The organism is Streptomyces sp. NPDC058001, assembly GCF_042886315.1.
GTDB lineage: Bacteria > Actinomycetota > Actinomycetes > Streptomycetales > Streptomycetaceae > Streptomyces.
Window position 1 is genome coordinate 344,812 of sequence record NZ_JBHVQT010000005.1, and the last position, 55,015, is coordinate 399,826.

Annotated in this window: 51 protein-coding genes and 10 pseudogenes; 27 read left to right on the top strand and 34 right to left on the bottom strand. The window is 67.4% G+C overall.

Features of this window, described 5'->3' with window-relative positions; translation table 11 throughout:
• Window positions 1-67: 67 nt before the first annotated feature.
• Window positions 68-1,555, top strand: a complete 1,488-nt coding sequence (locus ACFVT5_RS14275; protein ID WP_389886100.1) for a glycoside hydrolase family 43 protein — start codon at window positions 68-70, stop codon at window positions 1,553-1,555.
• Window positions 1,556-1,608: 53 nt separating this feature from the next.
• Here ACFVT5_RS14275 and ACFVT5_RS14280 read toward each other — a convergent pair whose 3' ends face one another.
• The 5 genes and pseudogenes from ACFVT5_RS14280 to ACFVT5_RS14300 form a co-directional block, all read right to left on the bottom strand.
• On the bottom strand, window positions 1,609-3,024 hold the full coding sequence (locus ACFVT5_RS14280; protein WP_389886103.1) for a hypothetical protein: 1,416 nt from the start codon (window positions 3,022-3,024) through the stop codon (window positions 1,609-1,611).
• Window positions 3,025-3,061: 37 nt separating this feature from the next.
• Window positions 3,062-4,021, bottom strand: coding sequence for a glycoside hydrolase family 43 protein (locus ACFVT5_RS14285; RefSeq protein WP_389886657.1), 960 nt, complete (start codon window positions 4,019-4,021; stop codon window positions 3,062-3,064).
• 367 nt (window positions 4,022-4,388) lie between these two features.
• A complete protein-coding gene (locus ACFVT5_RS14290; RefSeq protein WP_389886660.1) occupies window positions 4,389-4,916 on the bottom strand; it encodes an MFS transporter in 528 nt (175 codons plus the stop codon).
• A gap of 112 nt (window positions 4,917-5,028) precedes the next feature.
• Window positions 5,029-5,814 (bottom strand): annotated as a pseudogene (locus ACFVT5_RS14295) (MFS transporter); the annotation flags it as partial.
• Between the two features lie 567 nt (window positions 5,815-6,381).
• Entirely contained in the window at window positions 6,382-7,062 is a 681-nt protein-coding gene (locus tag ACFVT5_RS14300) for an HAD family hydrolase (RefSeq protein WP_389886105.1), read from the bottom strand.
• A 297-nt stretch (window positions 7,063-7,359) separates the two neighbouring features.
• Here ACFVT5_RS14300 and ACFVT5_RS14305 point away from each other — a divergent pair, with 297 nt between their 5' ends.
• The 3 genes from ACFVT5_RS14305 to ACFVT5_RS14315 all read left to right on the top strand — a co-directional run bounded on the left by ACFVT5_RS14305 (window position 7,360) and on the right by ACFVT5_RS14315 (window position 10,002).
• Entirely contained in the window at window positions 7,360-7,881 is a 522-nt protein-coding gene (locus tag ACFVT5_RS14305) for an acyl-CoA dehydrogenase family protein (RefSeq protein ID WP_389886108.1), read from the top strand.
• Between the two features lie 59 nt (window positions 7,882-7,940).
• Window positions 7,941-8,885 (top strand): SDR family oxidoreductase, encoded by a 945-nt coding sequence (locus tag ACFVT5_RS14310; RefSeq protein WP_389886111.1) that lies wholly within the window; start codon window positions 7,941-7,943, stop codon window positions 8,883-8,885.
• A gap of 274 nt (window positions 8,886-9,159) precedes the next feature.
• Window positions 9,160-10,002, top strand: a complete 843-nt coding sequence (locus ACFVT5_RS14315) for a helix-turn-helix transcriptional regulator (protein WP_389886114.1) — start codon at window positions 9,160-9,162, stop codon at window positions 10,000-10,002.
• A 372-nt stretch (window positions 10,003-10,374) separates the two neighbouring features.
• On the opposite strand, the gene ACFVT5_RS14320 is transcribed toward ACFVT5_RS14315, so the two are convergent.
• Together ACFVT5_RS14320 and ACFVT5_RS14325 are read right to left on the bottom strand one after the other, a co-directional pair.
• Complete coding sequence (locus ACFVT5_RS14320; protein WP_389886117.1) at window positions 10,375-10,824, bottom strand: hypothetical protein; 450 nt, start codon at window positions 10,822-10,824, stop codon at window positions 10,375-10,377.
• Between the two features lie 30 nt (window positions 10,825-10,854).
• Window positions 10,855-12,459 (bottom strand): hypothetical protein, encoded by a 1,605-nt coding sequence (locus tag ACFVT5_RS14325; protein ID WP_389886120.1) that lies wholly within the window; start codon window positions 12,457-12,459, stop codon window positions 10,855-10,857.
• 863 nt (window positions 12,460-13,322) lie between these two features.
• On the opposite strand from ACFVT5_RS14325, the gene ACFVT5_RS14330 reads away from it, so the two are divergent.
• Entirely contained in the window at window positions 13,323-14,192 is an 870-nt protein-coding gene (locus ACFVT5_RS14330; RefSeq protein ID WP_389886123.1) for an alpha/beta hydrolase family protein, read from the top strand.
• Window positions 14,193-14,424: 232 nt separating this feature from the next.
• Here the strand turns inward: ACFVT5_RS14330 and ACFVT5_RS14335 are convergent, their stop codons facing one another.
• Entirely contained in the window at window positions 14,425-14,982 is a 558-nt protein-coding gene (locus ACFVT5_RS14335) for a hypothetical protein (protein ID WP_389886126.1), read from the bottom strand.
• Between the two features lie 152 nt (window positions 14,983-15,134).
• Here ACFVT5_RS14335 and ACFVT5_RS14340 point away from each other — a divergent pair, with 152 nt between their 5' ends.
• Window positions 15,135-15,827, top strand: coding sequence for a TetR/AcrR family transcriptional regulator (locus tag ACFVT5_RS14340; protein WP_389886129.1), 693 nt, complete (start codon window positions 15,135-15,137; stop codon window positions 15,825-15,827).
• Between the two features lie 225 nt (window positions 15,828-16,052).
• Here ACFVT5_RS14340 and ACFVT5_RS14345 read toward each other — a convergent pair whose 3' ends face one another.
• On the bottom strand, window positions 16,053-18,080 hold the full coding sequence (locus ACFVT5_RS14345; protein WP_389886663.1) for a HelD family protein: 2,028 nt from the start codon (window positions 18,078-18,080) through the stop codon (window positions 16,053-16,055).
• 432 nt (window positions 18,081-18,512) lie between these two features.
• Here ACFVT5_RS14345 and ACFVT5_RS14350 point away from each other — a divergent pair, with 432 nt between their 5' ends.
• The 3 genes and pseudogenes from ACFVT5_RS14350 to ACFVT5_RS14360 form a co-directional block, all read left to right on the top strand.
• Window positions 18,513-19,265: a heavy metal-responsive transcriptional regulator gene (locus ACFVT5_RS14350; protein WP_389886131.1), complete on the top strand. Its 753-nt coding sequence runs from the start codon at window positions 18,513-18,515 to the stop codon at window positions 19,263-19,265.
• Window positions 19,262-19,585, top strand: a complete 324-nt coding sequence (locus ACFVT5_RS14355) for a hypothetical protein (protein WP_389886134.1) — start codon at window positions 19,262-19,264, stop codon at window positions 19,583-19,585. Before ACFVT5_RS14350 ends, ACFVT5_RS14355 begins: the two co-directional genes overlap by 4 nt.
• A gap of 78 nt (window positions 19,586-19,663) precedes the next feature.
• Window positions 19,664-19,787, top strand: a pseudogene (locus ACFVT5_RS14360) (arsenic resistance protein); the annotation flags it as partial.
• A gap of 181 nt (window positions 19,788-19,968) precedes the next feature.
• Here the strand turns inward: ACFVT5_RS14360 and ACFVT5_RS14365 are convergent.
• From ACFVT5_RS14365 to ACFVT5_RS14390, 6 genes and pseudogenes are all read right to left on the bottom strand, one after another.
• Window positions 19,969-20,370: a VOC family protein gene (locus tag ACFVT5_RS14365; RefSeq protein ID WP_389886137.1), complete on the bottom strand. Its 402-nt coding sequence runs from the start codon at window positions 20,368-20,370 to the stop codon at window positions 19,969-19,971.
• Between the two features lie 141 nt (window positions 20,371-20,511).
• A complete protein-coding gene (locus ACFVT5_RS14370) occupies window positions 20,512-20,943 on the bottom strand; it encodes an SMI1/KNR4 family protein (protein WP_389886140.1) in 432 nt (143 codons plus the stop codon).
• A 27-nt stretch (window positions 20,944-20,970) separates the two neighbouring features.
• A complete protein-coding gene (locus tag ACFVT5_RS14375; RefSeq protein WP_389886143.1) occupies window positions 20,971-22,686 on the bottom strand; it encodes an RHS repeat domain-containing protein in 1,716 nt (571 codons plus the stop codon).
• Window positions 22,632-23,123 (bottom strand): annotated as a pseudogene (locus tag ACFVT5_RS14380) (type IV secretion protein Rhs); the annotation flags it as partial. The gene ACFVT5_RS14375 and the pseudogene ACFVT5_RS14380, both read right to left, overlap by 55 nt.
• Window positions 23,053-24,138 (bottom strand): hypothetical protein, encoded by a 1,086-nt coding sequence (locus tag ACFVT5_RS14385; RefSeq protein WP_389886146.1) that lies wholly within the window; start codon window positions 24,136-24,138, stop codon window positions 23,053-23,055. The gene ACFVT5_RS14385 and the pseudogene ACFVT5_RS14380, both read right to left, overlap by 71 nt.
• A gap of 151 nt (window positions 24,139-24,289) precedes the next feature.
• Window positions 24,290-25,507, bottom strand: a pseudogene (locus ACFVT5_RS14390) (DUF6531 domain-containing protein); the annotation flags it as partial.
• Between the two features lie 246 nt (window positions 25,508-25,753).
• On the opposite strand from ACFVT5_RS14390, the gene ACFVT5_RS14395 reads away from it, so the two are divergent.
• Window positions 25,754-26,215, top strand: coding sequence for a hypothetical protein (locus ACFVT5_RS14395; RefSeq protein ID WP_389886149.1), 462 nt, complete (start codon window positions 25,754-25,756; stop codon window positions 26,213-26,215).
• Between the two features lie 62 nt (window positions 26,216-26,277).
• A complete protein-coding gene (locus ACFVT5_RS14400) occupies window positions 26,278-26,757 on the top strand; it encodes an SRPBCC family protein (RefSeq protein ID WP_389886152.1) in 480 nt (159 codons plus the stop codon).
• A gap of 113 nt (window positions 26,758-26,870) precedes the next feature.
• Here ACFVT5_RS14400 and ACFVT5_RS14405 read toward each other — a convergent pair.
• The 7 genes and pseudogenes from ACFVT5_RS14405 to ACFVT5_RS14435 form a co-directional block, all read right to left on the bottom strand.
• Window positions 26,871-27,164, bottom strand: a pseudogene (locus ACFVT5_RS14405) (transposase); the annotation flags it as partial.
• Window positions 27,165-27,322: 158 nt separating this feature from the next.
• Window positions 27,323-27,835 (bottom strand): GDSL-type esterase/lipase family protein, encoded by a 513-nt coding sequence (locus ACFVT5_RS14410; protein ID WP_389886154.1) that lies wholly within the window; start codon window positions 27,833-27,835, stop codon window positions 27,323-27,325.
• Entirely contained in the window at window positions 27,814-28,950 is a 1,137-nt protein-coding gene (locus ACFVT5_RS14415; RefSeq protein WP_389886157.1) for a hypothetical protein, read from the bottom strand. Before ACFVT5_RS14415 ends, ACFVT5_RS14410 begins: the two co-directional genes overlap by 22 nt.
• A 761-nt stretch (window positions 28,951-29,711) precedes the next feature.
• On the bottom strand, window positions 29,712-30,443 hold the full coding sequence (locus ACFVT5_RS14420; RefSeq protein WP_389886160.1) for an SDR family NAD(P)-dependent oxidoreductase: 732 nt from the start codon (window positions 30,441-30,443) through the stop codon (window positions 29,712-29,714).
• Window positions 30,444-30,574: 131 nt separating this feature from the next.
• A complete protein-coding gene (locus tag ACFVT5_RS14425; protein WP_389886162.1) occupies window positions 30,575-31,270 on the bottom strand; it encodes a type 1 glutamine amidotransferase domain-containing protein in 696 nt (231 codons plus the stop codon).
• Window positions 31,271-31,457: 187 nt separating this feature from the next.
• Window positions 31,458-33,227: an MOSC domain-containing protein gene (locus ACFVT5_RS14430; protein WP_389886165.1), complete on the bottom strand. Its 1,770-nt coding sequence runs from the start codon at window positions 33,225-33,227 to the stop codon at window positions 31,458-31,460.
• Window positions 33,228-33,296: 69 nt separating this feature from the next.
• On the bottom strand, window positions 33,297-33,851 hold the full coding sequence (locus ACFVT5_RS14435; protein WP_389886168.1) for a hypothetical protein: 555 nt from the start codon (window positions 33,849-33,851) through the stop codon (window positions 33,297-33,299).
• A gap of 210 nt (window positions 33,852-34,061) precedes the next feature.
• On the opposite strand from ACFVT5_RS14435, the pseudogene ACFVT5_RS14440 reads away from it, so the two are divergent.
• Window positions 34,062-34,375 (top strand): annotated as a pseudogene (locus ACFVT5_RS14440) (alpha/beta hydrolase); the annotation flags it as partial.
• Between the two features lie 34 nt (window positions 34,376-34,409).
• Here ACFVT5_RS14440 and ACFVT5_RS14445 read toward each other — a convergent pair.
• Window positions 34,410-35,024, bottom strand: coding sequence for a LysE family translocator (locus ACFVT5_RS14445; RefSeq protein ID WP_389886171.1), 615 nt, complete (start codon window positions 35,022-35,024; stop codon window positions 34,410-34,412).
• 112 nt (window positions 35,025-35,136) lie between these two features.
• Between ACFVT5_RS14445 and ACFVT5_RS14450 the strand changes: the two genes are divergently transcribed.
• Complete coding sequence (locus ACFVT5_RS14450) at window positions 35,137-35,589, top strand: Lrp/AsnC family transcriptional regulator (protein WP_389886173.1); 453 nt, start codon at window positions 35,137-35,139, stop codon at window positions 35,587-35,589.
• 703 nt (window positions 35,590-36,292) lie between these two features.
• Here ACFVT5_RS14450 and ACFVT5_RS14455 read toward each other — a convergent pair.
• The 3 genes and pseudogenes from ACFVT5_RS14455 to ACFVT5_RS14465 form a co-directional block, all read right to left on the bottom strand.
• Window positions 36,293-36,646, bottom strand: coding sequence for a hypothetical protein (locus ACFVT5_RS14455; RefSeq protein ID WP_389886176.1), 354 nt, complete (start codon window positions 36,644-36,646; stop codon window positions 36,293-36,295).
• A 622-nt stretch (window positions 36,647-37,268) separates the two neighbouring features.
• Window positions 37,269-37,442, bottom strand: a complete 174-nt coding sequence (locus ACFVT5_RS14460) for a hypothetical protein (RefSeq protein WP_389886178.1) — start codon at window positions 37,440-37,442, stop codon at window positions 37,269-37,271.
• A 46-nt stretch (window positions 37,443-37,488) separates the two neighbouring features.
• A pseudogene (locus ACFVT5_RS14465) lies at window positions 37,489-37,842 on the bottom strand (DUF6300 family protein).
• A gap of 115 nt (window positions 37,843-37,957) precedes the next feature.
• On the opposite strand from ACFVT5_RS14465, the gene ACFVT5_RS14470 reads away from it, so the two are divergent.
• Window positions 37,958-38,425 carry a hypothetical protein gene (locus tag ACFVT5_RS14470; protein ID WP_389886181.1) on the top strand — a complete coding sequence of 156 codons (468 nt, stop codon included), beginning with the start codon at window positions 37,958-37,960 and terminating at the stop codon, window positions 38,423-38,425.
• A 127-nt stretch (window positions 38,426-38,552) separates the two neighbouring features.
• Window positions 38,553-38,777, top strand: a pseudogene (locus ACFVT5_RS14475) (hypothetical protein); the annotation flags it as partial.
• Window positions 38,778-38,841: 64 nt separating this feature from the next.
• On the opposite strand, the gene ACFVT5_RS14480 reads toward ACFVT5_RS14475, so the two are convergent.
• Complete coding sequence (locus ACFVT5_RS14480; protein WP_389886184.1) at window positions 38,842-39,441, bottom strand: DinB family protein; 600 nt, start codon at window positions 39,439-39,441, stop codon at window positions 38,842-38,844.
• A 243-nt stretch (window positions 39,442-39,684) separates the two neighbouring features.
• Here ACFVT5_RS14480 and ACFVT5_RS14485 point away from each other — a divergent pair, with 243 nt between their 5' ends.
• The 5 genes from ACFVT5_RS14485 (at window position 39,685) to ACFVT5_RS14505 (ending at window position 42,424) form a co-directional block, all read left to right on the top strand.
• Window positions 39,685-39,891 (top strand): hypothetical protein, encoded by a 207-nt coding sequence (locus tag ACFVT5_RS14485; protein WP_389886187.1) that lies wholly within the window; start codon window positions 39,685-39,687, stop codon window positions 39,889-39,891.
• 267 nt (window positions 39,892-40,158) lie between these two features.
• Entirely contained in the window at window positions 40,159-40,851 is a 693-nt protein-coding gene (locus tag ACFVT5_RS14490) for a hypothetical protein (protein ID WP_389886189.1), read from the top strand.
• Window positions 40,851-41,099, top strand: a complete 249-nt coding sequence (locus tag ACFVT5_RS14495; RefSeq protein ID WP_365975846.1) for a helix-turn-helix transcriptional regulator — start codon at window positions 40,851-40,853, stop codon at window positions 41,097-41,099. Before ACFVT5_RS14490 ends, ACFVT5_RS14495 begins: the two co-directional genes overlap by 1 nt.
• A 348-nt stretch (window positions 41,100-41,447) precedes the next feature.
• The gene (locus ACFVT5_RS14500) at window positions 41,448-41,723 is read left to right on the top strand and encodes a hypothetical protein (RefSeq protein WP_389886193.1); all 276 of its coding nucleotides are present in this window, start codon (window positions 41,448-41,450) and stop codon (window positions 41,721-41,723) included.
• Window positions 41,724-42,166: 443 nt separating this feature from the next.
• Window positions 42,167-42,424, top strand: coding sequence for a DUF6355 family natural product biosynthesis protein (locus tag ACFVT5_RS14505; protein ID WP_389886666.1), 258 nt, complete (start codon window positions 42,167-42,169; stop codon window positions 42,422-42,424).
• 433 nt (window positions 42,425-42,857) lie between these two features.
• Here the strand turns inward: ACFVT5_RS14505 and ACFVT5_RS14510 are convergent, their stop codons facing one another.
• Window positions 42,858-43,502 carry a DUF4304 domain-containing protein gene (locus ACFVT5_RS14510; protein WP_389886196.1) on the bottom strand — a complete coding sequence of 215 codons (645 nt, stop codon included), beginning with the start codon at window positions 43,500-43,502 and terminating at the stop codon, window positions 42,858-42,860.
• A 146-nt stretch (window positions 43,503-43,648) separates the two neighbouring features.
• Window positions 43,649-44,116 carry a hypothetical protein gene (locus tag ACFVT5_RS14515; protein ID WP_389886199.1) on the bottom strand — a complete coding sequence of 156 codons (468 nt, stop codon included), beginning with the start codon at window positions 44,114-44,116 and terminating at the stop codon, window positions 43,649-43,651.
• Window positions 44,117-44,690: 574 nt separating this feature from the next.
• On the opposite strand from ACFVT5_RS14515, the gene ACFVT5_RS14520 reads away from it, so the two are divergent.
• Window positions 44,691-45,488 (top strand): hypothetical protein, encoded by a 798-nt coding sequence (locus ACFVT5_RS14520; protein WP_389886202.1) that lies wholly within the window; start codon window positions 44,691-44,693, stop codon window positions 45,486-45,488.
• A 157-nt stretch (window positions 45,489-45,645) separates the two neighbouring features.
• On the opposite strand, the gene ACFVT5_RS14525 is transcribed toward ACFVT5_RS14520, so the two are convergent.
• Window positions 45,646-45,960 carry a hypothetical protein gene (locus tag ACFVT5_RS14525; RefSeq protein ID WP_389886204.1) on the bottom strand — a complete coding sequence of 105 codons (315 nt, stop codon included), beginning with the start codon at window positions 45,958-45,960 and terminating at the stop codon, window positions 45,646-45,648.
• 282 nt (window positions 45,961-46,242) lie between these two features.
• Here ACFVT5_RS14525 and ACFVT5_RS14530 point away from each other — a divergent pair, with 282 nt between their 5' ends.
• Entirely contained in the window at window positions 46,243-46,938 is a 696-nt protein-coding gene (locus tag ACFVT5_RS14530) for a class I SAM-dependent methyltransferase (RefSeq protein WP_389886207.1), read from the top strand.
• A gap of 73 nt (window positions 46,939-47,011) precedes the next feature.
• On the opposite strand, the pseudogene ACFVT5_RS14535 reads toward ACFVT5_RS14530, so the two are convergent.
• Window positions 47,012-47,409: pseudogene (locus ACFVT5_RS14535) on the bottom strand (ISAzo13 family transposase); the annotation flags it as partial.
• Between the two features lie 154 nt (window positions 47,410-47,563).
• Here ACFVT5_RS14535 and ACFVT5_RS14540 point away from each other — a divergent pair.
• Window positions 47,564-47,872, top strand: coding sequence for a hypothetical protein (locus tag ACFVT5_RS14540; RefSeq protein WP_389886210.1), 309 nt, complete (start codon window positions 47,564-47,566; stop codon window positions 47,870-47,872).
• A gap of 220 nt (window positions 47,873-48,092) precedes the next feature.
• On the opposite strand, the gene ACFVT5_RS14545 is transcribed toward ACFVT5_RS14540, so the two are convergent.
• Together ACFVT5_RS14545 and ACFVT5_RS14550 are read right to left on the bottom strand one after the other, a co-directional pair.
• On the bottom strand, window positions 48,093-48,659 hold the full coding sequence (locus ACFVT5_RS14545) for a dihydrofolate reductase family protein (protein ID WP_389886213.1): 567 nt from the start codon (window positions 48,657-48,659) through the stop codon (window positions 48,093-48,095).
• 36 nt (window positions 48,660-48,695) lie between these two features.
• Window positions 48,696-48,999, bottom strand: a pseudogene (locus tag ACFVT5_RS14550) (integrase core domain-containing protein); the annotation flags it as partial.
• Between the two features lie 375 nt (window positions 49,000-49,374).
• Between ACFVT5_RS14550 and ACFVT5_RS14555 the strand changes: the two are divergent.
• Entirely contained in the window at window positions 49,375-49,794 is a 420-nt protein-coding gene (locus ACFVT5_RS14555; RefSeq protein WP_389886216.1) for a hypothetical protein, read from the top strand.
• 638 nt (window positions 49,795-50,432) lie between these two features.
• On the opposite strand, the gene ACFVT5_RS14560 is transcribed toward ACFVT5_RS14555, so the two are convergent.
• Complete coding sequence (locus ACFVT5_RS14560) at window positions 50,433-51,062, bottom strand: hypothetical protein (protein WP_389886219.1); 630 nt, start codon at window positions 51,060-51,062, stop codon at window positions 50,433-50,435.
• Between the two features lie 694 nt (window positions 51,063-51,756).
• On the opposite strand from ACFVT5_RS14560, the gene ACFVT5_RS14565 reads away from it, so the two are divergent.
• The 3 genes from ACFVT5_RS14565 to ACFVT5_RS14575 all read left to right on the top strand — a co-directional run bounded on the left by ACFVT5_RS14565 (window position 51,757) and on the right by ACFVT5_RS14575 (window position 53,854).
• On the top strand, window positions 51,757-52,608 hold the full coding sequence (locus ACFVT5_RS14565) for an arylamine N-acetyltransferase (protein ID WP_389886222.1): 852 nt from the start codon (window positions 51,757-51,759) through the stop codon (window positions 52,606-52,608).
• A 65-nt stretch (window positions 52,609-52,673) separates the two neighbouring features.
• A complete protein-coding gene (locus tag ACFVT5_RS14570) occupies window positions 52,674-53,204 on the top strand; it encodes a hypothetical protein (RefSeq protein WP_389886225.1) in 531 nt (176 codons plus the stop codon).
• Between the two features lie 83 nt (window positions 53,205-53,287).
• On the top strand, window positions 53,288-53,854 hold the full coding sequence (locus ACFVT5_RS14575) for a DUF4291 domain-containing protein (RefSeq protein WP_389886228.1): 567 nt from the start codon (window positions 53,288-53,290) through the stop codon (window positions 53,852-53,854).
• Window positions 53,855-55,015 lie beyond the last annotated feature (1,161 nt).

A 55,015-nucleotide genomic window follows, 5' to 3' on the forward strand; every position in this document is an offset into this window, starting at 1 on the left:
AGCGTGACGCCCCGTCATTACATCGATGTAAAGGCACATCGATGCGAAGAGCTGCGGAAAGGACCCCATGTTTCCCAGCGCCACCACCCCCCCTCGGGCGCGCACCGCCCTGCTCGTCGCGGCCCTTCTCGGGCTCCTCGTGGGCCTGTTGCCCGCGTTCACCGCTCCGGCCGGCGCGGTACCGCCCGCACCCGATGCCGCGCCGCGTGAGGCCGCCGCGGCGGCCGGCACGTTCCGGAACCCTCTCAACACCGGCCCCGACCCCTTCATGACGCACTGGAAGGGGAACTACTACCTCACGTCGACCCAGGGAAGCAGCATCCGGATGTGGCGCTCGCCGTCCCTGGGCACGCTGGTGACCGCCGACCCGATCACTGTCTGGACCGACTCCGACCCGTCCCGCAACCGCAACATCTGGGCGCCGGAGTTCTACCGCTTCGGGGAGCGCTGGTACCTCTACTACACGGCCGACGACGGCGTCGACGAGCACCACCGGCTGTACGTCCTGGAGTCGGAGGGCGACGACCCGGCCGGTCCGTACCGCTTCAAGGCGAAACTCGCCCCGCCCAACCACGCGAACGACTTCGCCATCGACGCGGGCATCCTCCAACTGGGCGGGCGGCTCTACCTCGCGTACAGCGGTATCAACCAGTACCAGCACAACGGGCTCAACATCGCCCCGATGTCCAACCCGTACACCGTCTCTGGCGACGCCGTCGCCATCAACGGCGCCGGCGGCTGCCCCGAGGTACGCGAGGGGCCCGAGTTCCTGTACCGCAACGGGCGGGTCTGGATGACCTACTCCACCTGTGACACAGGCAAACCGGACTACCAGGTCTGGATGATGTCGATGCCCCTGGGCGCCGACCCGCTCGTGCCGGGCAACTGGAGTCAGCACCAGGGTGCGGTGTTCTCGCGGGCCGACGACCGGGGAGTGTTCGGACCGGGTCACCACGCCTTCTTCCAGTCTCCCGACGGCACGGAAGACTGGATCGTCTACCACGCGAAGACCACGTCGGTGAACACCTACAGCAACCGCACGACACGGGCGCAGAAGTTCACCTGGCGGGCCGACGGCAGTCCCGACTTCGGCCGCCCCCTCGCCATGGGTGCCACCCAGGACCTGCCCTCCGGCGACCCCGGGTCCGGCAACTACTGGATCAACGACGACGGCCGCTCCAGCGGGCCCGGCGGCGTCAACTACACCGGCGCCTGGAACTCAGGTACGGGCTGTGCCACGCAGTGCTTCTGGAGCGACGACCACTGGAGCGACCGGCCGGGCGCCACAGCGACCTTCACCTTCACCGGTACGCGCATCGTCCTGCTCTCCGTCAAGGACACCGGCAATGGCTACGCGGCCATCAGCGTCGACGGCGGTTCGGAGCAACAGGTCGACTTCCACAACTCGCTTCGCGTCGGCGAGGCGGTGCAGTACGTCAGTCCAAGGCTTCCCCACGGCAACCACACATTGCGCATCCGGGTGACGGGAGAGCACAACTCCCAGTCCGGGGCGTCCTTCGTGAGTGTCGATCGTGCCGAGGTCTACGTGAACTGACCTGACAGAGCCGGCCGTCCGCGCTCCTCGGCGGCGGTGAGGCCGGCTCTGTCTCACCTCCAGCGCAGTCGGTTGCCGGTCGCATTGCGGGCCAGGAACAGCGTGAGATACAGCTGTCCCGCCATGGCTCCGATACGGTGCTCCCGCCCGTAGTAGGTGTTCTCCCCGGTGGCGCCGTAGGTCCGGCCGTCGCTGAAGCGGGACATCAGAGCGAGCTGTGCGTCGTCGTGCAGCCGCTCCCACTCCGCGGCGCGCGGGGTGATGCCCCGGTCCTGCCGGGTGAGGGAGACCAGAAGGTCGAAGTTGCCGAAGTAGAAGGGGAAATGCGTACCCCAGTCGTTGCCCTCGGGATAGTGGATCTCCGCAGAGCCCGGTCGGTAGATGGGTGTGGTTCCTCCTCCCGGCAGCGGGAACGGCTTGTCCACCAAAGCGGCGTACGTCCGCTTGATGTTGTGCAACGCGGCTTTCGGCGCCGCCCGGTTCGCGAGACCGAAGACGAAGCCCTGGTAGAGGCTCTGGTCGAACGACACCATGTACAGGGGGTGCAGCCGTGCGTGGTTCTCCAGCGTCCCGTCGTCAGCGATGTTCGTCCCCTGCAACCAGGAGGAGAGTCGAATGCCGTTGATGGTCGTGCAACCGGTGAGGTCGGCCGGTCTGGCTGCCGCTGCCAGCAGCAGCTCGACGTTGCGACGCGTCCAGCGAGCGGCGCTGGGGTGGCCCGGCATCATCGACGCGGCCAGGGAGAGCGCGGCGGCGCTCCAGCTGTTCTCCTCGGCCTTGCTGTCTCCGGGGGTGACCACGGTGCCGTTCCGGCGGGTCATGTACAGCTGATCGCCGCTGGTGCCTATGAGGTGGACGCTGTCGCCGGTGGTGAGCCGGTCCGCTTCCCACACCAGCATGGCGACGAGATGACCGCGCGAGGTGGCGTCCAGCTGATCCCAGAAGAGCCAGCCCGACAGCGCCGTGTAGTACGCCCACAGAGCGGTCTGCCATCCGCCGCCCCAACGGGTGGCGGTATCGGTGTTGTTGGCCAGGTGCCGGGCGGCGAGGGTCCGGATCAGATTGCGGGTTCGGATGGTGGCATTCGCGGCCGACAGCGTCCGCGGGTCGTACGTGCCCGTGACCAGAGCGGTGGTGGCGGCGACCGCGGCCATGGCGGGCAACCGGACGGCCCGCTCGTCGGATCCCTTGAGGTCGAGGTAGCCGTCGGGAAGGTACCGGGTGTACGTGGCGGCGTACCAGGGCCCGATCAGGTAACGCGCGCTCCCGGCGAGGATGGTCGTCACCCGGGTTCCGGCGGCGTCCGCCCCCGAGTAGGAACCCAGGCCCGGCCAGTCGATGGGTACGACGCTGCCGCCGTCCGCCGCCTGGGCGGAGACCGCCGTTCCGGCTCCGATCACACCGGTGAGTCCGATGGCGCCCGTCGTTTCCAGGAAGCGGCGTCGGGAGAGCGGAGGCAAGTCGAACACGGCAGGACTCCTATTCGCGAGGGGTGTCGGACGGTTCCTACTCGAAGAACTTGAGGCTGTACCCGACGTTGGTGGTGGGGCCGGGGACGTTGGCCCGGCGGTACGTGGTGTTGCTCCACCAGACGGCCGTGCCGGTGTACCAGTAGCGGTTGGACCACGAGTACGGGGTGCCTTTGGCGACCGCGTGGAACATGGTCGGGAACCGGTTGCCGGACGGCGGGCCGGCGGCGACGTCGCCGCGCGGCAGGACGAACGTGTGGTGGCCGGGGCCGTCGACGTTCAGCGTGGGGGTCCAGCCCGGCATCATCGTGGGGGCGTGCGAGCCGAACAGGCAGCCGTTGCTCTTGTACCAGTCCCAGACGTACGTGGGATCGCCGCCGGCGCGCAGCCGCAGGTCGGCGATGCAGTAGTTGCTGCTCCAGCTGCCGTTCGCGGAGTACGCGATGTGCAACTGTCCGCTGGGGTCGACAATCGGCTGGGGCGCCTCGTTGATGTACGGGTTGCCCACGACCCGTTCCCATGGCTCGCGCGGCTGCGATATGACGTAACGGCCGCCGGTGGCCGCGGTGGGGCTGCTCATCCTGGCGACGTAGAGGTTCTGCTCGACATTGGTGTCGCCGGACCAGCCGGACCACACGAACCAGCGCTGACCGCCGAAGGTGAACGGCACCCCGTCGATGGCCCATTTGTCGTCGGGCAGGGCGACCTTGGCGGCGGCGGAGTATCCGGTGTCCGGGCTGGCCGAGCTGATGTGATACATCCGGTGGGCCGCGCCGCGGCCGGCGGCGAAGTAGATCCGGTAGTGACCGTCGTGGTGCACGATTTCCGGTGCCCAGACCTCGCCCAGATCGCCGGTGTCCTGCCACACCTGGTGCTTGGGCGCGGTGGCCACGTCCTCCAGCGTGGACGCCGAGCGCACCGCGATGCCGCCGTCCACGGACTTGGCGGAGACATAGAGATCGCCGACTTTGATGACGCTCGGGTCGGCGCCGCCCACGAGGGGGCGGCCGAGTGTGGACGGCTGGTCGTTCGTCACCGAGGTGAGGGCTTCCGCGGGTCCGGCTGTGGTCGCGACGTGCCCGAGGACGAGTACGCCTACGAGGCCGAGCGGGACGATGCCGGCGAGCCAACGGGAGGGGCACATCAGGTTTCCTCCTGGTCATGTCCGCGACAGAGAGCGCTCTCAACTAATCATCATGTGGTGAGCGGCCGTCAAGAGGGCGGGTGCTCCGACCTCTTCCGGCGACAGCCGTAAGATGAGCGATTTTGCGACAAGGAGGCCGGTCGCGGCCATGCAGGCGGAGGGGGAACCCATCTGAGCCTACGGATGTCCCTTACCGTCCGCTACGACGTCAGGGACGATGTCAGGGACGGCGTTCCTCAGGGACCAGGGCGAGTATTCGCTCACGCTCGTGGCGGTCCCAGGTCTCTTTCGTGGCGAGGATTCCCACGAGGCCGATGATGGCGGCGCCGAGGTAGAGCAGAGCGGCGCCGGGCCAGCCGAAGGCCCCCACCAGGGCGGCGGCGAGCAGCGGTGCGAAGCCGCCTATGGCCGCGGCGACTTGATAGCCGAGCGAGGCTCCCGAGGTACGTGTGGCGGTACGGAACTGCTCGGTGAGCAGGGACCCCTGCGTCCCGGTGAGCGAGGCGTGGATGAGCCCGATTCCGATGATGAAGACCGACACTACGAGTACGGGTCGGTCGGTGTTGGTGAGCAGATACATCGGGAAGGCGAACAGGATCGCTGCCGTGCAGCCCGCGATGTAGAGGGGGCGGCGCCCGATGCGGTCGGTGAGCGTGCCGGCGAGGAAGGTGACCGCGATGGCCAGGATGCTCGCGGCCCTGATGGCCCCGAGAGCAACGGGGCGAAGGTCGGGGTCGCGTTCGGTGATGTAGCTGAGGGTAGGTCGCGGTGGAGTAGTAGGCGAAGGACTCGACGACGCGCAGGGCGATCACACGCAGGATGCTCCGCCAGTCGTTGCTGAGGGTCGCACGCAGGGGGTTCTTCTCCGTCTGGCCACTGGCCTGGGCCTCCTGGAACTCAGGGGATTCGGAGAGCCGGGAGCGCACGATGAGTGCCACGATGACGAGGACGGCACTGAGCAGGAAGGGTGTTCGCCACTGCCAGTCGCCGTTGAGCGTGGTGCTCCAGGCGAATACGCCGCTGGCGAGTGCGATGCCCAGGGGGTTGCCGGATTGAGGGATGGCGGCGAACATGCCGCGGCGGTGCAACGGAGCGTGTTCGTAGGCCATGGTGATCGCCCCGCCCCATTCTGCGCCGAACGCCAGGCCCTGGACCATGCGGATCGCCACGAGCAGGATCGGTGCGAGCACACCGACCTGCTCGTAGGTCGGCAGCACGCCGATGAGGAAGGTGGCGGCGCCCATGACGACCATGGCGCCGATCAGGACGGGCTTGCGGCCGAGCTTGTCGGCGAAGTAGCCGCCGATCGCGCCTCCGAGCGGGCGCATGACGAAGCCGACCGCGAGGGTGGCGAACGACAGGAGGGTGCCGACGAACCGGTCGCTCTCGGGGAAGAAAACGGCTCCGAAGTAGAGCGCGGACGCGGTTCCGTAGGCGATGAAGTCGTAGTTCTCGTGGCTGGTGCCAACGGTCGCGGCGCGGCAACTGGCAGTGGTCGCAGGACTGTTGGCCGAAGTGCAGCCCGTGCTCCTGACTGTTCCCCTGATCGCCCTGCCGGCGACCTGGCTGGCGCGGCGGGCCGAGGAGCTGGACGGCCGTGTCGAACTGCGCACCGCGGCGGACCGGCGTACCGCCCAGCATGTCATCGGCCGGATCACGGACCAGGCGGCCGTGCGCGGAGCTATGGCAGGTGCCGGGGCGCACTTCGCTCAGCAGCTGCCGGAGGGGCTGGAGACCACGCTCGGAACGGGGTGGCGGGGTGGGGTGGAACCGTCCGGCGGACAGTGGCAGAGACTCGCGCTCGCTCGTTCGATGATGCGCCGTCGCCCGTTGCTCACTGTCTTCGACGAGCCGACGGCCAGCCTGGACCTGGGCACCGAGCATGCCCTGTTCGAGCAGGTCGCTGCCGAGGCACGGCAGGGCAGGGCCGATGGCCGAGTCATCCTGCTGATCTCCCACCGGTTCTCGACGGTGCGCGTGGCCGATCGGATCGTAGTGCTGAAGGACGGACGAATCGCCGAGTGCGGCAGCCACGGCGAACTCATCGCGGGAAAGGGGCGCATGCCGAGCTCTACGCCTGGCAGGCCGCCGCGCACGGAGACTGAGTCGGGCAAACGCCACGTGCCGCGTCGCCGTGAGCCCGCCCGACCGGCCTCGGGACAGCCGGCGGTTCCCTTGGGCCGACCGATGGGGCGACTGTCACCGTCGGACGGTCAGAAGAGTTCCAGTAGTTCGGTCAGGGACGTGATGGACGGCACTTGCTCCGTCGCCCCCGTCCGGCAGAGCGTCCGGCCTTCGTACCCCAATGCGATCGCCGCGGAGACGAGGTTCGGGAGGTCGTCGACGAACAGGCACTCGGACGGCTTGAGACCGAGCCCCGTGCTCGCGTGGTGGTACATGCGCGGATCGGGCTTCTCGCAGCCGAGCACCGCGGAGATCGCGTACACCTCGAAGTAGTCGCGGATGCCCAGACCCTCGTGCAGATCCGGCAGGTTTGGCCAGGCGTCCGACACCACGGCCAGCCGTGTCCCGCGGCGCCTCAGCTCGGCGAGCGTGTCGAGGACGTCCGGAAACAGTTCGAGGAACACCGAGGGATGCACGTCGCGGCGCAGCGCCGAGAGGAGTTCGGGCGTCGGCTCCACTCCGAGACGGCCGAGCAGCACGCGGTGGTAGTCGTCGTAGTCGGGCGTGCCAGGGGAGGCAGCCATGAACCGGTCACCGGCAGCTACCGCGTCGGCGAAGCGGTCGGGGGTGATCGAGGAGTCGTGCGCCAGAACGTTTTCCTCGAAATCCGCACGCGGATTCCATCGACCGCCCACGGGCCGGATGAGCACGCCGCCCGAGTCGAACAGCACCGCTCGAAGGTCCGAAGAGGGGGATGATGAAGTCGTCATGGGCCCAGTCTGGTGACGCGCGCGAGCAACGTCCAACAAGGTGGCATGGAACCGGACGGGGCGGCCGGACGCAGGGCGCGGCGGAGATGTTGCACCGAGCCGAGCGGCCCGTTCAACCGTGAAGAACGCGCAACTGAACGCGTCGTTGAACGTTGCCGCTGCCGCGCGGCCTGAGCAATCCGGCCCGGGCCGCACCCTTCGAGCCCGGCCCGTCGAGGGGGCGTCGCACCACAGCCATCCAGATGCTCGGTGCATGACCGTGCGCGATGCGCGTCGATAGGGTGAGAACCGGACGTGATGACAGAAAGTTGGCTGGTCGCGACGGAGGACGCCGTGCGGGTGGCCCGCGAGCACGCTCGGGAGGTCGACGCCGAGGCCCGTTTTCCCAGCGAGGCGATGGAAGCGCTGCGCCGCACCGGCCTGCTCGGGTTGCTCGTGCCGGTCGCACACGGGGGCCGAGGCGGCGGCCTTGAGGACATGGTGGAGATCGTCGGCCGGCTTGCGGACGGCTGCCTCTCCACGGCCCTGATCTGGGCCATGCACTGCCTGCAGGTGGACGCCCTCGTCCGACACGGCGGCCCGGAGCTGCGCGACCAGCTCCTGCCGAGGATCGCCAAGGAAGGGCACCTTCTCGCTTCGGTGACCATCGAGGCCGTCAAAGGGGGACATCTGCTGCGGTCGGCTCCGGGACATCACTGCCCGCCTCACGGAGGCCGACATCCGGTGCTGAGACGCCGGCAATACCCCCACCACCGCCCACCCTCCCGACGGGTTCCGCCGGATCCTGGCCTTCCGTATCAGTGGATCGAGCGGCCCTGAATAGCGCCCTTGTCTTCCGCGATGGTGGAGCCAAAGACACAACCTCCAGGAGTGAACCCATGCCACGCGGGCCCATCGACATCACCATCCCCGACCTGTCCGGTAAGCGCGCCGTCGTCACCGGAGCCAGCGATGGCATCGGACTCGGCATCGCCAGGAGGCTCGCCGCGGCCGGGGCCGAGGTGCTTCTGCCCGTGCGCAATGAGCGCAAGGGTGAGGCTGCGATCACCAAGATCAGGCAGACAACCCCCGGCGCGAACGTGTCGCTGGGCGAGCTCGATCTGTCGTCACTTGAGTCTGTCGCGGTACTCGGCAAGGCCCTGCGTGAGGAGGGGCGGCCGATCCACATCCTCATCAACAATGCCGGCGTCATGACTCCGCCCGACCGGCAAAAGACCGCCGACGGGTTCGAGCTTCAGTTCGGCACCAACCACCTCGGCCACTTCGCTCTCGTAGGCCACCTGCTGCCGCTGCTGCGCGCCGGACACGCACGCGTGACCTCACAGGTCAGCGTCGCGGCGAACCAGAACGCCATCAACTGGCAGGACCTGAAATGGGAACGCTCCTACGACGGCATGAAGGCATACAGCCAGTCGAAGATCGCGTTGGGCCTCTTCGGCCTTGAACTTGACCGTCGCAGTCGGGCAGGCGGCTGGGGCATCATCAGCAACCTGTCCCACCCCGGAGTCGCTCCGACGAACCTTCTCGCCGCGCGTCCCGAGGTCCGCCGCGACAAGGAGACCCGGGGCAGGAAGCTCATCGGCGCCCTGTCCGCGCGCGGCATCCTGCTCGGTACCGTCGAGACCGCGAAGCTCCCGGCGCTCTACGCCGCGACGGCTCCTGACGCCCAAAACGCCCGACTGTATGGGCCGAGCGGACTCGGACACCTCGGCGGCCCTCCTGCCGAGCAGAAGCTCTACTCACGCCTGCGTAGCGCCGAGGACGCCCAGCGCATCTGGCAGATCTCCCAAGAACTCACGAAGGTTCACTTCCCCAACAGCTGATGTACAGGGACCGGCTGCCGCCCCGCTGGGCTGCAGTAAGAGTGGCAGCTCGCGGGATCGGTAAAGCCATCGCGCGGCGGTGCGCCTACATCCGAGCGAGCGTTGTCATCAACACTCGGCCGAACTCCGCGGTGAGATCAGTCTGCTTTGGTTCCGTTTGTGCATGGGTGCGTCACTCTGGCCCGGTGGGGCGCGTCGATAAAGGGGGATCGGTAGGCCGTGGATACGCAGATACGCGGGCGGTAGAAGTGAAGTACCGCAGAAGGAGGCATGCATGGTGATCGACCGGAGCGGACTGGCGGAGTTTCTCCGGCGCCGCCGAGAGTCGCTGCAACCTGAGGACGTCGGCCTCCTGCGCGGGCAACGCCGCAGGACAAGCGGACTGCGGCGGGAGGAAGTGGCCTTGCTGTGCCACATGTCGACCGACTACTACGCGCGGCTCGAACGGGAGCGCGGACCTCAGCCGTCCGAGCAGATGATCACCTCCATCGCGCAAGGACTCCATCTCTCCCTCGATGAGCGTGACCACCTGTTTCGGCTCGCCGGACACAACCCGCCCGCGCGGGGCGCGGTCAGCGAGCACATCAGCCCCGGCCTGCTGCGCATCTTCGACCGCCTGCACGACACTCCAGCGGAGATCGTCACCGAGCTGGGCGAGACGCTGCGGCAGACCGAACTCGGCGTCGCGCTCACCGGCGACCTGACCGTCTACAGCGGCCCGGCACGCAGCATCGGTTACCGATGGTTCACCGACCCCGCCACGCGACAGCTCTACGCGCCCGAAGACCATCCGTTCCTCACGCGCATGTTCGCCTCGGGTCTGCGCGGGGTGGTCACACTGCGTGGTCCCGGTTCCCGGGCGGCACACCTCGCGGACCTGCTGCTGGCTCAAAGCGAAGAGTTCCGGGAGGTGTGGGACGACCACGAGGTCGGCGTTCACCCCCACGAGGTAAAGCACTTCATCCATCCCCAGCTCGGTGCCATGGAGTTGACCTGCCAGACGCTGATCGATCCGAGCCAGTCGCATTTTCTGCTCGTCTACACCGCCATTCCCGGCAGTGAGAGCTACGAAAAGCTGCAGCTCCTGTCCGTCATAGGAACGCAGACGCTTCGCTGAGCCTGGACCCACCGATGCTGACGTGTGTCGAGCAGGCGCCCTGACGCGCAACTGCAAGGGCACCCACGTCCCTCCAACGGCACTGACTTGTCTGACACCCCGCAAGGATTCCGGTGATCCCCATGACTGATCTGAGCGAGAAGGTTGCTCTCATCACCGGTTCGGCCCGCGGTATCGACAGGGCCATTGCTCTTCGCCATGCCTCCCTCGGTGTGTACTGGCCCACGGAGTCGGCAACCGCGGAATTGCGCTCAACTCCATGATTCCAACCGCCATCGAAGGCTCCGGCGTCTTCACGGATCTTCCCGACGACAGCCCGCTGCGCAGTGGGCGAGGGGACTGGTGAAGTATTCGGCGGGATCCGCGACGTCCTCAGCGCCTCCGAACCGGCCCTCGATCGGGCGCATGCCCTTGGCCAGCTCCCAGGTCAGCGGCCAGAACCTGCTGATCAGCGGCAGTGCACAGCAGTAGCCGAGGAGCCGCACCGGAGGTCAGCTGTGCCGCGCGGTCGCGGCTGAACTCCTCTGTCCAGCGGGAAGAGGGCCGGGCAGAGGAGACTCCCGCCTCCAGATCCAGCCAGCAATTCAGCACAGCCGCAAATCCACATCCGGGGCTCGATCCCTTCGTGCCATACGGCGTCCTACCTCTGGGCGCGGACACGATCAGGGCCTTGAGCTGGTTGATTGCGGCAGTGGAGGCGAGGACCGCGCTTTGGCGGGAGGCGAGCAGGACACGCAGCGCCTCGCGCTGCCGCGGATCCGGAGGCTGGATCAGGTGCTCGGCGGCCAGAGCCTCCTTGGCGGCACGGATGGCATCGAGCATGTCAGTCACGCAGGTCACGTGGTATCTGTGTCAGGAATCATTCGGGTCTGACGTCTGCCCGTGTCCCGTCGGGCCGGTGGGTTGCGGGAGCGCCTTGCGCCGGGCCGCCCTCGTACGCCGTGCGTATGCCAGCGCACCGCCTCCGAGGACCGTGGTGCCGAGCACTCCTGCCATCACCCAGGGCAGGGAGTCGTCGCTGCCCCCGCGCTCCCCGGTGGCCGATGCCGGCTTCGGGTCCGGCTCGGTGGGTTCGGTGAGTGGGCTGCCGCTGGCGCGTACTTCGATGGGTGCCGAGTTGTTCGACTTCTTCGGGTCGTTCGCGGGCCGCTCGGGATCGTGGACCGCTTCGAGCAGACCCCTGGCTCCGCGTATGTTCCGGTCGATGCGGAACTTGAGGGTCGTCTCCCAGGTGTCGCCCGGCTCCAGGGAGTTGTCGGGGCCGCAGGTGTAGACGTGCTCGTCGATGGGGGAGCACTCCCACTGCCATTCCAGTTCGTTGTCGGGGTCGGGCGGCGGCGTGGGCGCCACGACGCTCAGGCCCTCGGGGACGGTGATGCGCAGGCTCGTGCCCGAGATCCGGCCCGGTCCGGCATTGCGCAGATGGAACGTGGCCTCGGCAGTGCTGCCCGTCGTGCCCTCGATCGCGTCGGCGCGTACCTGGAGGTCGGAGGTCTGGGAGGTGTGGAGCCGGACCTCGCCGAGGGCGAACTTGTCGGCGAAGGCGCTGGCCGGGGTGTCGACGGGACGTACCTTCAGCTCGGGGCCCGCGCCCGGTCGCATGGCCGGGTCGGTGCCGGTGGCGCCCGGGTCCTCCTCGGCGTTTCCGGTCATGCCCTGGAGGTACGGCCTGTAGGTGAAGCTGCCGTTCACCATCGTGTCCGGCACGCCGACGGAAATGGGCTCGGTGACCTCGTACGCCTGGCCCGGCTCGATCCGCTGGTCGAACCAGCAGTCCGCGATGGATGCGCTGCCCTCGGGCCCGTAGCGGCAATTGCTGTACCGCGTCGGGAAGGTGACGCGTGATGTGCTGAAGCTCAGGCCGAAGCCTTCGGCGGGGAATGTGCCGGCGTTGCGGATCTGCGGCCTGAAGCCGAAGCTCGCGCCGGGTGCGTCACCCTCACGGGGCTTCTCCTTGCGCGGGCGCAGGTCGGGTCCCTCTATCTGTACGTCCGTCTCGAAGACGACGTCCTCGGCGCCAGGGGCGCTGAAGGTGTAGCGGATGGTGCCGTGACTGCCGAGGCGCGCTCCGGGCACAGCCTCGATGTAGACGGCGTCCAGGTAGTTGTCCTTGCCGCGCGTGAGGGTGCCCAGAGCGCAGTCGGCGAGGTCGGTCGCGCCCATGGCGTGATCTCCGCACGCACGGCGGGTGCGGATCCGGGCGACGCCGTCCAAGTCCGACGCGTCGACCTTCAGCGTCACACCGGACTGCGCGGTGCGCCCCGCGCCCGGCTGCGGGGCCAGCCAGAGACGGACGCCGCCAGTGGGGCTGGTCTCGCGCTGGGGCAGGTACGCCGTTTCCGGCACGTTCAACTCGACGGCCGGCCCAACTGCTTGGGCCGACCCCGCGGGCGCGAGCAGGGCGCCGGCACCGAGCAGAACGGCCAGGGCTGCGGCCGGACGACGTAGGCGATACATCTGCTGATCATGTCAAGGACACGTCGACCGTGCGAGGAGTTCTCCGAACGTCTGTGCACCTGCTCGGGGAGGGTGCGCATTCCTTACGTGCCTGGGAGCCGTGGATGGCCGCCTGCGCCCTTTGGAGCGTGTCTCTTCGGCGGGCTCACCGGTCGATCGGATGTGTCTGCGCGATTGGTGATCACTGATGCGATGCGGGGATCGGGCCGAGCCGCTGAGGACCGAGCCACTGACGCCGACCGGTCCGCGTCGCGGGCGGCGGTGGGCCGACTGCTGCCGCACGCTTGAGGCCATCGCGTGGCAGTGCCATACCAACTCGCCCTGGCGCGCCCCCGACGGCCGGGACGCATGCCACCTGCCGCCATCTGGGCGCGGCGCTGACCAAGGAGACACAGCCTTGCGAGCTGGTGCACGGTTGGCGGGCCGATCAGGTCGCGCACACCGGAAGGCGTCCGGCAGGAACTGTGGGCCTACCTTGCGGTCCATCACGCGATCCGCCAGTTCGCCCACACAGCCGCGCTCGCCCGCCCACCAGTGGACGCCGACCGTATCTTCTATCTGAAGTGCGTCCGCATCGTCCGGCGCAGCATCCCTGCCCAGTTCGGAGCGTCCAGGGCCAGGCTCGCCCGTTCCTTCACCGAGGCCGGGCGGGAGGCAAGCGCACGTCTCCTCCCGCCCCGGCGCAACCGGGGCTGTCCGCGCGCGATCGAGAAGCCGAACCGATGGCCGGTGGTGAGGAGCCGCGCCAAACGTGGCACCGTGCAGCCAGGCCGCTGGTCCCACAATCCGACCGCGAAGCCGAAGAGCACCCGCCGGGCTGGAAGACCAGCACTTAGGACAGGCGACCTCCGTACGCTGTCGCCATGATGATCTCTGGCCAGGGACAGCCGCTGATACGTGTCCTGCACGACGAGTCCCGACGTGACTTGCGGGATCCGACTCGCCCGCGCCCTGTCCGTCTTTACCTGTGGGAGCCGAGCCTTCCGCACGCTGTACCCGCTCCGCTGGTCGTCGTCTCTCACGGCACCGGAGGTTCGGGCAGCGACATGGAGTGGCTGGTACGACCGCTGCACGAGGCGGGCTTCCGGGTCGTTGCTCTTGATCACCACGGCAACAACTACGTCGACGGCTACGAGCCGGAGGGCTTTCTCCACGTATGGGAACGGCCCCGGGACGTCTCCTTCGCCCTCGAAGCACTCGCCCGGGAACAGTTGCTTGGTCCGGTCGGTGTGGCGGGTTTCTCCCTCGGCGGTTACACGGCGGCGGCCCTTGTCGGGGCCCGTGTTGATCCGCAGATCCTGTGGGCTGTACTGACGGGAACGGTCCTTCTGCCGGAGATCCCTGAGTTCCCCGGCGCGCTGGAGGCGCTGCGGAAGAAGCATCCGCTGGACGAGTCGTCACGACGTGCGCTGGATGCCGCTGCAGCCGACCTCTCGGATCCACGAGTGCGGGCGGTCTTCCAGGTAGCCCCCGGAGTCGGCGGTCTCGTGACCCCGGAAAGCCTGGCAACTGTGGGGGTGCCTGTGGGCATCCGCTGGGGTGGAGCAGACACGGTCAACCCGTACGACGTCGACACCAGGCCGTACCTGGAGCACATCCCCACTGCGAGTGGCAGCTCGGCCGGCCCCGACGTCCGCCACGACGACTTCTTCGCCCCGGAACCCGCTGACCCGACTGTCCGCCTTCGGGTCGGCAGGGACGCCGCCGCCTTCTTCCAGCAGCACCTGGGCTGACCCCTCGGCGGACACGGCGTCGGCGTAGAACACAGGGCTACCAGCGTTGAGCAACGGACACCGGCGCCAAGGCAACTGCATTGCCCGCCGGCGACCCCCAGGCCCTTGGCCCGGCCGGCCTCATGGCGTCGAACGCCATCCGCCGCACCGGCCTGTCGCCGAGCCGTACCCCGTCGGGCACGTCCCGACTCGCGCGCCGCGTCCGATCGCCGCGATCCTTGGTCGACACGGGTCAGCCCTTGAGGGGCGAGCGGGACAGGCGGATCGCAGAGACGAGGAAGAAGATCCCTCCGAGCGTGGCGTAGCCGGCGAGGGTGGTCAGCGAGGGGTCATCCTGTGACGCGCCTCGGAAGAAGGACGCGCCGGCCAGCACCGAGATGCCACCGCTGACGATCATGGCCCACTGGCCGCCCATCGGCCGGCGCGCGACGCCCACGAGGAGCTGGACCAGGCCGGAGACGACCGCCCACGCGCCCCAGACGCGCAGTACATCGGCGACGCCCGAGGCACTGGCGACCGCGACGCCGACGGCGGCGAGCGAGCTGATGGCCATGTTGGTGTACAGGCCCTTGACCGACCTGGTGGCGCGCGCCGACCTGGCGTCGACGACGGCGGCGGCCACGTCGAAGGCGGGATAGAGGAACAGCAGCAGCTTGGTCCCGGTGGTGAGGTCGGAGCCGGACACCAGCAGGAGCACCGCCCACGCGGCGGCGAAGCCGAAGCGGATGAAGTACAGCCGACGCAGGGCGGGCGCGGCGCCGACGTGCTCGGCGGAGGCGACGGATGCCATGGGGTTCTCCAGTGTGCGGGAATGGCTACGGGCGATGAGAGGCTCAAACAAGAGAGAACGGTCTCTCTTGTTTGCAGCCTGGCACAGTCCATCCGCGGAAACAAGAGAGGTCGTTCTACCTAGGGTGTAGAGAGATCGTTCTACCAGCTACGATGGGCGACGTGACGCAGACGGAAGCCGGTACCGGTAAGAGGGTCTCCGAGGCCCGAGAGCGGCTCCTGAGGACCGCCGGGCAGCTCTTCTACGCCGAGGGCATCCACACGGTGGGCGTCGACCGTCTGGTCGCCGAGGCGAAGGTCACCAACGCCACCTTCTACCGCCACTTCCGCAGCAAAGAAGACCTGGCCGTCGCCTACATCGGAAGCGTCGACCAGGCGATCCGCACCCAGATCGGCGCCCTGATGGCCGCGGACGTGCCGACCGACGGCATCCTGCGGGGTGTTGGTGCGTCCCTGGTCGAGCAGATCTGCTCGCCCGGCTACCGCGGATGCGCCTTCCTCAACGCGGCAGCGGAATTCCCTGCCCCCGACCATCCGGTCCACCGGGCCGTCGTGCAGCACCGCGAGTGGTTCCTGCAGACGATCACCGGATTGTTCGCCGAGATCACGGACGCGTCCGCCGAGTACGCCGGGCGGCACTTCGTCATGCTCCGCGACGGCGCGATGAGCGCCGGGTACCTCGGCGACCCCGTCCTGGCCGGCGAGACCCTGCTGCGCGGCATCGAAGGACTGCTGCGGGTCCACGCCGCCCGTGGGCTCGACGAGGGCGCCGCCCCCGCCCCCGACCAAGCATCTTCGTCGGTCACGACGGTCCCCGACATACAGTGCTCGCCGCCCAGCGTGTAGCGGTCGGGGCACGGTGTTCATGCTCGGAGTTGTAGTTGCGGACGTAGGCCCCGCTCTCGCCGTGCGCGCGCCGGCGCTCGCACCACTTGGCCAGGCAACGACGGGAAATCGCGGCCTTCGCCGCGACGTGCGCGATCGGACGCCCTGCATCCACGCGCTCACGTAACCGGCGACGCCCTTCCGACGTCAGCGGGGCGTTGGGATGTCCCGTCATGAGGTCTGTGTTCACGCGGGGTGGACGGCGATCGAGCAGAGCCTCTTGGTGGCACGTGTGAGAGCGACATACAGGTCGCGTTCGCCGCTGGGGCGGGCCTCGGTGATTTCCTGCGGGCCGACGACAATGCACGCGTCGAACTCCAGGCCGCGGGTCTCGGACGCCGGCACGAGCCGCGCCCACCGTGTGACGTCGGCTGACGCCATGTCATCGAGCCGGGTATCCGCGCAGATCACGGCGAGCAGGTCGCCCGGATGTGCTGCGGCCTGGGCCTGGAGCTCTCCGGCCACGGTGGCGGCGAGTGTGTGCGGATGTGCGGTGAGGCTGCGGGGAGGCTCGCCGTGGCGGATGGACCGGCTCGGCGTCTGACCGGGGGCGATCCGCGCGAGCAGGTCGCGGGTCGTGGCCAGGATCTCCTGGGTCGTGCGGTAGCTGACGGTCAGGGTGTGCAGGGTGAACCGGGTGCCGAGATGCGGGCCCAGCGCCTGGGACCAGTCGCTCGCCGCCGTCGCGGGACCCGCCTGGGCGAAGTCGCCCACCAGCGTCATCGACCTGGCCGGGCACCGGCGCAGCACCATCCGCCACTGCATGGCGGTCAACTCCTGTGCCTCGTCGACGACGACGTGCCCGAACGTTCGCCCCGGCGGCCCGCCCACCAGGTTCGCCGCCTCGTCCAACAGCGCCACATCGGCATCGGTCCACGGGGCGTCAGCAGGGCGCAGCAGCCGGCCGCGTTCGTCATCGGTGAGTGACGGCAGATGTGTGGCCAGCGTGCGGGCGTCCGTCAGCAGGGCCCGTACGACCGTTTCGGGCGTCAGCCGTGGCCAGATGGACTCCACCGCACCCTCGGCGTGGGCGTCGCCCATAAGGTTCGCGCGCAGAGCCTCCGCATCGAACATCTCGGCCGGATCGGCGGCTGCCGCGCCATCGAAACCGAGAGCTTGCAGGTCGGCCTCGGCCGCGGCATCGAGGTCGAGGCTCGTACTGTCAGCGATCTCGGCGTCGATGTGCGCAAGGGCCTCGGCAATGCCACGCTCCAGCGTGCTCGTGACCATGCCGATCAGGTACTCCTTGAACACCTCCCGCGCCCGGTTGTGCGCCAGGCCGCTCGCCACCGCAGCCTCTCGTGCCACCGCGACATCCACGCTCGTCAGACAGACCCACTCCTGCCCCACACGTGCCGCGAACCGGGAGTCCAAAGGCGCCTGCCGGGAGTGCACCAGGCCCGCCAGCGCCTCGGCCATGGCGGAGCTGCCCTTGAGCCGTGCGACATCGGACGGCTCCACAGCAGCGGGCACCACTCCGGCCAGCTCCCCGCACGTCGCCAGGGCCACGTCGTTCTCCCCGAGCGAGGGGAGTACGCGCGAGACGTAGTCGAGGAAGCGCGCGTTCGGCCCGAGCACCAGGACACCGCGCTCGGCGGCGCGCGGGAACGCGTACAGCACGTACGCCGCCCGGTGCAGCGCGACAACCGTCTTGCCCGTACCCGGTCCGCCCTGCACCACCGTCACCCCCCGATGCGGGGAACGGACGATCGCGTCCTGCTCCGCCTGGAGCGTCGCCACCGCCGCGCGCATCCGCCCCGTGCGCTGCGCCTCCAGCGCCTCCGTCAGCGGACCGTCGCCGAGGATGTCGCCGGCCGCGGGTGCGGATCCGTCCAACAACTCGTCGCTCACCGCCCGCACAGCGCGTTCCTCCACCCGCAGGTGACGGCGTCGCCGCAGTCCCATCGGGTGGACGGCCGTCGCCGAATAGAAGGGCCGTGCCGCTTTTGCCCGCCAGTCGACGAGCAGCGGCAGGTCCCGGTCGCCCAGGTGCAGGCCGAGCCGTCCGATGTGCAGGACAGTGCCGTCCGCGCCGTCGATCCGGCCGAAAACCAGCCCCTCCTCGGCCCCCGCGAGCCGGTGGACCTGCCGTGCCAGACGCTCTGCGGCGACATCACGCGCGTACACCTCTCCCGCGCTGTCGGCCGGCGACTTCAGTACGTCATCCAGCTGGGCCCGTGCATCCGCGACTCGCTCTTCGAGCAGCCCGTACATCGCGGATACGTGGGCCTGCTCCACCTCGACCTGTCCTACGGCACCCTGGTTGAACTGCGGCAAAGCCGTGCTCCTCTCGACTCGGCCCTCCACTATGCAGATAAATCTCCATGAAAGTAAGGCTTGACTTACTTGTCTGCATCAGCCGCCCAGGCCCGGTTCGCCACCGGACCTCTCGAGTTGAGGAGAAGGCCGGGCTGCATTCCAGCCTGAAGCGATCCGAGCAGGAGGACGTCCGGCATTCGCCGCCATGCCGGAGCCTTTGTCCCGTCGCCTCGCACTCGACTACGCGCCGCCACCGGGATCGGTATCCGGCCGTCGCGGCAGTGCAGGGGACGCGCCGGGACTGGTGGCGGCGTCGGAGGGGCGTTGTCCATCCGGTGCGGGGTTCGGGTTGACCTTCGAGTTGGGTCGAAGGTCTAGCTTCGAGGCATGACCAGCTACCGCATTTCGCAGCTCGCCGAGCGCTCCGGTGTTCCGGCCACGACGCTGCGCTTCTACGAGGACGCCGGTCTGCTGAGTGCCGACCGTACGCCTGCCGGGTATCGCGTGTACGGCGAGGACGCGGTGGAGCGTCTGGCCTTCATCTCCTCGGCCAAGCTGCTGGGCCTGGCCCTGGACGAGATCCGTGAGCTGCTGGACCTCCGTGAGGAAGGGGTGTGTGCGTCCGTACGGGCGCGGATGCTCCCGCTCGTCGCCGACCGGATCACGGAGACCGATGGACGGATCGCCGAGTTGGGCGCGTTCTCCAGCCACCTCTCCGATGTCCACGCCGAGTTGTCGGGCCCCGCGCCCGCTGGTGCGTGCGGGCCGGACTGCGGTTGCACGACGACCGCCGCTCCGGCGGCGCGGCCTGTGCCGATCGCGCTGTCACCGACCCGTGTCCGGGACGTTCCGGTGGCCTGCACTCTGGGCGGCGCCGAGCTGGGCGAGCGTACCGAGCAGTGGCGGGCGCTGGTCGGCAAGGCCGAGGGGCGGGAGGAGATTCGCGACGGCGTACGGCTGTCCTTTCCCGCCGGTGCCCAGCTCGCCGGTGACGTCGCCGCCCTCGCCGCGGCCGAACAGGGCTGCTGCGCGTTCTTCGACTTCACCCTGCACCTGACCCCGACCGCTCTCCAACTCGATGTGCGGGCGCCCGAGTCCGCCGCCGGGATACTGGCCGACCTCTTCGGAGCCACCGTATGACTCCCTCGTCCCCCTCCTCCTCGTCACGTCCGTCCCGGCCCTGGGGCACCCTCGGCGCCGGTGCGGTCGCCGTCGCTGCCTGCGCGGTGTGCTGCGCCGGCCCACTCCTGGCCGTCCTCGGCGGCATCGGCGTCACCTCCGCGGTCGGGGCGCTGTGGGTGCCCGCACTGGCAGGGGCGGCCGTAGCCGCCGGGCTCGGTGTCCTGGTCGTCCGACGGCGGCGCCGGGTGGCGGCCTGCCGCACCGCCCCGGTACGGGCCGACCTCGGCATGCCCACCATCCGCTCCCGCCCGGACACGGACCGTCGCAAGGACCTGTGAGGATGGAGCGCACGGCCGCCACGGTGCGAAGGCGCAGTTCGGGTATCACAGCAGGAACCGCAGGGCTTGGCCGAGCGGATGGAACACCATCAGGTCGTGATCTACCTGGCCGCGATAGCGGTGGCCGCGACGCTCAGATGGCCGGCCCCCCGGCCTCGGACCGGGCCTTGAGCACGCGATCAACCCGGTACTCGGCGCCCTCGCGACGACATGAACACCGCCACCAACCCCACATCCCGCTGGCTCTTCGCCGGCCACCGGGCAGGACACCCCGCCCGCCCCGACCACCTGTCCGGGCTCCTGAACGAGACCGGTGAGACATGGAGCCGATACGCCCCGAGGGATCGAGCGGCAGGCCAGGGCACCCCTGACCTGCCACTGCCTCACGAAGCCGTCGGCTGCTGGTGGCTGCCATAGGGCCGGGTGATGATCTCCATGCCGTGCCCGGCTGGATCCATGAAATACAGGCCACGCCCACCGTGATGGTGGTTGATCTCTCCAGGCTGCTTCAGATGCGGATCGGCGTAGTACGTGATCCCGGCCTGCTGGATACGCGCGAAGGCCGCGTCGAACTCCTCATCGGAGACGAGGAACGCATAGTGCTGCATGACGATCGACTCCGCCGGGATGGCGGCGAAGTCCAGGGTGACCCCGTTGCTGGTGGCCACGGGAATGAACGGACCCGATTCGGTTCCGACCTCAAGCCCCAGGATGTGCGCCAGGAACTCGGCCGACTCCCGGTTGTCCCGGGCATGGACGATGGTGTGGTTCAACTCGACTGACATGTGTGGGATGCCTCCGCAAGGCAATCTCACGGGCACCTCCATGCCTCACCCAGCCGGTGACCGACACGCGATGCCGTACTCATGATCCTAAGCAACATCGCTCACGGCGTCGAGGGCCGCACCCAGTAGCCGCCGATCCGGCTACCGGTACCAGTCTTCGCCGTCGCTTTCCAATGCGCTGCGCACGTAGCGTTCGAGGGTGGGGGCGATGTCTGTTCGGCTGTCGGTTTCGTGGTCCCAGACGAATACCTCGTCGCGTTGCGGGGTCCGTACGAAAGCGAATTGGTCTCCGCCACCGTTGTCTCCGAAGAACAGGAGTGGGTCGAACGGCATGTAGAGCGTCCGGTACTGTTCGTTTCCCCGGAAGGAGCGGTTGTCGTCGAGGATGCGTTCGGTGGTCCAGATGACTTCTGTTCCGTATTCGTCTTCCAGCCCGTTGCTTTCGAGGAGCAGTTCCTTCAGGCCGCGGGGGATGGATTGTCCGAGCGCGGCTTCGATGCGGTCGAGCGTATCCCGGTCTGCTGGCGGGCGTGATTCGGCCGAGGGGAATTCTTCGAAGATTTCACGCCACATTGAATAGTCCTGACCTTTTGCAGAGTCTCATCTGGTGCGTGGGCTGAACCAGTTGCCGAGCATATCATCGACCTTGGTGACGTGGTCGAGGACTTCTTGCCGTGTCGGATTCGGGTGGCTGTTATAGAACTTGTTCCATTCCACGCGGATCTGGCTGAGGTGCACTTTGCTGTTGATGTCGCCCTTGGGGATTCCGCGGAGGTTTTCCAGGGAGTGGATCTCGTCCGCGGAGAAGAGGCCCGGGTATTTGGAGAGGGTCTGCTGTTCGATGGCGTGGTGGACGACTACCTTGCCTTTCAGGTGGGGGTGCGCGGCGAAGAAGGTCTTCTTGTAGCTGTGGCTGGCCGTGCTTCCGACGGAGGCTTCGGCCCTGGTGGGAATGTTCGGGCCGAGCACGGATTCGTTGCGGGCGGCTGCCTGTTTCGCTGCGTCTTCGCATGGCGTCAGCCCGAGGGGGTCGCACCAGGTCGACGGATTGTGTACGTAGGCGTGCGGGTTGGGGCCCGCGGCGAGGCCGAGCGGATCGCTGGTGAGGTAGCGGGCGGTCTCGGGGTCGTAGTGCCGGAAGAAGTTGTGATGGAGGCCGGTTTCGGGGTCGTAGTACTGGCCGGGGAATCTCAGGGGCGTGTAGGCGGTGGCGGTGGTGTTCCACATCGTGGCGCCCCACAGGGGCGCCTGGGAGTACCAGGCGATCTGCCCGGTTTCGTCGACGAGTTCGGTGGGGGTGCCGATCAGGTCGGTGACGATCGCGAAGAACCGCTGGTCCACCACCTCCTGGCGGGTGTCGGCGGTTGTGATGCGTTCGGTCTGCGCGACGGGTCGCAGTCCCTGGTGATCCCAGGTGAGGGTGACGGGGTGGGGCAGGTCGGTGGACAGTGTGGTCTGTTCGCAGAGGGTGGTGCCGTCCCAGGTGAAGTCCGTGTGCTCCAGGAGTTGGGTGCCGTCGGGGCTGTGCCGCTGTTTGGCGATGCGCCGGCCGAGTGGGTCGTAGAGGTAGGTCCAACGGCTGCCGTCGGGGGTGGTGACAGCAGTGAGCCGGTCCTCCGCGTCCCACTCGTAGCGCCAGGTGTCCGGCTTGCGCGAGAGGCGGGTCTTCTGCCGCAGGACGACGCGGCCCTGGCCGTCGTGTTCGTAGCGGATGTTTCCGGCTTGCAGGAGGCGGGTGCCTTCGTACGTTCGTGGGCCGGTGGCGTCCTGGCCCGCGTACGGTGCGGGCCAGGACGCGTGTGTCTGGTTGCCGTCGCTGTCGTAGGCGTAGTGCTCGGTTCCCTTGCGGGAGCGGACTGTGCGGGGGCGTCCTTCCGGGTCGAGACCGTAGTGACGGGTGCCCCGGAGGTCGGCGACTTCGGTGAGGTGACCGTCGGGCCGGTAGGTGTAGCGCCGTTGGGCGTGTGGGTGTCCGTGGGTGGTGAGTGTCTGGGTGGTGACGCGGCCCAGGTCGTCGTACGTGTGGGCGAGCCGGGTCGCGGACCCGATGTGCCGGGTGGTCTCCTGTCCTGCCCTGTCATGTTCGAAGCGCAGGGTGTGGCCGGCGGTGACCAGTTGAGTGCTGCTGCCCGCGGCGTCGTAGGTCCACTGGCTTGTCCCGCCCGAGGGGGTGGTGCGGTTGCTGCGTCGCCCGGCCGGTCGTAAGTGTGGGTGAGGCGGCGGCCGTTGACCGTTTCGGACAGCAACCGGCCCGAGGCATCGCGGCTGATGCCGATCGTCGCGGCCGGTCCACTCGCCGCGATGAGGCGTCCGCACGCGTCGTAGTGGAAGTCGGTGACAGCGCCGTCCTCGTTCTTGCGGACGACGCGGCCGAGAGCGTCGTGCTCGCTGCGGACGGTCTGGCCCAGGGCGTTGGTACGGGCGATGAGCTGGCCGGCGGGATCGTAGGTATAGCGGGTGAGGCGGCCGTCGAAGTCGGTCTCGCGGATGAGACGGCCCGCGGGGTCGTATGCGTAGTGCCAGGTGGCGCCGGCGGGGTTGGTCACCTGGACCGGGCGCAGATCGGCGTCATAGGTGTAGGTGGTGCGGGCTCCGTTGGCATCGGTGCGGGCGGCCAGCAGGTCGAAGTCGGTGTACTCGTAGGTGCTGGTGTTTCCGGCGGCGTCGACATGGCGGATGCAGTTACCCTCGCCGTCGTAGGTGAAGGTGTCCGTGCTGGCTCGCGAGCTGGCCCTCGACCGTCCACTGGAGATGTGTGACCGCGCCTGCCGGGTCCGTCATGGTGGTGGTGCGGCCGAGGGCGTCCCGTTCATGCCGGATGACCGCGCCCAGAGGGTCGGTGATCTCAAGGGGCAGTCCTGCGACGTCGGTCCGGATCGTGGTGGTGGCTCCGAGCGGGTCGGTATAGCCGGCGAGATGGCCCGCGGTTGTGTAGGTGTAGCGGGTTGTCTCGCCGTCCGTGTCGGTGACGGCGATGCGGTTGCCGCGCGTGTCGTACGCGCAGTGCACGGTGGCGCGGTCGGGCAGGGTGAGGGTGAGCGGCAGACCGAGTTCGTTGTACTCGTATGCGGTCTGGGCTCCATCGGGACGGATCACGGCGAGAGGGCGTCCGGACTCGTCGTTGACGAAGCGTGTGGTGTGTCCGAGGGCGTTGGTCCGCGACAGGATGTGGTGATTGCTGTCGTAGGCGGTTCGCGTGATGTGCCCGAGCGGGTCGATCTCGGCGACGACCTGGCTGCCGGCGCTGATGACGTAACGGCTGACGGCTCCTGCCGCGCTGGTGAGTGTGGTGACGCGGTGTCCGGTGAAGGCCGGGTCGGTGCCGTCGTAGGCGAAGGTGTAGGCCATGTGCCCTTCGCCGCCCGCCTGGGAGGTGCAGCGGTCCTGTTCGTCGTACCCGTAGACGTAGCTGCTGTCGTTGGTGTCGGTCCAGGAGGTGACGCGGAGCCGGTCGTCGTAGGTGAGGCGCAGCGGCAGCCCGCTGGAGTCGGTGATGTCGGTGAGCTGGCCGTCGGTGTAGCCGAACCGCTTGATGGCGGTGTCGGCCCCATCGGCCGCTGAGCCGACGAGGTTCAGGGCGGTGACGCGGCCGTCTTCGGTCGCGATGGCGAGGTGGTATCCGCCGCAGTGGCGTATACCGAGCGGGACACCGTGTGTGTCGTAGTCGAAGTCGATGGTGTTGCCGTTGCGATCCACGAGGCGTTCCAGGAGCGCCACTTGGTCGGAGAGGGGCCCGAACTGGCGGGTGTGGCCCGTGTCCGGGTCCACTATCCGGTAAGCCGCCTGCGGCGAGAGAAGTGAGCGGCCAGCGCGGCCCCGATTCCGGGAGGACGGGGCGGCCGGGGGTGTCAGGGTGGGGGTAGTTGAGGAGCATGCCGTCCTCGGTGACGAAGACGATGCCGTCGTCGCCTTCCTCCAGGCGCTGGTCGATGGTGGAGGACCATGTGGGGCCGAACCACCAGCCGGTGCGGTAACTGGAGGCGACCCGGCGTGTGAAGGCGAAGGGCAGCACCCCGGGAAGCTCGATGTCCGTCTGCGTCAGGTACATGGAGCCGGTGGCCACATCGACCGGATCACCGCAGCCGACGATCTTGTTTTTAAGCCGGTTGTAGGCCCCCTTGGCCCCGTCGGCGAGCATGCCTTTCGCATTCTTGCCGAGGCCCTTGGCCGCCGCGCTCATGCCCTTCATCCCGCCTTTGAGCCCTTTGAGACCCTTCGCGATGCCGCGGAGGCTGGTGAGGCCCTTCATGCCGGGGATGCAGTCCAGGGCGGCGAAGCCGACGTCCCAGAGGGATGCCTGTCCCTTGAAGTATTTGTTGAGGGTGTCCGCGAGGACGATGAGGGCCGCGATGAGGACGATCGCGCCGAGGATGGGCCCGCCGATGATCAGGGCGATGATGCCGAGGACGGCGACGACGACTTTGCAGACGGCGACGATGGTGTCCCAGTTGTCGGTGAACCAGTCGCCGACCTCTTCCCACCACTTGCGGTTGTGGATCCCGGCGTCGGAGGCGTCGTCGAGTTTGTCCTTCGCCTCGCGCGCCGCGTCCTCCCGCATCTTGCGGGTGTCCCCGGCCATCTTCTTGGCCGCGTCCAGCGCGTTCGACGCCGAGGACACATCCGACTGCGCACTCGTACGGGCATCCTTCGCGCTCTGCGCGTCCCGGGTCGCCGCCTTCACCTTGTCCGGATCCGGCTTGGGGACGTCCTTGCCGCCGGCGGGGTCGTCCTTGTATTTGTCGGCCTCTTTGCCGGCGCGGTCCACCCAGGATTCGGCGGAGGTCAGCTTGGACTGGGCCGAGGAGAGATCGGTCTGCGCCTCGCGGCCCTTGACGAGTGCCTTGTCGGCGAGGGCCTGTGCACGCTCCAGTTTCGGCCAGTACGCGGCGAGCGCGTCGCCCGCCATCTCGTACGACTTCTTCAGCTTCCGCAGGTTCTTCGGCACACCGGAGAACTCGTCCTGGAACGCCTTGGCGGACTTGCCCGCCCAGACCAGGACCGTGTCCTCCTCGGCCATGCCTTTGATCAGCCGCAGCGCCTCGGCGACGTCGTCCGCGAAGTCGTGCAGCCCCTTTCGCCAGCGTCCGCACCCGGTCCGGATCACCCGGCGTCGGGTCCTTGTCCAGGTCCAGGACATGCCAATCCGTCGGCCGATACCCCACAACTCCCCCGAAATACACGACTGCAACGCCAGCGAACTGCAACGCTAGGACAGTCACGCGATCCCTGTCACGATGTCACGACCCGATTGCGACAGATCGGCCGGGCGACAGGGCGCCTCGGTGCCCTGAACGCCGGGGACATTCCCCCTCAAAGGTGAGGCTGCCCCAACGGCCCGTACCGACGCTTCCTCGGCGGCGGCACGCAGGCGACGGAGCGTTCCATGTTGGACGCCCTGGTCGATGAGCGCCTTTTGAGACGGACGACTGGTCGCTGGACAGAGTTCAAGGTGTGCGGAAGCCGGTGGAACACGGCGTCAGGGAGGGGACGTGATCTGATCATGGAACGAGTCGTTGATCTTGATCAGGCAGCTGCAGTAATTGCTGAGCGGGCCGCGCGATGGCTGGAGGCCGGCCTCACAGTTGGGGAGGTGACGTGGCGTGACGAAGCCGCGCCGTGGTCGCAGCAGCTTGAGACTGACCGGGAGCTCGTACGTGATCCTGACTCGGTCGGCGTGCTCATCTCCGGTCCGGCGGACGCTGAACTGTCCCTGGTGCTCTTCCGCGGAGGTTGGGCCGATGTGGACTTCGTCGCCGGCCTCGACGACGCCGGAACACTGCTGGCATTCGGCACCCAGCTCGACCAGTGGGTGCCACGGGTCGTCGGGAAGATCAGCGGCAAGTAGAGCTGGAGAGGCCAGCAGCCATCTGCTCCGGCTACCCGACCAACACATCTAGAGTTAGCTGAATGACGCACTTCGAAGTCATCACTCGCATTGCGGCAGCCCCGCAGCGCGTCTTCGACGTGTCGCTGGAGGTGGATGTCCACACCCGGTCGATGGCCAGGTCCGGTGAACGGGCCGTCGGCGGTGTCACCGTCGGCCGCATGTCCCTTGGCGACACCGTCACCTGGCAGGCCAGGCACTTCGGCCTGCGCTGGCAGATGACCTCCTGGATCAGTGCCTTCGACCCCCCGGGCAATTTTGTTGACGAACAGGTATCTGGCCCGTTCAAGTACTGGTGCCATGCCCACTACTTCGAGCCAGACGGTCACCGCGGCACTCTGATGCGTGATGTGGTCGACTTCGCCGCTCCGTTCGGCCCGCTGGGATCCTTCACTGAGGTCGTCATGCTCGACCGGTACATGTCGCGGCTCATCCGCATCCGCAACGACCACGTCAAGGCCGTCGCCGAGGCGACGTCCGGCGGCACCTCATCCTCGGCGTGATCCTGATCCATGATTGGGCTGCCGCAGGATGGGCGGCGGCCGTACACAGAAGGGCTGCCGGGGCCCGCGGCCGGGACCCGTACCGCGCCCGCGCTGGCGGCCCCAGCCCTCCGTAGCCGGGTCGGAGGGGGCTCGGCGTCCTGCTCGTGGACCACTTCCTTCCCGGTCAGCGCAAGCATGGCCCCCCGTTCCCTCAGGTCGAGACGGAACGGGGTGCTGACGCCGTAGCCTGCGGCAGCGACCACGACCGGGACAATCAGCACCCACCCGGACGAGTTGTCCAACAGATCCAGCGTGAGGCGCCAATTCTCCTGGTGAACGGTGCCGCCCGGGATGCTGGAGACCGCGGCACGGTACTGGGGAGGGATCCGGAAGATCGGATCGATCACCTCACCCTCCTCGACCACTACTCATCGTGGTCAATGCAGACCGTCGAGGGGGAGGTCGCACGCCCTCGTGCGCGACCTCCCCGCCCACCAGCGTCAGAGCAAGGAAAGATCGACGGCGGCGGCCATGGCCTGGTAACCGGCGTCGTTGGGATGCAGGTGGTCGCCCGAGTCGTGGGTCACGTCGAGGGCATCGCCCATCGTCTGGGCCAGGTCGATGACGGCGTCGTACTCCCCGGACTCGCGGATCCAGGCATTGACCTCGGCGCGTTTGGCCTCACTGCGGGGGCTCGGCCGATCATGTCCCGGAGTCCGGCGATGACTTGCTGTGCCGGGACCTCGGTGTAGGGCGCGAGAACCGGGAACGGTGATTCTTCGGCCATCTCGCTGATGGCGATGTCGTTGATCCCGGCGAGCACGATGACGGTGCTCACGCCGGGCTGGGCCAGCGCGTCGCGGTCGAAGCGGGCGGTGGCACGATCTCCCAGCCAGGGCGAGTCGAGCGTCAGCCGGCTGCCACCGAGTCCCTGCTTGAGCACCGCGCGCGGGCGGCCCGCCGCCATCAGCCGCCGAGCGAGCATGTCGGTGAAGCGGCTGTCGGTGTCGGGCCTGCTGCCGGTCCCGTCGACGAGTGAGTCGCCGAAGACGTCCGACGCAGTACGGCGGTCGCCTAACTGCCTTCCTGTTCGCATTCACGAGCTGCGGCCTGTTGCAACGTGCGGTAGCGGTGGAGTGTCTGCGGATCGCCGATCTGTTCGGCAGCCGCGACTGCGGCGTTGAGGACTCCGTCCATCCAGAGCCGTGGAATCCCTTGCAGGTGCTCGTCACTCACGGTGAGCCGACGGCGAGCTGTGGAGTCGTCAGGTGTGAGCGGGGCAACGAGGAAACACTCCTTGACGAAGTGCCGCCACAGTCCCGCGCGCAACCCCTGCTTGTCGGGTGGCATGACGTTCTGAATCTCTTCGAGTGTTTTCCACGCGCTCGAAGCGTCGTCGGCTCGTCGTTGCAGCCGGGCAAGCGTGAGCAGGTTGAACGCTCTTGCCCCCGGCCATGACGCATCGCTGACCGCGATGACTTCTCGCTGCACCGCCACTGCTTCGGTGAGGTAGCCGAGTTGGGCCAGGTGAAACTGCAGAGTGTTGAGTGTGTCCTCGGTGCGTGGCTCGCCGGCTGCCCACTCGGTCATGAACAGGCGGGATGCCTCGCGCTCGCCGAGGCTCGCGGCGTGGTGGGCCCATGATGTGAGGCTCTCGTCGGCCGGGGCGGCAGGGAACTGTGCACGTTGTTCGTTGAGCCACTCCTCAACGGCGGCGTCAGTGTTGTGGTCCGACGTGATGTCGCCCAGGATGCGGCCACGATCAGGGTGGGCACTGGCTCGCACTGCTTCGACGGCAGCTGTGATACCTCCAGTGAGCAGATGGTAGAGGTGGTAGCCGAGAGCCGTGTCAAAGCTGATGTTCTTGGCCGTCCAGTGCAGCCATAGATCCTCCACCTGCCGGTGCTCGGCAACCAGGAAGCCGGCCAGCGTCAAGTCCGAGGCCAACCCCCAGGGGACGACCTCTTGGTAGAACCTGGTCTCCTGTTGGAGGAGGAAGCGCAGGAGCTGCAGGTCCTGGGGGTGGCGGTCGTATTGAAGTGCCCACAGAACTCCCAAGCGGGCGGCCTTGTTGCGGTCGATCACGTGACCTTCGTCGGTGTGCTCCGCAAAGAAGGCCAGGTCGGGCCACGTCTCCGGGTCCCGCCGAGCTCGCTCGAGGTCCCTTCTCGGCACGCGCAGAAGTCGGTCTTGCTCGTCAGCGGTATTCATGATCTTCCCTTCGCTCGATCCTCGTGATTCTGTCTGCTCGTTGCTCGCCCAGCGCGCGGGGGAGCTGATCCGGAAGGCCCCGGTTCTCCTCCGCCAACTGCCGGAAGCGGGCGTTGGCCGCTTCCAGGCGCCGCAGCAAGGAGGCGTCCGATGTGCGCTGACGTGCGCTGACGTGCAGGGAGCGCGGACGAGGGCGCTGGGCGGTGTGCTGCCCGCAGGCGCTCGACTTCAGCCCGCAGGTCCGGCTGACCATAGAGCCAGGACCGCGAGACGCCCGCTCGTTTCGCCACGCCCTCGAAGGTGACCGGTTCACCCGCTGCATCGAGAGAGCGGAGTGCGGGCCTTCTCCCAGTGCTGGCGGACCGTGGTGTCGTTCAGCCGGGCATAGTGCGCCGTCATCTCGCCGGAAGAGTGATCGAGAAGGACGCGTACGACTTCCTGCGGGACGTCCCGGTGATGTGGTTGTGGCGGGACAGAGATCATCTGGCATTCGAGTGGGCGGTCGTGAGCCCGGATTCGAGCGATTCGTCAACCCCGCCCAGTTCGGGACAGGGAGGCCGGAACGTCAGCCGGGCTCCCAAGGCCGCAGCCGCAGACCCTGGGCGGCGGGCAGCACAGGCTGAGGGGACCCGGAGAGAGAACACCGGAGGGCATGGCGGGCGGCGTCGACAAGGCGCGAATCATGAGCGATGGTCACCCGACAGCGACCTCAGACCTTAAGGTCGCAGGCGCGGTTCCTCACGAGGCGACCGCTGCCGCTTTCAGTGGCCGGCGCTCTGGCCGCCGTCCACATGCAGGATCTCGCCCGTGACGAAGGATGCCTGCTCCAGATACCGGATGGCCTGGACGACGTCGTCGACCTCTTCCATCCGCCCGAGCGGGTGGCGGGCGGCGAGCTCGGGCGTCGCGTCGGGGTTCATCGGGGTGCGCACCACGCCCAGCGAGACGGCGTTGACCCGGATGCCGTGCGCCGCGTACTCGATCGCCAGTTCCCTGGTGACGGCGTTCAGCCCGCCTTTGGTGAGTGACGCCAGCGCGCAGGGCACCTGCGAATTCGGCTGGTCGACCAGGGAAGTGGAGATGTTCACCAGGTGACCGCCTCCCTCACGACGGGAGAGCATGGCGCCGAGGGCGCTGCGCGAGACGCTGAAGAAGCCGCGCAGGTTCACGCCGACCATCAGGTCGAAATCCGCGTCCGTGTATTCGGTGAACGGCTTGCCGATGTAGACGCCGGCGCTGTTGACCACGGTGTCGATCCGGCCGAACCCGTCCATCGCCGCCGCCACGATCCGCGCGCCCGCGCCGGACTCAGCCAGATCGTCGTTGAAGGCGAGCACCTGCGGGTCCTCGGACTGCGGCATGGAACGGCTGGTGGCCACGACCGCGTACCCGAGGCCGCGGTAGGCGGTGACGATGGCAGAGCCGATGCCCCCGTTGGCACCGGTGATGATCGCGACCTTCTGGGCGGTGCCCGCACCCGTCGTGTCGTTCATGCTTCACTTCCTTCGCCTGATCAGCGTGGATCAGGCCGGTGACGGTTGTGGTACGCCCCGGGACCCGGCCCCTCGGCCATGGCTCACTCGACAGGTGACCGATCCCCGTCCCACCACGCCCCGGGACGGGGTCACTTGAGGATTTCCAGCATCCGCTTTCCCAGGACCGCAGCCGAAGCCGGGTTCTGCCCGGTGACCAGGTTGCGGTCCTGGACCATGTACGGCTCCCACACCGGGCCGCGGCTGAAGTTGACCCCGACCTTCTCCTGGACGTCGGTCTCCAGCAGCCACGTCACCCTGGAGGCCAACCCGACGCCCTCTTCTTCCTCGTTGGTGAAGCAGGTGATGTTGTAGTCCTTGAACGGCGACTCGCCATGGATCCTGGTGGCCAGCATTGAAGCGGGGCCGTGGCAGACGATGAACAGCGGGTTGCCCGAGGTCAGTTGCCGCGTCAGCAGCCGCCCCACGTCGGCGTCGAACGCCAGGTCCGACATAGGACCGTGACCGCCCGGTACGTACACCGCGTCGTAGTCCTCCAGGCGCACGTGAGACAGCTGCAGTGGCCGGCGCATCGCCTCCGCGGAACGGATGATGGCCTCCAACTCAAGGGCGCTGTCGTTGCCGCCGACCATCTCGGGGCGCAGGCTCATCATGTCGACGGTCGGAGTTACGCCGTTCGGCGTCGCGACGACTACCTCGTGACCGGCGTCCGTGAGGATCTTGTACGGGTTCGCGAACTCCTCGGCCCAGTATCCCGTCGCGTACCTCGTGCCGTCCTTCAGTACCCAGTAGGCGGCTCCGCTGACGATGAACAGCACTTTCGCCATGGCAAGGATCTCCTCTCGGATACGCACGAGGGTTCTGCGGGATGACCCATGAAACCGGTCCGCTCCGTCCAGTCTCTCCCTTCTGGGACCCTATGCACGTCTGCCGACCGGCGCACCCGGACGGTCTCTCCGCCACGGCTGCCCGCCTGGTGGGAAGCGCTGAACCTTGGCAGCCGAGGCAATCCGGTCACATGTCCAGGACCACGTCGGCAGGCGGCGTCGAACAGCAGATGAGGGCGCTTCCCTCAGCGGGGAGGTCCACGGGCTCGGGGGAGTAGTCGACGTGGCCCGAAAGCAGCGCGGTCTCGCAGGTGTGACAGACCCCGGTCCGGCAGGACCAGCGCACGGGAACGTCGCATGCCTCGGCGAGTTCGAGCAGAGTCCCGTAGCCAGGGTGCCAGGGAACGGTCAGGCCACTGCGAGCGAAGGACACGGACGACATGGCTCGTCCGGTGGGACGATGGGCCGGCTGGTGCGGTGCCCGGGTGGATTCCGCCACCACACCGGGGGTGACGGCAGGCGCGGCTCCGAAGGTCTCGGTGCGGATCCGCGTGGACGGCAGGCCGCAGGCCACCAGGGCTGCCGTCATGTCCCGCATGAACGCGACCGGCCCGCAGAGGTAGGCGTCCGTGTCCGGGGGCAGTTCGAGGCCGCGGATCCAATCGATGCCGAGCCGCCCGGACACCGTGTAGTCGATACCTGGGCGATCAACGCCGCGCGGACGGCTGTACGAGACGAATGACCGGCCTGCGGGCAGCCGGGAGAGCAGGGCGCGCACTTCGTCGGCGAAGGGGTGGTTCTCGCCGTCTCGGGCCGCGTGCAGCCACCACACCGGGCGCTGTGAGGGCTCCGCGGCGAGACCGTACAGCATGGCCAGGACCGGGGTGGCACCGACACCGGCGGACAGCAGCAGCACCGGAGTCTCGGTGTCCGCCAGCAGGAACGTACCGCGCGGAGCGGCGACGTCGAGAACATCGTCCACTTTCACCCGCTGGGACAGGTAGGTGCTGGCGACGCCGTGCGGCTCCTGCTTGACACTGATGCGGTACGTCTCGGCGCCCGGACGGCCGGACAGCGAGTAGCTGCGGATGGCTGGGGCGGCCAGTGGGTCCGGCCGCAACCTGACCGCGAGGAACTGCCCCGGCAGTGCGGCCGGGAGCGGCTCACCGTCGACCGACGCCAGAGTGAGTGAGAAGATGCTCGCGCTCTCCGGCTCGATGCGGACGACTTTCAGCGGGCGGAACCCGGGCCATGCCGGGGGCGGACTGGTGGGGGTGAGCCCGCTGTTGCCGCCCACGCTGCCAGGGCCGCGATCCACATCGTCCAGCAGGGCACGCAGCGACGTCTTCCACCCGGGGCTCAACGCAGGGATACGCAGGGCGCGTTCGAGCTGCGGCCGGGAGTGGCCGGGCAGGTAGAGCAGCCCGTCCATCTCGGCGACGGTCATCTCCTCGGGGCCTGGCGCAATCCTGACGATCTCGTCCCCGGCCTGCACCTGCCCTTCTGCCAGCACCCGCATGTAGAAGCCCGGGCGGCGGTGGGAGACGAGCAGCGCGGCCATCTGAGGTTCCCCCATCCGCAACCCCACGCGGTAGCACGTCACGCGGGGCTGCGTGACCTCGAAGACCGCCCCGCCGATCTGAAAGCGGTCGCCGATGCACACCTCGTCGTCGGCGAGTCCGTCCACGGTGAAGTTCTCGCCGAACTGGCCGTACGTGAAGTCGTCCCGCTTCATGTGCTCCTGCCAGTGGCGGTAGGAGTCCAACTGGTAGACCAGTACGGCACGCTGCTCGCCGCCGTGCCCGGCAAGGTCGCCTTGCCCGTCGCCGTCCAGATTGAGCGACCGCGCCATCAGGGGCCCCGCCACGGGTTGCTTCCAGACGCCGGTGCGGATGGTCTTGCCATGCCAGGCGACGTCCTTGGGCATGCCGACGTTCACGGCGATCAGCGTGGCCATACGACATCCCTTCGCTGAGCCGCGGACCGCACCGACCAGATAGAGATGGATCCGGACCGCGGGGCGCGTTCACCCGCTCGGATGAGCCCGGACACAGACGGTACGAACCTTGCCCAGGATCCAGAAGACGGTCCCGGTCGCGGCGCCGTAAGCCAGGTGGGGGCCGAGGTCGTCCGCGAGGGTCTTGCGGTCGTACTTCCAGATGGGCTCGTAGAGCCCCGCGATCGGCAAGGTGATGTAGTCACTGAACCAAACGAGCGCGCCGAACGGCACGCCGTAGACCGCAGAGGGCGGCTTGCGCACCGAGCCGGCGACTACGCCGTAGAGCGCCCCGTAGGCCGCGCCGTACGACCAGTGCATGAACGTGCTGACCGGCCAGGCCGCGGTATCCGGGAGTTCGCGCTGGGTGAAGCCCTCGATCAGGCGCTTGCCGATCTGCCCGGGATCCGGAGCCTCCTTCCAGGTGCGGACGGGAGCGAACTCCCACCGCAGGGGATTGCGCTCACCACCGGACCGGCGCTGCCGCAGGAACCGAACCGTGTCCATGCACACGGTGCCGACCAGGCCGGCGGCCAGACCCGACGCGATCGCGCTGAGCGGAGTCAACTGCTTCGGAGTGCGCATTCTGCAACGCTCCTGCTGCTGGTCTTGGCGATACGGGGCCGGTAAGCGCGACGTCCCGCGACCCGGCGACGCCGACATCTCCCCCTAGGCATGCTTACACGCACACCGTCACGGCACCATTCGGGATGGGAAGGCCGCAGGGGGTGGCGGCCCGCGCAGCAACTGGCCGAGGCCACCTCCCCGCATCCGCGGATCTAGCGGATCTACGAGATGTCTCCGGACCAGGGCCGGGGGCCCTTCTCGACAGACTGCGGGCCGGCCAACGTGTGGCCAAGCCCGAGGTCGACGAGGAGTGGGTCAGTGTCGACGCGGGCGGGTGGGGAACGGTGCGTGCACGCATCATGCGACCGAAGGGCGCGACCGGGACGCCGCCGGTGGTCATGTACACGCAAGGGGGAGGCTGGGTGTTCGGCGACACCGACACCCACGACCGGCTGGTCCGCGAACTGGTGGTCGGCACCTGCGCGGCGGCGGTTTTCCCCGTATACGACTTGGCACCCGAGGCGAAGTACCCGACCCAGGTTGTTCGGGTCCCTGTCGGGTGAGCGCAACGGCTCGTCAGCCGGTGAGGCGTTCCACCAGCAGGAAGGTGCCGATGGTGATCATCATGGCACCGCTGATGCGGGTGACGATCCGGGCCGCCGAGGGCCTGGTCTTCAGCACCGTGCGGGCCAGGATGCCCACGGTGAGGTAGACGACGGAGCACGCGGTCACGTGCACCGTGCTGAGCAGCTCGGTCTGCGCGGCGACCGGCCAGCCGCCAGTGGTGTCGAGGAACTGCGGGAACAGGGAGAAGTACAGCAGCAGCGCCTTCGGGTTGAGGCCGCTGATCCCGAACCCCTTGAGCACGGCCTGCGCCCGGGATGTGTCCGCACTCTTCGCGGCGATCGGTACGGCCGGCTGCCGCAGAACGCCCCAGCCCAGCCAGAGCAGGTAACCGGCGCCCGCCACGGTCAGGGCGGTGAGTGCGGCCGGGGAACTCGCCACGACCATCGCCAGCCCCGCGACGGCCACCAGGGCGTAGGCGGCGTGCCCGGCGACCAGTCCGGCGACGGCGGGCACGACCGAGCGTTCCCGCAGCCCGGCCGATATCGCGTACGCCGAGTCCGCGCCGGGGGTGAAGACCAGCAGCAGGTCCACCGCCAGGAAGGCCGCCAGCGTCGTCGTGTCCATGGCCCGCTCCCTCTCGTACAGCTTGTTCCGAGAAGGAAGGCTAGGCCGGAAATGCCCGAAGGTGTTTACCTTCTTACCCCTTGATCGCGGCAAGTGAGGGAGAATCTTCTCCATGGACGCCCTAGATCGGAAGATTCTTGCTGAGCTGCAACTGGATGGCCGCCTGACCATCACCGAGCTGGCCGCCCGTGTACAGCTCAGCGTCTCGCCATGCCACCGACGGCTGCGCGACCTTGAACGTGAGGGTGCGATCCGCGGCTACCGCGCCGTCGTGGACCCGGCAGCCGTCGGCCTGAACTTCGAAGCCCTCGTCTTCGCCACCCTGCGCTGGGAGAACCCCGACACCGTCACCGCCTTCGAAGAGGCCGTGACCGCAATCCCCCACGTCCTCCAAGCCCAGCGCCTGTTCGGCGAACCCGACTACCTCCTGCGGGTCGCCACCACAGACCTGGCCGCCTTCCAGAAGCTGTACGACCAGCAGCTCGCCCGACTGCCCGGGGTCCAGCGCCTGACCTCCACCCTCGTCATGAAGAACGTCATCGACAGCCGCCCGCTCCCCGAATAGCTCACGGACTTGCCCGCTGGCACCCTCACGCGGTGTCGCTCAACGTTCGATGGCACGCGCGCAATGTTCGGTGGCACCGGAGTGCGCCACGAGGCGGTAGAGCTGGGCACCTCCCTGGACGATCGATTGTGTGGTGAACGTGGAACCCTCTGCGGTTGCTCAAGTCACCGGACAGCCAGTTCGGTGGCGGGGAGGTCCGTTGCCGACTGATGGCCGTGGATGGGGCGGAGGCCCCGTAGTAGTCGTGGGAGTAACGACCCGTAGTGGAGACCGGAAAAGCCGGTCGCAGGGCCAAGGGGGCCAGCAAGTCAGTGGCTGGAGTAGTGGAATGTGGGGAGGGTCGCCGGTGAATACCGACGAGATGGAGCGCGCCTTGTATGAGGCTGAGCGCCGGTACTGAAGATCCAGACCAAGCTGCACCGCTGGGCTCGTGATGATCCTCATCGCAGGTTCGACGACCTGTTCAATCTCGTTGCCGCTCGTCGTGTCAGATGATCTGGTTCGCCCGTGCGATGGAAAGACGGTGGACGAAGATCGCGCGAGCGGCGGACTTGCTCCATGACCGCATCAAATGCCAAGGCTGACCTTCACTCTTACCTGCAGAGCCTGTTCCTGATCGACACGCTGCACTTCACGACGACCAGCAGGTGACCCGCCCACCTCCTTCGAGAGGTGAGCGGGTCACCGCTTCGGCCGACCGGGATCAGCGGAGCTTGCCGCTCATACCGATCGCACCGACACCCTTCGGGCACTCGGCCTTGTTGTAGCCGTACCGCCAGTACGGCTTGCTGTTGTACTTCTTGCCGTTGGCGCACTTCACCTTGACGTGCACGAGGTACCCGGGGCACTTGGCGTGGGCCCGGCCGCGACCGTGGGCGTAGTCGAGCCACTTCGAGCACTTGGCCCTGGCGGACGCATCACCCTGTGCGGTCTGGCTCTGAGCGGTCAGTGCCTGTGCGGCGGGCGCGGCGGTGGCCGTCGGCACTGCGGCGAGGGCGACCCCGCCGCCGAGGGCGATCGAGGCGACCCCGAGCGCCAGGCGCTTCGTTGCGATCATGACGTGACTTCCTTCCCCGTTTGGGGGGACAGGGGGCGGGTGTCGCGCCCCATCCCGTATCCCTCGGTGGATGCGTTACCGACATTGCCCGGTCGGGTCCGCGGCGGCCCACAGCCGCCGCTCGAAGCGGCGCAACGCGGGACGTCCTACGCGCTGACCTGCTGGGATTTCGCGTCCCATGACGAAGTCGTGGGACAGGGGCGGGCGTCACGATCAAGCCATGAGGGTCGCGGAGTGCAAACGGGGCACCCACGCGGGCGTCCTTCCGGAAGGAGGGCGCGCCATTCCGGCCAACCCGCCTGATCGTGCGGTTTCCGGACGCTCCCTGGGGATGGGGCCACCCGCTCATACTGCGGGCCGACACCGCAGCGGTGACCACGCTCGACCGGCTCCTCGGCGGGTTCCTCGACGCGCGAGACCAGTCCGACCTCCCGTCGTGTTTCCGGCCGGGCACTCGTTTCACAAATCCGAACCGATGGAGTTCACGAAGGCCGTCCTGGCGTTCCTGCAGTCGGAGGAAGAACCCTGCCCTGCACTGGAAGCATGAGATTCAGCAGCCGTCGCCGGGATCCAGGAGCAGCTTCGGGAACGCGCGGCCGGCGCGGCGGATGTCCCTCTCGTCCTACGTCCAGCGCGCCTTGTGCTTGTAGCAGCGCAGAGCTATTTCGCCGACGAAGACGTGACCGTGCACTCGCAGGTCCGGCGTATGGAGCAGCTCGTCAGGGTCCAGCGGGACCGTGGCGCTCTGCGTCAGTTCCGCGAAGAGGGAGCGCGCGTACTCCCGGCTGGTGGGCATGAGCGGATGTTGACAGCAGCCACTGACAATGCCCACCGCCAGCAGTTCAGTTCTGGCCGGGAGGCGTCTCTTCCCAGAACCAGCCGTAGGCGGCCATCTCCTCCCGCGTCCAGTGCCACAGCAGCCTCGCGCCCTCCTCTGACCGGGCCGTGTCCCGGCCGCCGCCGTCGGCGAAGAACCGGATCAGCGCGCCGGCCGCAGGCTTGTCTGCGTCTCAGTTCGCGCACAGCTCCAGGTGGATCGGCCGTCCCCGTTCGTCGTCCTTCGGCATGACCGTGCTGGTGATCAGGTCCTTGCCACAGCGTGAACACTGCGGCAGCCGATCAGAACGCTCAACTCGGACCGTAAGGCCCCCCTTGGTCAAAACGTGAGCCCCGCCCAAGACCTGGTGACCTCCCACGTCAACTCCTCGGAATCACGGGCGGGACATGACCCGGCGACCGACCACCCTAGGCATCACGTGATCACCGGACTTTCCGCCTGATCGGCGCAGCGCTGTCGGCTAACGTGAGCGGGTGAATCAGGTCTGGGCGCCATTGATCGGTGTCGTACTTGGCGGAGGTCTTTCCTACCTGGCCCAGTTCACCACCGCACGCCAGGCCGCCCGTACCGAGGACAAGCGCCAGGCCGTGCAGCTGGCGGAGGCCCGCCGCGCTGAACGGCTTGAGGTGCTGCGGGAGTTCATCCAGCTCGCGCAGCAAGGCATACGCCTCGCCGAGGAACGCTACGAGGCACCCGAGTGGTCCTCCGGCCGCACACCTGAGTGGCTCGCCGCCGAACGGGCCCTCATCGAGCGCCTCTGGGTCTGCGAGCGGATGATCCTGGTTCTCATCGGCCCGCAGCTCTACCACCTTGCCTGGGACTACGCGAGCGCGGTGAACCATGTCCTGTGGGAGGACCTCGGCCGGCCCGAAGCCGCGTGGGACCATCTGCGCGGCCCCATGAACACCTTCCTCAACGCGGCCCACGAGAAGCTGGGCTGACCGCCCCAGAAGCCTGCCTGCCTCGGCCCCATCCTGGGCACTCAACCGTCAGCAGCACGAGCTACCCGATCCCTCAGTAAACCGGACGCTCTACGAGAGCCCTGACCTGACGGGCGATGTTGTTGCGGTGAGTCTGGGCTTGAACAACTACGAACTCCTCTGGCCCACACCGCTGTTGGTGTCCGAGGGCGAGTGCATCCTCCGATCCGCGAGCTCCTGGCACCACCGGGCAAAATGGCTCATGACGGAGGCCCTGGCCGGCACAACCGCAGTCACTGACTTTGAGGACCTGCCCAACCACACCGCACCAACGGCCGATCCCTGGGCAATCACCGCCACCGGCTGGGGTGCCCCTCTGAATCGCCGCATGGCCGACCCCGGAGCAGGTGGGCGGGGTCGGCGGCAGCAGGGTGAGATCAGCTGTTATCGACTTCCCGCGCCACGCGCTCCAGTCGGCTCCGGTGGTCCTCCCACCACGCGTGATCGCCTGGGGGCATGTTGTCGTTGCCCTTCAAATACCCGACGCTCTCGTCGATGAGCTCTCGCACGATGTCGGCGTGGCCGGTGTGGCGCTGGGTATCGGTGATCACGCGCACCACGATGTGGTGCAGTGTCACCTCTCGGCGTTCCTCCGGCCACCACGGGACGTGACCGATCGCGTCAAGCGGCAGCGTCGCGATCGTGCTGTTGGAGTGCTCCCACGCCTGGTGATACAGCCCAACGATCTCTTCGCGCGACTGGTCTGCGGTGGCCCACATGTCCGAGTTGGGTTCTGAGTCCTCCGTATACCACCAGGACGGCACGTCCTCGTCGAAGAAGGGCCGCCCGAACGTGTCACCGAGGTACCCCAGCTCCACGCTGGCGATGTGTTTGACCAGCCCCAGCAGGTTCGTTCCCGTGTGAGTCAGCGGGCGGCGGATGTCGTATTCCGAGAGCCCATCGAGCTTCCACAGCAGGGCGTCACGCCCGTCTTGCAGGTAACGGAGAAGGTCCGCTTTCGGATTCGGTTCGATCATGCCGGGCAGTCTTCCACCCGGCACTGACATTGATGCTGATCGTCAGGTTCCGGTGGAGGGAGTGCCCAGCCTGCGAGGTCACCTGGACGACCGGCATCGACCGATGTCATGACGCTCGCTACTGCTCGGGGCGCTGCCGCCAAGCCGCTTTCCGCCGATGCACAGCGGTCGAAGACGACTGACCGACAACATTAAGTGAGACGGCTTCGTCAAGCCCTTGGCTGTCGCTGTCGTGGTCGGCTGTTGACCGTGATGGTGCTGGTCATGCTGACCGATGCATCGTTCTGGGAGTTGCTCGCGTTCGACGGGATCGGCGACGTGGATGTCGAGGCGGTGACGGCCGCGTTCGGCACGGTCAAGGTGGTGGCGAGAGGCCGAGCGCCCGGGGCGGAGTGTCCGGACTGCGGCAGTTCTCGGACCGGGTGCACGACCGCTATCAGCGCAGGTTGAAGGATCTTCCGCTCGCTGAGCAGGGCTTCGTGATCCGGTTGGCGGTCCGGCGTTTCGTGTGTGGGGCTGGTGAAGGGTGCTGGTTTTGCCGCAGATATCGAAGGTGCCGCTGTACGCGCCGATCCGGCGTGACGCCCCCTGAGTCGGGGAGAGGTGCGGGGCGGCGGTGGCGCTCGTTGACGGGTGTCGGGGAGGGGTTGACCACTACTGTACTTGCTCTTATCGTTCTTCGATAACATCGATATTCGATACGAGGGGCGGTTGTCGATGTCTGCTGAGGTGCTGAGCTCCAGCGGGGCCGGGCTGCCAGATGGGCCGCCGTCAAATGACGACCGTGCCGAGGCCAGGCTGCTGGAGCCGGTTGCCACCGTGGTCCGGGGCGTCTACCGACTGTTTCTCGCGGTCCTCATCGCGAGCGCCCTGGCACTCCTGACAGGCACCAAGCTGAGCCAGATATGGGGCGGTCGGTACGTGTGTGCCGAGTCCCGCACGGAATTCAGCGGGGACGGGTTCACCCACCTGTTCCGACCCCATCCAGGGGCCGAGGTCATGGCCCGCCCGTCGTACTGCACGGATCACCCCGACAGTGCCCAGCGGCTGTTCGACTTCCTCGGCAGCTTCCCCTCGTGGCTGCTGCTCCTGGGCGTCCTGTTCCTGCTCAACCGCTTGATACACGGCGCCTCCCGCCAGGGCGTCTTCACCGTACGGACGGCGAAGCACCTGCGGGTCGCAGGTTGGTGGCTGCTGCTCGGCTGCCTGGTCGCAGAGGTGGTGGAAGCCGGCGCGCACGCGGCACTACTGGCGACCCTGGTCCAGGACTACACCTTCAACGCGGACAGCTGGGGGGAGAACTGGCAGGCGCCCTACGCCCTCGTCTTCACAGCCCTGGGCATCCTCACGTTCGCCCGCATCATGCGCGCCGGGGCGGACATGCGGAAGGATCTGGAAGGAACGGTGTGATGGCGCCGGACGGCAACGACAGCCACGCGATCGAGGTCCATCTCGATCACATGCTCAGCGAGCGTGGCATGACGCTTGCGGAACTTGCCTCCCGGGTCGGCGTGACCAATGTGAACCTGTCCATTCTGAAGAACGGCCGGGCCCGCGCGATCCGCTTCACCACGCTGACCCGCATCTGCGAGGTCCTCGACTGCCAGCCAGGCGACCTGCTCACGTACCGAGGCGCCGAAGACGAGCGCCGGCTGTAGACGGCACTGACCAGCCGCCGTCTGAGGCGGGCCGGGCCGACGCCGAGGTCCGTTTCACGTGCCGAAAGGAAGATGCGGCCCCGTTCGTGAGCCACCGCGTGTCCGCTCCATCTGTCCAGTCAGGTACTCCATGACATCCGATGACCCCACCAACGGGTCCTCCCAAGATTCCACCCGCTGCAAGGGCCGCGCAGCTCTGGACTGCAATTGCCCTGCCGGTACGGCGCCGTCAAAACTCCGGTTCTGTTCTGACTCACTTTCCGTGAAGAGCTGACTGAGTGTGATGTCAGTGGTGTGTGGCGGGATGGCCGGACTCTGCTGCCGTGGACCTGCTGGGAGTCCGCCTTGATGCCCGTGTACTCGTCTCTGTCCCACGCCCTGGCCGAGGCTTTGGTCGATGTCTTGTGGTTCATCGAGGGCAGTGAAGGCGAGCAGATGGATCCGGACGACGCGGTCAAGGTCCTGGAGGGTGTCGCCCACCTGGTCAGCAAGCTGTCGAGCGACCAGCGGAGCGAGTTGACCCATTTGCTCGGGACGATGGCCGAAGCCGAGTCTGTCCCCGCTCGGCGGGAGTTCCTGGAAGGGTTCCCGGAAGGCTTTGGGCTCCAAGATGATGTGGTCTGACCTGTGCTTCACGCGTAGAGCGGGACGCGCTTGCGGAGGACATGAAAGCCGGCCCGGCCGAACACCTGGCGTTTTACCGAGCGGAACCGGTGTCTTCGTCGGTCGCCCGAAGCAGAGCCAGACGACCCCCCTGAGATCTGCCGCCTTCATTCCTGTTTCAATCTCACCCACCACTCAATCTGGTGACATACGGTCACTACACGCGAACACGGCGTTACGATTGCGGCATCGGCGCGACGCGAGATGTGTCGTGGTGTCAGGTAAAGCCGATCATCTGGTTGTCAATCGTCATCGCTCATCCCCTAGGAGTGTTCGTGAAGCTCTCTCCCCGTCCTCTGCGAGCCGTCTTGGCGGCAGCGTCAAGTGCCGCGCTTGCCCTGCTGGTGTTCCCGAGTCCGGCTCACGCCGAGTTTGAGCGCGGTCCGGAAGTGCGTCAGGCGAGTGTGGGCTCCCTCGCCCCGTGTGGCTTCTTCCGGTACAGCGTCCGTGAGTCCCAGTTCGCCGCATACAACCACTGCGGCTCGACAACGGTGCGGGTACACGTCGACGTCAGAGGGGGCGGTAGCACCAATGACTACCACCTCTGTGTCAGCCCCGGCCCCACGCAGCTGCCGGGCGCAGGTCCGAATTATCTCAACGCGTACTACATCGGCGGCGCCGGCTGCCGGAGCGGAGACCGCACCGGACACACCCCCCACTGACCCTTGAACCAACTTCGGTGGCAAACGGTCCAGGTTCAATGCCGGGGACACACCGCTACGTCCTGTCCGCCTGAGGGGTCGGCCCGCTCCGAACGATTGTCACGCTAACGGAGCGTCACAGTCGGGCTGTCACGCACCTTGCCGCACCGCCTGTCACGCTCGCCGCCGACCACATGACAACAGCCGTCCCAATGCCCGAATTGATCACTTTCTGTCGCTCGAACACCATCGGAACCCCCACTCAGGGCCGTTATCGCGTGACAGCGCGACAAGCGTGACAGCCTCCCTCCCGAACATCACGTTCCGCCCCGAACATCACGTTCCGCTGTCCCCAGCCCCCAGAGCCCTCGTACTCAGAGGCAGCTGGGGAACAGCCGCGCCCGTGACCACCGCCACCGACCCGGCCGGCGCCCAATTGGCGACTCTGTGCGCCTTACTCGGCCAGGCCGCGTGTCGTCAGTCTCCGGCGTACCCAGGCAGCGAAATCGTCCCCAGGCCCTGCCGGCCGCATGTCTGTCAGCATCGCTTCTATCTCGCGACGTGGTGCGTCATCGACGCGCAGCAAGATCTCCAATGTGGTCAGCGGCACGAGTCGTACGACCGGAATGGAGGGATGGCGGCACTCTTCCAGGAGATTGGCTCGGTCGAGGAAGTGAACTATCTGCGGGATCGCTTCGTCGCGCAACGCACTTGCCAGCGCTTCACCGCAAATGCGTCGGTTGTCGTCGCGGAGAGCCCAGCGGGAGCGGAGCCTGGCCTCACTGTCGGGCAGATGCGCCGCCCGTGGTGGTGGAACCACGTCACCGGCCACAACCGCTGACCCGAAGGCAGGGGGAGCCCCCGCCTGGCCGCTGGGCCAGTGCTGCCGGTTGATCCACTCCCAGTAGGGAGCCGGCACCATGCGGTACCCCACGTCGAACACAGCGGCGTCCGGGTCGACGTAGTGACGTACGAACCCGAGAACAGCTTGATCACCGCTGTCAGCCATGAGGCGGAAGGTGCGGCCAGACCGCTTGAAGCCCGCTGCTCTCATCACGGGAGCCACGTGATCCCTGACCAGCACGTCCAGCGGTGTCATCTGTCTCTCTCCCGTGTCCGCGCGCCTGCATCGGAGCAGCCAGTTGCTGCCGCAGCGTAGCGCCGCGAACTGGCAGTCTCCGAGGTGAGTGGCGCTACCAGGTGGACGCCGATGGCCGCGAGCTTGTGTGGGGAGTCCCGGGCGGGTCAGAACGAGAAGTGCTTGACCACCGTCCAGCCGCGCTCCGCTGACCTGCCGTAGAAGGCTCGTAGATCCTCGTGGTACTCGGCCAGGCGCGCCCGCAGCTCTTCATCCGAGTTGGACGAGGGCAGTTGCCGCCACTCCTGCCACCGGTCCGGGAACGACACCCCCTCCAGGTGAGCCGCCGCGCGCGCCACCTCCGGTGGTTCGAGCACCGCGTGACCCGGGCCGCCGCCGGGGTCCGGTATGTGTCGGCCACCGAAGACCGGGAACTCCCGGTCGCCACCTGGCTCCGACCGGGGCCAGTAAAGCTCGTTCAGCTGGAAGAAACCGCTCTCCAGCCATACTGCGCCTCCTGCCCGGACCCGTCGGCGTATCTCGTCGAACTCCACATCGAACAGGGCCTCAAAGCCCGCTGCGTCCTCGGGCAGCTCGGAGGATTCGAATCCTTGAAAGTAGATCCACATGCTCATGCCCGGCAAAGTACCTGGCACCACCGACGCCGACGCTGTGGCGACAGCATGCCGCAGGCGCGAACGGTACAGCGAGGAAACACTCAAGCCGATATCAACGACGAGATATGCCGGTTCTGCCCCGGCCAACGCTCAACTGACCAACCGCGGTGCGTAGTCACAGGGGGCGGCTGAGATAGGGGTGCGGCCACCGTTGATCATCGGCGTGTGAAGGCAAACGATCACGTGGTGGCCCGCGGGTTCGTGGTAGACGGGCGCGGGGACGTGAGGAAAGGAACGCACGCCGTCGGTGTCAGCGCCAGTACACCGGCACCGCCGGGAGGCTCGACGTGTTCCTCAACGACATGACCGGTAGCGGTACCTGGAGTGACCCCGCCCTCGACAACACCCGCACCACACACCTCCTCACCGCCCTGCGCATCCCACCGAGCCCCCGATCACGCGGCTCACCTCCTTGGTCGGCGCGAGGGCGGCGGAAGGCGGTTGACAGTGATATCGGACCCGCTTCGCTGATCGACGTCAGGTACGTCTGTGAGCACGTCCATTGTCAGTGCGGTGCGCTTGACTGTTCGCCATGAAGCTCACACAGGGGACCGTCACCGACCTGCTGGCCCAACTCGGTCCGGCGGATGGCTACATGTATCTTCCCGGCGACGTGGACCCGCAGGACCTGGTCGGCCTGCTCGACAGCAGGTACGGCGCCCCACGCACCCTCGTCCTGGACGGCTTCACCGATCCGACGGTCGACGAATCCAGGGGCGCGGCTCTCCTGGTCCCCTTCGAAGACCGGGCCGTGTCGATTCGGGCGTGGGCGTACGGGGATCAGTGGATCGGCGCAGGTACGGCGCGGGACGCCGAGGGGGCCGGGCGTCCGGTGCTGGTGGTCGCTCGCAGGGAGGTGCCAATACCCTTGGCGGTCGCTCCGGGCGAGGACGTCGACTGGATGGAGCGGCTCAGAGGGATCACTGGCTGGACACGGCCCGCCCAGCGGCCGGACATGGACTGGGAGGAGGTGGAGTCGCGCCTCGGCACCGCGCTGCCGAGCGACTACAAGCGCATGGTCGAGACGTTCGGCGAGGGCGCCTTCGACGGATATCTGGACCTGAACCAGGAGCCGTGGACGAGTCTCAGGGAGGACGGTCTGCTCATCTGGGCGGGCACTGAGCACGAGGACCTGTACTGCTGGCGGGCCGACAGGGACGACCCCGACCGTTGGCCTGTTGTGGTCCGGTCCTTCGACAACGAGGACGTCTCATTCGACTGCCAAGCCGCGGAGTTCGTCTGCCGCATCCTCATCGACCCGCACCACCCGTACACGATGGCCTGCTATTTCGACACACACTGGTTCATGACCTACCAGGAAAGCGGCTGACCAAGCCCCGCCGCCCACGGCATCCGCAGCCTGGTCGGCGGCGGCGCCTTCGGGGAACAGGGCAGAAAAAGGGACTCGTCTGTCACAGCAGAATCGCTCAATGCAATGACGTCTTATGCGGAGCCCAGCGCGCAGCCAGAGCCACGTTCGCCTTGCCTCAGGCGGGCCGCATGACCTGGGCCAGGCCCGCTGGAGTGTTCTTCACCTCCGGCGGCGGGCCGGGGTTGCCGCGATAGGTCACACCGTCGATGGTGACTTTGCCTGTCGCCTCGGACAGCGGCAGATGCTCGGTCCGACCGTCGGCCGGCCCGCCGACGAAGGTCACCAGAACAGTGATCGAGTTCGGGTCCGTCGAAGCCGTTGCCTCCACACGCTCTACTTCACCCGGGGCCGCAGCGCCACCACCGGCACTACCGCATCCCACGAGTGCAACCAGCAGGCCAACGCAGCCCACCACTCTCAAGATCTGCATTCACGCATCCTGCCGGAACCAGATCAGGCCGCCTACAGCAGAGACGAGACCGGCGGCGAGGTGAGCGCGCATGGAGACTCCCTGGAGTGGGCCTTGCGCGGTGACGGGCCCAGTCTTATGGCGGGCATAAATCGTGTCCATGACAGGTCCAGTCAGGGTGTGGCGGAAAGTTACGGTTGGCCTTGGTCTCGCGGGCCCAAGTCGAGGCAGCCGTTGACGGGACGCGCCCTCGGTTGCGCAAAACCGCTCGCGGTCGGCAGCCGCCGGCGCGATGCTGTCACGATGCCCGCAGAGACCGCTTACCACGACGAACTCGGCGACCACTTCGCGAAGATCGCTGACACCAGCCCCTACAACGCGCACACCGACCGGCCCGCGATGCTCGCACTTGCGGGGGACGTCGCCGGGCTGAAGGTTCTCGATGTCGGCTGCGGGGCCGGGCACTACGCGGCCGAACTCCTGGCGGGTGGCGCTGAGGTAGTCGGAATCGACGGTAGCGCCACTCTGCTGAGTCACGCGCGGGAGCGATTGGGCGACCGGGCCGAACTGCGCATGCACGATGCGGAGAAGCCGCTGGACTTCATCGACGACGCGTCGTTCGACGGAGTCGTGTGCGCATTGATGCTCCACTACATCGCCGACTGGCAGGGTCTCCTCCGCGAGCTACGACGCGTCCTGCGTCCGCGCGGGTGGCTGCTGGTCTCGACAACGCACCCGACGGCTGACTGGCGAAGATTCGGTGGCTCGTACTACGCCGAGGACTGGGTTGACCGCCCGGTCGCCGGAAGCGCGTGGGTGATCCGCTACCAACGCATGCCGTTGGAAGCGTTTATGAACGAGTTGCTGGCCGCGGGATTCATACTTGAGAGACTCATCGAACCTCGCCCAACGCCTGGCCTGCAAGAACTCGACGAAGCGGCCTACAACAAGCTCCACGAAGCTCCGTGCTTCCTCGCTGTCAGACTTCTGCGGTCCTGATAGCGCGCAATCCGCGCCTCCCCGGCGAACCAACTTGATTACGACCTGACGGGACTGGCCCGCGCGAAGGAGAGTCCTCACGCAGCAGGTCCCCGACCGTGTCCGCGCTCAGCCTGTGACCCTGACGGGTCAGCTCGGTCGCGAGGCTCGTGGTCGACTTCACCGTCCAGCGCAGCGGCGACATCGGATCGCCCCGCTCGCCAGGTTCCACCAGTGCCAGCAGTGCGGGCCGCAGAACCGGATCAAGATCCACGGCCTTCTTCCGACCGCCACCGATCCTGCGTACCCGCCCCAGAGGACTCTCGCCGGCCTCCACTCGTCCACGCCCTTGCGGACCGTCGTCTCGCTGACCTGAGCCGCCGTCGCGACCGCCCGGATACCGCCGCGCCCCAGGACCCGAGCCTCGGCCCCCGTCATCATCATCAGCCGCTGCCGCTCGTCCAGATACGGAAACAACACGCCGAACTTCATGGCGAGTTGACCACGGACTTCATCGGAGACGCTCGTATCACAGCACCGAGCCGGATCGCCGGAAGCAACACGTTGATTCTCTGCGAGCCTTACAGTAGGCACTGTCGTCAAAAGACGTTGCCAAGGCGGCGTAGACATCAGACATGATGTGCAGATGGGACATCTCTCCGTCGACGTGCGTGCTTCGCTTCGGCTCTTCGCCTTCTACTTGGCGAACGGCACCATCGATGTCGATCTGCTCGACGGATTTGACTACCGGCCCACTCTCTTCCAGTTCGGTTCGCCGCTGGAGCAGGTTTTCGCCATCTACGGCAATGTGTTGCAAGTCGACACAAACGGAGAGGTGCTGAACGATGGGGATGCGCAGTACCGCGCCGCACAGTGGATCCGCAGCTGTTGCGACCCGACTTATGAGGTCGAGCCGCCGTTTCAGTCTTGGGAGACGGAACTCCACGGACCATGAACGAGCCGGCAGTTCACGTGGGACACCCCATCCACACCAGGAGCGAGGCGAGGGCGACGGCTGCCTGGTAGGACTCAGCGGTCTTGTCGTAACGCGTCGCGATGCCCCGCCACTGGTCGGGTAGCCGGGTCATGTTGCCATGACCCGGCCCCCTCAGAACCGGGCATGGCTGTTTCTGAGCGCCACGGCACAAGCAAGCCCAAACGCTTCACAGGATCTGTTATTTGCGCCTCGTCTCGTACCTGGTCAGGACCACGCCGCCGGGCAACGTCCGTGTCTCCACCAGGTTCAGGTTCGCCCAGCTGTCCAGCGCGGTGAAGAATGGTGTGCCGCTTCCCACCAGGACCGGATGGGTGACGATCGCGTACTCGTCGATGAGCCCGGCCCGCATCGCCGCCCCGGCGAGCGCCGCGCCACCAACCCTCATCGGCCCACCGTCCTCGGCCTTGAGCCGAGTGATCTCCGCGACCGCGTCGCCGGTGACCAGGCGAGCGTTCCAGTCGACCTTGTCGACCGTCGAGGAGAACACCACCTTCGGCGTGTCCCGCCAGTTCCGTGCGAACTCGATATGCGCTGGGGTGGCGCCCGGCTGCTGGTCGCCGGTCGGCCAGTAGGCGCTCATGGTCTCCCACAGCTTGCGCCCATAGAGAAACAGGCTGATCGCCCGCTCCTGGTCGAGCCACCACTGGAACAGCTCGTCGCTCGGCGCGCTCCAGCTGAGGTCGTCGCCGGGCGCGGCGACATAGCCGTCCAGGGACACGTTCATACCGTAGAGCAGTCTCCGCATAGCGCCGGCCTTCCGTTGTCCGAGGCGGGAGTGTCAGCGTTGGGTGTTGTAGCGGTGGAGCCATCGGAAGGCGTCGAGACGGGCCTCGCGGTCGTTGGGCCAGCTCTCTCGCCCTTGCAGGGGCTCGCGTTTGAAGGTGGCGTTGAAGGTATCGGCCAGTGCGTTGTCCGCGCTGGATCCGACCGCGCTCATGCTTTGCTGGACCCCTGCTGACCTGCAGGCTTCGGCGAAGACTCGGCTGGTGTACTGGGTGGATTCAATGGGCTCCGGGATCGCTGTGCGTGATCGATCCGGCGAGGCTGCCGCGGGTGCGGACCGCCGCCGACAAGGCGTCGGTGACAGGCGATTCACATCAAAGTCGTCGTCCAGTGGCAGCAAGCATCATCGGGCGACTGGGCGAGCTACGCGGCAGATGTCAGCGAACGGACCCCTCCATGGCCCGGCTGAGCAGTTGTGCTGGAAATACGCGCCGCCCTGGCAGTGTCCGGGCGATGCCGACGAGACTTCTCCCATGGACGCAGGACTCGTAGGACTCCTCGGTGGAGTCATCGGCGCCGCTGTCGGCGCACTCGGCGCAACGGCATCCGCATGGATCACCGGACGAAAGGCAGAGCAACAAGCCAAGATTCAGTCTGAGGCACAGATGGGGCAGGCACGCCTCCAGATAGAGGCTGAACGGTCTCGGGCACTCCGAGAATCACGGAAGAGTGCGTACGTGGCCTTTGCCGAGGGTTGGAATCTGGTACACGGAACGCTCGCCGAAGCAGGTATCAAACTCGGCGGCATCGCAGCGAGCGACCCTCTGGAAGAGCGCGAAGAGCGTCGGCAAGCCGCCCGTCGTCTTTGGAATGAAGCACGTGCACTGCACCGTCCGCTCGACCGGCTAATGGCCGTTGTCTATGTGGAAGGGCCAAGCGAGATGAGGGATGCGGCATCGGCGGCAACTGGTGCCTTGGCCCCACACTTCAGCGCGGTCATGGCGTGGCTGCACGCGGTCGACGGAGAGACCGAGACACCGCAACACGCGATGGAGCGAGACAGGACAAGCAGTGGCGCATACGGCGCGTACCTCGCATTTCTCTATGCCGCGTCGGATGCCGCTGTATCGGACACCCGAGGACTCATGGAGCCATAAGAGGGGCGCTTGATGAAGGCGAATTGCCGTCTATTTTCCAGAGGTTGTCCCGTATGGGACCCGTGAGTTGTCAGGTGAGGGCCAAGTTGTGGAGTCGGGCGATGCCGAGCATGTGCCCTGGCTTGAGGCATCACCGAGCACGTCCCGGCCGTGCCTCCGGTCGTATGCCTCTGCCGTCCTCGGGCTCTGGCGGTCTCGGCGACCGCGCCATCACCGCGGTGCACGCACGCACGGCATCGCAGGCGCCGGAGTACGTGGCATGCGGCGCCCGTTGCCACGGTTGGATCGACATCAGGCAGGCTGTAACCGGCAGGACCGCTCACGTCATCGCCGAACTCAAAGTGACGGCCGCGGGGCCGGCTCGCTTGTCGCGCTCATATCTGGCAGCAGGACTCCACAACTGCCTTGAACTCCGAGTGTGAACCACGTGCGGACGCAGCAGCCGAGCGCTGACCCGGCCGCGTGCGGGCCGGCTACCGCGCTCTCGCTCATCCCAACCGACGTCCGCAGAGAGCCAGTGTGGTGGCGGCGGCAAGGGCGATTCCGCTGGGGTGTCTTGCAACGATGAACGTGAAGCGCCCGGTACCCCTCCGGGAGGGCATCATGCGCAGCACCGGAGCAGGCCGTCGCATCGGATGTCACTCGGCCGCCGGCGTCTCCTGTTGCGGCTCGGCCGGGGCGGGCGCGGAGGCTGCCGGTGCGGTGTAGAAGACGGACGAGCCCTGCTTGGTGCGGTGTGCGTGGCTCTTGGCGACGAGTCCTTCGAGGGTGGTGCGTACGACGGTGTTCTTCATGCTGCGGTCGGGGTGGGCCTGGGTGAGTGCGGCGGTGATCTCGGCGGCGGAACGCGGTTCGCTCTGCTGCGTGAGGTGGCTGCGGATCAGTTCGACAAGGGTCGGCTTGGCGGCTGTCGTGGGTGCCTTCGCGGAAGAGGCGTTGGCAGCGGGCTTCTCGGACGCCGCCTTCTTCGCGCTTGTGGCGGCTGACTTCTTCGCCTTGCCCTGCTTGCGTTCGGCGGGGCCCTGGTGAGGCACGGACGGTGCGGCTGTGACGTCTTCTGCGGTGACGGTGGGGCTTGCACCGCCCAGGGCGCGCTGCATGTTCACCAGCACCGTGTGGTCGTGCTCCAGAGCACGCAACTGCTCCTGAAGGGCGCCGATGTCCCTACCGATACGTTCCTGCTCCTTGGTGTTGCGCTCAAGGTCACCCGTCACCTGGGCGATGTACTGCGACGTCAGTTCTGTGGCGTGGGTCTGAGTTTCAGGCATGACACGGGCCTTTCTGTTGTCCGCGGTACGGCGGTGGAACCGGGATCCGTGTGCGCGAACGGATAGTGGAGTTAGGTGTCTGAGACGACGGAATCATCTTGCAGAACACGATGGGCGCAGTCTGCGGCCATCTGGAGATAGTACGCATGAGTGGAACCGGACGTTCCTCTCGTGTGATGTCTCACTGTCCGGAGTTGGCACACGCGGGGCACATTCCGCAGGGCTGACGGGTGTTGTCACCGCTGGACTGTTGTGCGGGTTGCTCTGGTTCGGGCGGGCAGGTGCCAGGTGAGTTCGTCGGTGTTCCGGCAGTAGTGCCAGGCGGCCAGCGAGCGCTAGGTCACCAGCCGGTCGAGGAGCTCTTCGGTCTGGTGGGGTGAGTAACCGCTCAGCCGGGCGACCAGTTCCAGGAGCCTCCGCCAACTTGAAGTTGCAGGTCACAGGGCTGGTGTGACCGGCTCTCGGGATGCTCACGCTGGTCGTGGGCGACAGTCTGCGGCGTAGATCGTCTGGAGCCGTACGAGCTGATCGAGGAAACACGACCTGGTACTCCAGCAGGATTTCGCTGTCTGACCTGTGGGTTTCGTTGGGTGGCTGGAGTGGAGTGGCCGGGGGAGGACGTAGTACCCAGGGGGCGTGGGACGGGCGGTACCGGCGACTAGGCTGATCATCCGTTCGAACGGTGAGGGGGAGCATGATCGACGTCGACGGGTACTTGGCCGTGCTGGGGGTGGAGCGGCCGGCGGTCCCGAGCACCGAGGCGCTGTGGGCGCTGCACCGGGCGCAGGTGGAGCGGGTCGCCTACGAGACCCTCGACAACCAACTGGGACGGCCGTCGGGCATCGGCGCCGCTGAATCCGTGGCCCGGATCCTGCGCGGGCGCGGCGGCTACTGCTTCCACCTCAACGGTGCCTTCGCCGCGCTGCTGACGGCCCTCGGCTACGACGTGACCCTGCACCGGGCCGGGGTACAGGACGAGGTCGAGGACCCCGAGGGCCCGGGCGGCGACCATCTCGCGCTCACCGTGGGGCTCGACGGCGAGCGGTGGCTGGTCGACACCGGGCTCGCCGGCGGAATGCACGAGCCCCTGCCGCTGCGCGAAGGCACCTATACCCAGGGGCCGTTCACCTACGCGATGGCGCCGTCAGCGGTGGTGCCCGGCGGCTGGCGGTTCGCCCATGACCCCCGCGGCGCGTTCACGGCGATGGTCTTCGCGCCGGAGCCCGTGGAGTTGTCCTCCTTCGCCGCGGAGCACGAGCGGCTGTCCACTTCCCCCGAGTCCGGATTCGTCCGGGTCCTCCAGGCCCAGCTTCGCGACGCCAAGGGCGTGGACATGCTGCGCGGTTGTGTGCTGCGCCGGATCGACGCCGAAGGCACGTACGAGCGGACCATCGACTCGGCCGACGACTGGTACGACGTACTGACCGACGTGTTCCACCTGAACCTGACCGACGTCGCCGCCCCGGCGCGGGCGGCGCTGTGGCACCGCGTCCACACCGCGCACCAGGAGTGGGAGGCCGCGGGGCAGCGTGCGACAACACTCTGACGGGACGGCCGGCTCGCCGGTTCCTGGGCGGTCTTCAACGATCCGGTGCATGCTCGGATCCCGAGTTGCTGGAACGGATCACCGAGCGGCGCGCGGAACTGGACGAACTCGAAGAACAGCTGACCCAACAGTTGGCAGAGGTGCGCGCCGAACGCGCTCTTGAGCGGGTGAGCGACCAGCTCGCCAACGAACACGCCTCGACCGGGCAGGTGGGCGGGCAGGCGATAATGCTGATCCCGCACCGCGCACCGGGTGTGGAGGAGGTCACGCTCCCGCCGGACTACCAGCGCGTGCGCACCCACGGGTACGTCCTCCCTGGCCACGGCGGCGGCGAGGAACCGGGTGTCGTGTCGGGGGGCGTAGACCCCGGGGACCGTGAGCACGCCCTCCAAGGCGTCGACGGAGGGGGCGGGCGGACTGCTCGTTGTCATACGGTCCTGGGGCGTGTATCTAAAGTGGATCTTGAGCGTGAGATGATCTTGATTCGTGGCAGGTGCGTGTTCCGCGTCTTGGGCCGGGCAGGCCGCGCACCAGACAAGCTCGCGGTTCGCTACGAGGTGACCGTCCTCGTCGCGGCCATCAACGAGTGGCTTTGAGCAACACATTCGAACCGGCCTCGGGGGGCCGTGAGGCAAAATTGGCTCGCCGCGCCGGCGGACCAGATGGCAAGGTGCGGCGCGTGACGTCCCAATATCAGATTCGTGCCGACTACGACGCCCGCACGATCGTGGTCTATCAGGCGTATTCGCCTGCCATTGCTGATGCGGCACTGCGGGCGGGCCGCTTCGTTGCGCCGTTCTCGTTCCACCGAATGACGTGGATCAAGCCGTCGTTCATGTGGCTGATGCACCGCAGCAACTGGGCCCGCAAGCCCGGCCAGGAACGTGTTCTCGCGGTGCGGATTACTCGGGAGGGCTGGGAGGAAGCCCTGTCCCAGGCTGTGCTGACGACCGCCGACCCGGCGGCGGTGGCCCAGGCAGCCGTACATGTCCAGTGGGACCCGGAGCGCTCGCCGCGCGGAGCAGCACTGAACCACTACAGCATCCAGGTCGGCATCGGTCGCCACCTGATTCGCACGTTCACCGACGACTGGATCGTCAGTCTCACCGACCTCACCCCCCAAATCCGCAAGGCTTCGACACTGATACAAACCGGGCGTGCCACCAAGGCCCAGCGGCTGTTTCCTGCGGAGCGCACCTACCCAATGCCCCGGACACTGGAAGACGTCGTTTCCCCAGGTAGATGACGGCGACTGGTGAGGATCGGCTACCGAACCATGAGCACTTCCGTCATACGCCCTGGCCCTAGGCGGTTGCACGGGTGCGGCACGGGTGGCGGCCGTGTCACGCGTGGCGAGTGCCCGAATCCGCGAACTCCATAGCTCGCCGCATGACGGGGGACGCGGTGCGCGGCGGGCACGGTGGCGCGTTGAAGGGGGTGAGACGAGGAAGAACTCCTCTTCGAAGCCGAGGGTGCCGTTTCCGGTGCCGGTCCCTGCTCGGCGAGAGCGGCAACGGCAGTCAGGGCCGCCTGGGAAGGCGACGAGGCTCAGGTCGGGTGCCCGAACCCGGCGCCGGGTCGGGGCTGGGCCGAGGGGCCGGCCAACGCCGTGAGCCACGGGCGGTCGTGCGGCTTGAGAATTCGCCCCCGCGCGACGGTCGGCGCGATGAAAACCATGGCTCGGCATCGACAAATAGAGGTCCGGAAAGCAACACATCCGACATGAGCCGGCAGTCGCCTGATCCCTGATAAATAGAGGGCACATTCAAATCAAAGATCAGTGCTTGGGAAATCCGCACCGCAGTTGGCCGGCGTCCGCCTGCACGCCACGAATCCCCTGAACCCCCCGCTCAGCAGGCCGCAGTTGACTCAACGGAGGCCCGCAGTAGCAGTCTGACGCATCACGGACGAAACGAGCCTGACAAGCATCGGTCGGGCACAGTCGCCATTCACCCGGGCATAGCGTGATCGACCTTCAGGGAAATTGCTCAGGTTTTATCGGCCGGCTACTTGTTCCCGGTCATCAATATCTCTTCTCGCGTCGAGCGGGAAACAGCGCCCACCCTGACGTTACGGCCCCGTCGTCGCAGTCGCAGTCGCAGGCGGAGACGTCATCGGCGGCGGCCGATAGAGGTCCAGCTGCTTGAAACAGGCCATTTTGCATGCAACTACCGCAAAGTTTCCACTTTCTCTCGGGCTCTTGACTTATCGCGAGGTTGGAGCCGAGGCTACGGGTCGGCCATTCAAACCGGTTTAAACGTCGGTCCGGTGCCCTCCCAGGTCGCCCTGCCTCCGCTCCCGGTCCTGCCTCCGCTCCCGGCCCTGGTATCGGGCACGGTGCCAGGACCGCACGGTCGCGAGGTGTCCGGCCTGTACGGCCATCCGGGAAGGCACCCGGACGGCTCCC

Bases quoted from the DNA above. Each gene is read 5' to 3' on its own strand.
- ACFVT5_RS14275 (WP_389886100.1), top strand. From the start codon at position 68: ATGTTTCCCAGCGCCACCACCCCCCCTCGGGCGCGCACCGCCCTGCTC.
- ACFVT5_RS14300 (WP_389886105.1), bottom strand. From the start codon at position 7,062: ATGACGACTTCATCATCCCCCTCTTCGGACCTTCGAGCGGTGCTGTTC.
- ACFVT5_RS14305 (WP_389886108.1), top strand. From the start codon at position 7,360: ATGACAGAAAGTTGGCTGGTCGCGACGGAGGACGCCGTGCGGGTGGCC.
- ACFVT5_RS14310 (WP_389886111.1), top strand. From the start codon at position 7,941: ATGCCACGCGGGCCCATCGACATCACCATCCCCGACCTGTCCGGTAAG.
- ACFVT5_RS14315 (WP_389886114.1), top strand. From the start codon at position 9,160: ATGGTGATCGACCGGAGCGGACTGGCGGAGTTTCTCCGGCGCCGCCGA.
- ACFVT5_RS14320 (WP_389886117.1), bottom strand. From the start codon at position 10,824: ATGCTCGATGCCATCCGTGCCGCCAAGGAGGCTCTGGCCGCCGAGCAC.
- ACFVT5_RS14325 (WP_389886120.1), bottom strand. From the start codon at position 12,459: ATGTATCGCCTACGTCGTCCGGCCGCAGCCCTGGCCGTTCTGCTCGGT.
- ACFVT5_RS14330 (WP_389886123.1), top strand. From the start codon at position 13,323: ATGATGATCTCTGGCCAGGGACAGCCGCTGATACGTGTCCTGCACGAC.
- ACFVT5_RS14335 (WP_389886126.1), bottom strand. From the start codon at position 14,982: ATGGCATCCGTCGCCTCCGCCGAGCACGTCGGCGCCGCGCCCGCCCTG.
- ACFVT5_RS14340 (WP_389886129.1), top strand. From the start codon at position 15,135: ATGGGCGACGTGACGCAGACGGAAGCCGGTACCGGTAAGAGGGTCTCC.
- ACFVT5_RS14345 (WP_389886663.1), bottom strand. From the start codon at position 18,080: ATGTACGGGCTGCTCGAAGAGCGAGTCGCGGATGCACGGGCCCAGCTG.
- ACFVT5_RS14350 (WP_389886131.1), top strand. From the start codon at position 18,513: ATGACCAGCTACCGCATTTCGCAGCTCGCCGAGCGCTCCGGTGTTCCG.
- ACFVT5_RS14355 (WP_389886134.1), top strand. From the start codon at position 19,262: ATGACTCCCTCGTCCCCCTCCTCCTCGTCACGTCCGTCCCGGCCCTGG.
- ACFVT5_RS14365 (WP_389886137.1), bottom strand. From the start codon at position 20,370: ATGTCAGTCGAGTTGAACCACACCATCGTCCATGCCCGGGACAACCGG.
- ACFVT5_RS14370 (WP_389886140.1), bottom strand. From the start codon at position 20,943: ATGTGGCGTGAAATCTTCGAAGAATTCCCCTCGGCCGAATCACGCCCG.
- ACFVT5_RS14395 (WP_389886149.1), top strand. From the start codon at position 25,754: ATGTTGGACGCCCTGGTCGATGAGCGCCTTTTGAGACGGACGACTGGT.
- ACFVT5_RS14400 (WP_389886152.1), top strand. From the start codon at position 26,278: ATGACGCACTTCGAAGTCATCACTCGCATTGCGGCAGCCCCGCAGCGC.
- ACFVT5_RS14410 (WP_389886154.1), bottom strand. From the start codon at position 27,835: ATGCGAACAGGAAGGCAGTTAGGCGACCGCCGTACTGCGTCGGACGTC.
- ACFVT5_RS14415 (WP_389886157.1), bottom strand. From the start codon at position 28,950: ATGAATACCGCTGACGAGCAAGACCGACTTCTGCGCGTGCCGAGAAGG.
- ACFVT5_RS14420 (WP_389886160.1), bottom strand. From the start codon at position 30,443: ATGAACGACACGACGGGTGCGGGCACCGCCCAGAAGGTCGCGATCATC.
- ACFVT5_RS14425 (WP_389886162.1), bottom strand. From the start codon at position 31,270: ATGGCGAAAGTGCTGTTCATCGTCAGCGGAGCCGCCTACTGGGTACTG.
- ACFVT5_RS14430 (WP_389886165.1), bottom strand. From the start codon at position 33,227: ATGGCCACGCTGATCGCCGTGAACGTCGGCATGCCCAAGGACGTCGCC.
- ACFVT5_RS14435 (WP_389886168.1), bottom strand. From the start codon at position 33,851: ATGCGCACTCCGAAGCAGTTGACTCCGCTCAGCGCGATCGCGTCGGGT.
- ACFVT5_RS14445 (WP_389886171.1), bottom strand. From the start codon at position 35,024: ATGGACACGACGACGCTGGCGGCCTTCCTGGCGGTGGACCTGCTGCTG.
- ACFVT5_RS14450 (WP_389886173.1), top strand. From the start codon at position 35,137: ATGGACGCCCTAGATCGGAAGATTCTTGCTGAGCTGCAACTGGATGGC.
- ACFVT5_RS14455 (WP_389886176.1), bottom strand. From the start codon at position 36,646: ATGATCGCAACGAAGCGCCTGGCGCTCGGGGTCGCCTCGATCGCCCTC.
- ACFVT5_RS14460 (WP_389886178.1), bottom strand. From the start codon at position 37,442: ATGCCCACCAGCCGGGAGTACGCGCGCTCCCTCTTCGCGGAACTGACG.
- ACFVT5_RS14480 (WP_389886184.1), bottom strand. From the start codon at position 39,441: ATGATCGAACCGAATCCGAAAGCGGACCTTCTCCGTTACCTGCAAGAC.
- ACFVT5_RS14490 (WP_389886189.1), top strand. From the start codon at position 40,159: ATGTCTGCTGAGGTGCTGAGCTCCAGCGGGGCCGGGCTGCCAGATGGG.
- ACFVT5_RS14495 (WP_365975846.1), top strand. From the start codon at position 40,851: ATGGCGCCGGACGGCAACGACAGCCACGCGATCGAGGTCCATCTCGAT.
- ACFVT5_RS14500 (WP_389886193.1), top strand. From the start codon at position 41,448: ATGCCCGTGTACTCGTCTCTGTCCCACGCCCTGGCCGAGGCTTTGGTC.
- ACFVT5_RS14510 (WP_389886196.1), bottom strand. From the start codon at position 43,502: ATGACACCGCTGGACGTGCTGGTCAGGGATCACGTGGCTCCCGTGATG.
- ACFVT5_RS14515 (WP_389886199.1), bottom strand. From the start codon at position 44,116: ATGAGCATGTGGATCTACTTTCAAGGATTCGAATCCTCCGAGCTGCCC.
- ACFVT5_RS14520 (WP_389886202.1), top strand. From the start codon at position 44,691: ATGAAGCTCACACAGGGGACCGTCACCGACCTGCTGGCCCAACTCGGT.
- ACFVT5_RS14525 (WP_389886204.1), bottom strand. From the start codon at position 45,960: ATGCAGATCTTGAGAGTGGTGGGCTGCGTTGGCCTGCTGGTTGCACTC.
- ACFVT5_RS14530 (WP_389886207.1), top strand. From the start codon at position 46,243: ATGCCCGCAGAGACCGCTTACCACGACGAACTCGGCGACCACTTCGCG.
- ACFVT5_RS14540 (WP_389886210.1), top strand. From the start codon at position 47,564: ATGGGACATCTCTCCGTCGACGTGCGTGCTTCGCTTCGGCTCTTCGCC.
- ACFVT5_RS14545 (WP_389886213.1), bottom strand. From the start codon at position 48,659: ATGCGGAGACTGCTCTACGGTATGAACGTGTCCCTGGACGGCTATGTC.
- ACFVT5_RS14560 (WP_389886219.1), bottom strand. From the start codon at position 51,062: ATGCCTGAAACTCAGACCCACGCCACAGAACTGACGTCGCAGTACATC.
- ACFVT5_RS14565 (WP_389886222.1), top strand. From the start codon at position 51,757: ATGATCGACGTCGACGGGTACTTGGCCGTGCTGGGGGTGGAGCGGCCG.